This window comes from Sphingobacterium sp. UBA5639, from assembly GCF_002421245.1.
Taxonomy (GTDB): domain Bacteria; phylum Bacteroidota; class Bacteroidia; order Sphingobacteriales; family Sphingobacteriaceae; genus Sphingobacterium; species Sphingobacterium multivorum.
In genome coordinates, this window is the sequence record NZ_DIJR01000002.1 from 104,686 (window position 1) to 162,356 (window position 57,671).

At 41.0% G+C, this 57,671-nt stretch carries 49 protein-coding genes; 17 read left to right on the top strand and 32 right to left on the bottom strand.

Going from position 1 to position 57,671, the window contains the following annotated elements; all coding sequences use genetic code 11:
• Positions 1–104 precede the first annotated feature (104 nt).
• The 6 genes from B4Z90_RS01235 to holA all read right to left on the bottom strand — a co-directional run bounded on the left by B4Z90_RS01235 (position 105) and on the right by holA (position 7,541).
• Positions 105–1,133: a sterol desaturase family protein gene (locus B4Z90_RS01235; protein WP_286801218.1), complete on the bottom strand. Its 1,029-nt coding sequence runs from the start codon at positions 1,131–1,133 to the stop codon at positions 105–107.
• A 537-nt stretch (positions 1,134–1,670) separates the two neighbouring features.
• A complete protein-coding gene (locus tag B4Z90_RS01240; protein ID WP_070565506.1) occupies positions 1,671–3,254 on the bottom strand; it encodes an MDR family MFS transporter in 1,584 nt (527 codons plus the stop codon).
• Positions 3,255–3,256: 2 nt separating this feature from the next.
• Positions 3,257–4,360, bottom strand: coding sequence for an HlyD family secretion protein (locus B4Z90_RS01245; protein ID WP_286801219.1), 1,104 nt, complete (start codon positions 4,358–4,360; stop codon positions 3,257–3,259).
• Positions 4,361–4,374: 14 nt separating this feature from the next.
• Entirely contained in the window at positions 4,375–5,685 is a 1,311-nt protein-coding gene (locus tag B4Z90_RS01250; RefSeq protein ID WP_112376165.1) for a TolC family protein, read from the bottom strand.
• Positions 5,675–6,292, bottom strand: coding sequence for a TetR/AcrR family transcriptional regulator (locus B4Z90_RS01255; RefSeq protein ID WP_070565512.1), 618 nt, complete (start codon positions 6,290–6,292; stop codon positions 5,675–5,677). Before B4Z90_RS01255 ends, B4Z90_RS01250 begins: the two co-directional genes overlap by 11 nt.
• Positions 6,293–6,533: 241 nt before the next feature.
• The gene (holA, locus tag B4Z90_RS01260) at positions 6,534–7,541 is read right to left on the bottom strand and encodes a DNA polymerase III subunit delta (RefSeq protein WP_286801220.1); all 1,008 of its coding nucleotides are present in this window, start codon (positions 7,539–7,541) and stop codon (positions 6,534–6,536) included.
• A 499-nt stretch (positions 7,542–8,040) separates the two neighbouring features.
• Between holA and B4Z90_RS01265 the strand changes: the two genes are divergently transcribed.
• The 8 genes from B4Z90_RS01265 to B4Z90_RS01300 all read left to right on the top strand — a co-directional run bounded on the left by B4Z90_RS01265 (position 8,041) and on the right by B4Z90_RS01300 (position 17,925).
• On the top strand, positions 8,041–8,502 hold the full coding sequence (locus B4Z90_RS01265; RefSeq protein ID WP_070565516.1) for a type I restriction enzyme HsdR N-terminal domain-containing protein: 462 nt from the start codon (positions 8,041–8,043) through the stop codon (positions 8,500–8,502).
• A 168-nt stretch (positions 8,503–8,670) separates the two neighbouring features.
• On the top strand, positions 8,671–9,372 hold the full coding sequence (gene clpP / locus B4Z90_RS01270) for an ATP-dependent Clp endopeptidase proteolytic subunit ClpP (protein WP_046674530.1): 702 nt from the start codon (positions 8,671–8,673) through the stop codon (positions 9,370–9,372).
• A 2-nt stretch (positions 9,373–9,374) separates the two neighbouring features.
• A complete protein-coding gene (gene clpX, locus B4Z90_RS01275; RefSeq protein ID WP_070565518.1) occupies positions 9,375–10,625 on the top strand; it encodes an ATP-dependent Clp protease ATP-binding subunit ClpX in 1,251 nt (416 codons plus the stop codon).
• Between the two features lie 123 nt (positions 10,626–10,748).
• A complete protein-coding gene (locus B4Z90_RS01280; protein ID WP_070565520.1) occupies positions 10,749–11,582 on the top strand; it encodes an AMP nucleosidase in 834 nt (277 codons plus the stop codon).
• Positions 11,583–11,827: 245 nt separating this feature from the next.
• Positions 11,828–12,991, top strand: a complete 1,164-nt coding sequence (locus B4Z90_RS01285; RefSeq protein ID WP_286801221.1) for an efflux RND transporter periplasmic adaptor subunit — start codon at positions 11,828–11,830, stop codon at positions 12,989–12,991.
• Positions 12,992–13,068: 77 nt separating this feature from the next.
• A complete protein-coding gene (locus B4Z90_RS01290; RefSeq protein ID WP_286801222.1) occupies positions 13,069–16,221 on the top strand; it encodes an efflux RND transporter permease subunit in 3,153 nt (1,050 codons plus the stop codon).
• Complete coding sequence (locus tag B4Z90_RS01295) at positions 16,221–17,687, top strand: efflux transporter outer membrane subunit (protein WP_286801223.1); 1,467 nt, start codon at positions 16,221–16,223, stop codon at positions 17,685–17,687. Before B4Z90_RS01290 ends, B4Z90_RS01295 begins: the two co-directional genes overlap by 1 nt.
• A 25-nt stretch (positions 17,688–17,712) precedes the next feature.
• Positions 17,713–17,925 carry a DUF6965 family protein gene (locus B4Z90_RS01300; protein WP_070565692.1) on the top strand — a complete coding sequence of 71 codons (213 nt, stop codon included), beginning with the start codon at positions 17,713–17,715 and terminating at the stop codon, positions 17,923–17,925.
• A 32-nt stretch (positions 17,926–17,957) separates the two neighbouring features.
• Here the strand turns inward: B4Z90_RS01300 and B4Z90_RS01305 are convergent, their stop codons facing one another.
• The 7 genes from B4Z90_RS01305 to dinB all read right to left on the bottom strand — a co-directional run bounded on the left by B4Z90_RS01305 (position 17,958) and on the right by dinB (position 25,950).
• A complete protein-coding gene (locus tag B4Z90_RS01305; protein WP_070565524.1) occupies positions 17,958–18,335 on the bottom strand; it encodes a response regulator in 378 nt (125 codons plus the stop codon).
• Positions 18,336–18,584: 249 nt separating this feature from the next.
• Positions 18,585–18,788 carry a YwbE family protein gene (locus tag B4Z90_RS01310; protein ID WP_070565526.1) on the bottom strand — a complete coding sequence of 68 codons (204 nt, stop codon included), beginning with the start codon at positions 18,786–18,788 and terminating at the stop codon, positions 18,585–18,587.
• Between the two features lie 264 nt (positions 18,789–19,052).
• Entirely contained in the window at positions 19,053–20,378 is a 1,326-nt protein-coding gene (gene rseP, locus B4Z90_RS01315; protein ID WP_201639013.1) for an RIP metalloprotease RseP, read from the bottom strand.
• Positions 20,379–20,394: 16 nt separating this feature from the next.
• On the bottom strand, positions 20,395–21,552 hold the full coding sequence (locus tag B4Z90_RS01320) for a 1-deoxy-D-xylulose-5-phosphate reductoisomerase (protein WP_201639012.1): 1,158 nt from the start codon (positions 21,550–21,552) through the stop codon (positions 20,395–20,397).
• Positions 21,553–21,567: 15 nt separating this feature from the next.
• Complete coding sequence (locus B4Z90_RS01325) at positions 21,568–22,374, bottom strand: beta-carotene 15,15'-monooxygenase (protein WP_070565532.1); 807 nt, start codon at positions 22,372–22,374, stop codon at positions 21,568–21,570.
• Between the two features lie 207 nt (positions 22,375–22,581).
• Positions 22,582–24,708 carry a S9 family peptidase gene (locus B4Z90_RS01330; RefSeq protein WP_286801225.1) on the bottom strand — a complete coding sequence of 709 codons (2,127 nt, stop codon included), beginning with the start codon at positions 24,706–24,708 and terminating at the stop codon, positions 22,582–22,584.
• A gap of 144 nt (positions 24,709–24,852) precedes the next feature.
• The gene (gene dinB / locus B4Z90_RS01335) at positions 24,853–25,950 is read right to left on the bottom strand and encodes a DNA polymerase IV (protein ID WP_046674520.1); all 1,098 of its coding nucleotides are present in this window, start codon (positions 25,948–25,950) and stop codon (positions 24,853–24,855) included.
• Positions 25,951–26,215: 265 nt separating this feature from the next.
• Between dinB and B4Z90_RS01340 the strand changes: the two genes are divergently transcribed.
• A complete protein-coding gene (locus tag B4Z90_RS01340; protein WP_197084053.1) occupies positions 26,216–26,620 on the top strand; it encodes a hypothetical protein in 405 nt (134 codons plus the stop codon).
• 41 nt (positions 26,621–26,661) lie between these two features.
• On the opposite strand, the gene B4Z90_RS01345 is transcribed toward B4Z90_RS01340, so the two are convergent.
• Genes B4Z90_RS01345 through B4Z90_RS01360 form a run of 4 tightly spaced genes read right to left on the bottom strand, consistent with a single transcriptional unit; the run spans position 26,662 to position 30,183 of the window.
• On the bottom strand, positions 26,662–27,615 hold the full coding sequence (locus B4Z90_RS01345; protein ID WP_084823202.1) for an exonuclease: 954 nt from the start codon (positions 27,613–27,615) through the stop codon (positions 26,662–26,664).
• Positions 27,616–27,619: 4 nt separating this feature from the next.
• Positions 27,620–28,195 (bottom strand): dephospho-CoA kinase, encoded by a 576-nt coding sequence (gene coaE, locus B4Z90_RS01350; RefSeq protein ID WP_197084052.1) that lies wholly within the window; start codon positions 28,193–28,195, stop codon positions 27,620–27,622.
• A 10-nt stretch (positions 28,196–28,205) separates the two neighbouring features.
• Positions 28,206–29,156, bottom strand: a complete 951-nt coding sequence (locus B4Z90_RS01355) for a hypothetical protein (protein ID WP_046674519.1) — start codon at positions 29,154–29,156, stop codon at positions 28,206–28,208.
• A 52-nt stretch (positions 29,157–29,208) separates the two neighbouring features.
• Positions 29,209–30,183, bottom strand: a complete 975-nt coding sequence (locus B4Z90_RS01360; RefSeq protein ID WP_286801227.1) for a BtrH N-terminal domain-containing protein — start codon at positions 30,181–30,183, stop codon at positions 29,209–29,211.
• Positions 30,184–30,535: 352 nt separating this feature from the next.
• On the opposite strand from B4Z90_RS01360, the gene B4Z90_RS01365 reads away from it, so the two are divergent.
• Positions 30,536–31,195 carry a DUF6266 family protein gene (locus B4Z90_RS01365; RefSeq protein WP_286801229.1) on the top strand — a complete coding sequence of 220 codons (660 nt, stop codon included), beginning with the start codon at positions 30,536–30,538 and terminating at the stop codon, positions 31,193–31,195.
• 62 nt (positions 31,196–31,257) lie between these two features.
• On the opposite strand, the gene yajC is transcribed toward B4Z90_RS01365, so the two are convergent.
• From yajC to B4Z90_RS01385, 4 genes are read right to left on the bottom strand one after another with little or no spacing between them, the layout of a single operon-like run.
• Entirely contained in the window at positions 31,258–31,578 is a 321-nt protein-coding gene (gene yajC, locus B4Z90_RS01370) for a preprotein translocase subunit YajC (RefSeq protein WP_201639008.1), read from the bottom strand.
• A 26-nt stretch (positions 31,579–31,604) separates the two neighbouring features.
• Positions 31,605–32,066, bottom strand: a complete 462-nt coding sequence (locus B4Z90_RS01375; protein ID WP_286801230.1) for a DUF1573 domain-containing protein — start codon at positions 32,064–32,066, stop codon at positions 31,605–31,607.
• Between the two features lie 27 nt (positions 32,067–32,093).
• A complete protein-coding gene (nusB, locus tag B4Z90_RS01380; protein ID WP_070565546.1) occupies positions 32,094–33,041 on the bottom strand; it encodes a transcription antitermination factor NusB in 948 nt (315 codons plus the stop codon).
• Between the two features lie 60 nt (positions 33,042–33,101).
• Positions 33,102–34,181, bottom strand: a complete 1,080-nt coding sequence (locus tag B4Z90_RS01385) for a Glu/Leu/Phe/Val family dehydrogenase (RefSeq protein WP_046674513.1) — start codon at positions 34,179–34,181, stop codon at positions 33,102–33,104.
• A 181-nt stretch (positions 34,182–34,362) separates the two neighbouring features.
• On the opposite strand from B4Z90_RS01385, the gene B4Z90_RS01390 reads away from it, so the two are divergent.
• Together B4Z90_RS01390 and B4Z90_RS01395 are read left to right on the top strand one after the other, a co-directional pair.
• A complete protein-coding gene (locus B4Z90_RS01390) occupies positions 34,363–36,144 on the top strand; it encodes an ABC transporter ATP-binding protein (RefSeq protein WP_286753797.1) in 1,782 nt (593 codons plus the stop codon).
• A gap of 94 nt (positions 36,145–36,238) precedes the next feature.
• Positions 36,239–36,583, top strand: coding sequence for a hypothetical protein (locus B4Z90_RS01395; RefSeq protein ID WP_201639006.1), 345 nt, complete (start codon positions 36,239–36,241; stop codon positions 36,581–36,583).
• Between the two features lie 95 nt (positions 36,584–36,678).
• Here the strand turns inward: B4Z90_RS01395 and B4Z90_RS01400 are convergent, their stop codons facing one another.
• From B4Z90_RS01400 to B4Z90_RS01425, 6 genes are all read right to left on the bottom strand, one after another.
• Positions 36,679–37,920, bottom strand: a complete 1,242-nt coding sequence (locus B4Z90_RS01400; RefSeq protein WP_286801231.1) for an MFS transporter — start codon at positions 37,918–37,920, stop codon at positions 36,679–36,681.
• Positions 37,917–39,041 (bottom strand): dipeptidase, encoded by a 1,125-nt coding sequence (locus tag B4Z90_RS01405; protein WP_286801232.1) that lies wholly within the window; start codon positions 39,039–39,041, stop codon positions 37,917–37,919. The genes B4Z90_RS01400 and B4Z90_RS01405 overlap by 4 nt, the downstream gene beginning before the upstream one ends.
• 1 nt (position 39,042) lies before the next feature.
• Positions 39,043–40,149: a D-TA family PLP-dependent enzyme gene (locus B4Z90_RS01410; RefSeq protein ID WP_286753794.1), complete on the bottom strand. Its 1,107-nt coding sequence runs from the start codon at positions 40,147–40,149 to the stop codon at positions 39,043–39,045.
• Between the two features lie 10 nt (positions 40,150–40,159).
• Positions 40,160–40,624, bottom strand: a complete 465-nt coding sequence (locus B4Z90_RS01415) for a RidA family protein (protein WP_046674510.1) — start codon at positions 40,622–40,624, stop codon at positions 40,160–40,162.
• A gap of 30 nt (positions 40,625–40,654) precedes the next feature.
• Positions 40,655–41,983 (bottom strand): gluconate:H+ symporter, encoded by a 1,329-nt coding sequence (locus tag B4Z90_RS01420; RefSeq protein WP_286801233.1) that lies wholly within the window; start codon positions 41,981–41,983, stop codon positions 40,655–40,657.
• Positions 41,984–42,215: 232 nt separating this feature from the next.
• Positions 42,216–43,682, bottom strand: coding sequence for an aminoacyl-histidine dipeptidase (locus B4Z90_RS01425; RefSeq protein WP_236586032.1), 1,467 nt, complete (start codon positions 43,680–43,682; stop codon positions 42,216–42,218).
• A gap of 126 nt (positions 43,683–43,808) precedes the next feature.
• Here B4Z90_RS01425 and B4Z90_RS01430 point away from each other — a divergent pair, with 126 nt between their 5' ends.
• The gene (locus tag B4Z90_RS01430) at positions 43,809–45,293 is read left to right on the top strand and encodes a glycoside hydrolase family 130 protein (RefSeq protein ID WP_286801234.1); all 1,485 of its coding nucleotides are present in this window, start codon (positions 43,809–43,811) and stop codon (positions 45,291–45,293) included.
• Here B4Z90_RS01430 and B4Z90_RS01435 read toward each other — a convergent pair.
• Positions 45,265–47,478 carry a glycosyltransferase family 4 protein gene (locus B4Z90_RS01435; protein WP_112376574.1) on the bottom strand — a complete coding sequence of 738 codons (2,214 nt, stop codon included), beginning with the start codon at positions 47,476–47,478 and terminating at the stop codon, positions 45,265–45,267. The two genes, B4Z90_RS01430 and B4Z90_RS01435, sit on opposite strands and share 29 nt — an antisense overlap.
• Before the next feature lie 342 nt (positions 47,479–47,820).
• Between B4Z90_RS01435 and B4Z90_RS01440 the strand changes: the two genes are divergently transcribed.
• Positions 47,821–48,411 carry a sugar O-acetyltransferase gene (locus B4Z90_RS01440; RefSeq protein ID WP_070565562.1) on the top strand — a complete coding sequence of 197 codons (591 nt, stop codon included), beginning with the start codon at positions 47,821–47,823 and terminating at the stop codon, positions 48,409–48,411.
• A gap of 41 nt (positions 48,412–48,452) precedes the next feature.
• On the opposite strand, the gene B4Z90_RS01445 is transcribed toward B4Z90_RS01440, so the two are convergent.
• The 4 genes from B4Z90_RS01445 to B4Z90_RS01460 form a co-directional block, all read right to left on the bottom strand.
• Positions 48,453–48,593 carry a hypothetical protein gene (locus B4Z90_RS01445; protein WP_286801235.1) on the bottom strand — a complete coding sequence of 47 codons (141 nt, stop codon included), beginning with the start codon at positions 48,591–48,593 and terminating at the stop codon, positions 48,453–48,455.
• A gap of 27 nt (positions 48,594–48,620) precedes the next feature.
• Positions 48,621–48,884: a GNAT family N-acetyltransferase gene (locus tag B4Z90_RS01450; protein WP_286801236.1), complete on the bottom strand. Its 264-nt coding sequence runs from the start codon at positions 48,882–48,884 to the stop codon at positions 48,621–48,623.
• On the bottom strand, positions 48,881–50,389 hold the full coding sequence (locus B4Z90_RS01455; protein ID WP_286801237.1) for an NAD(P)H-hydrate dehydratase: 1,509 nt from the start codon (positions 50,387–50,389) through the stop codon (positions 48,881–48,883). The genes B4Z90_RS01450 and B4Z90_RS01455 overlap by 4 nt, the downstream gene beginning before the upstream one ends.
• Before the next feature lie 137 nt (positions 50,390–50,526).
• On the bottom strand, positions 50,527–53,949 hold the full coding sequence (locus tag B4Z90_RS01460; RefSeq protein ID WP_286801238.1) for a glycosyltransferase: 3,423 nt from the start codon (positions 53,947–53,949) through the stop codon (positions 50,527–50,529).
• Positions 53,950–54,113: 164 nt separating this feature from the next.
• Here B4Z90_RS01460 and B4Z90_RS01465 point away from each other — a divergent pair, with 164 nt between their 5' ends.
• From B4Z90_RS01465 to B4Z90_RS01475, 3 genes are all read left to right on the top strand, one after another.
• Entirely contained in the window at positions 54,114–54,953 is an 840-nt protein-coding gene (locus B4Z90_RS01465) for a DUF4846 domain-containing protein (RefSeq protein WP_201638996.1), read from the top strand.
• 227 nt (positions 54,954–55,180) lie between these two features.
• Positions 55,181–56,383, top strand: coding sequence for an NO-inducible flavohemoprotein (hmpA, locus tag B4Z90_RS01470; protein ID WP_236560227.1), 1,203 nt, complete (start codon positions 55,181–55,183; stop codon positions 56,381–56,383).
• A gap of 99 nt (positions 56,384–56,482) precedes the next feature.
• Complete coding sequence (locus B4Z90_RS01475) at positions 56,483–56,962, top strand: RrF2 family transcriptional regulator (RefSeq protein ID WP_070565571.1); 480 nt, start codon at positions 56,483–56,485, stop codon at positions 56,960–56,962.
• The last annotated feature ends 709 nt before the right edge of the window (positions 56,963–57,671 follow it).

A 57,671-nucleotide genomic window follows, 5' to 3' on the forward strand; every position in this document is an offset into this window, starting at 1 on the left:
CTTGCTTGCTTGCTTGCTTGCTATACAGATAAAAGATCAATTAAATGATGAAATATGAAACAATAGATGCTTACTTCCAACGACAAGAACTCATACGGATAAATTCAACGTCTTTCAAGACGCAAAACTTTTTTATAGCGAACTGCTAACGGTCGATAAAAAATCAATTGAATCAAAGCGAAACATCCTACCAAAACAAGTCCCAATGGTGAATAAAAAGTTAGACCAATATACAGTAGTAATAAGAATAACCGCAGCATCTCAAGTGGAAAAACCCAGTCTTCATGTTCTAGAAGTCCTCCAATACAAATAACACTACAAAGAATAAATCCCCCGCCAATAACGAGTTGTATCAGTTGCTGATAATTACCATAAAGCAGGAAGAAAAAAAGAAGTGTCATCGTCAACATGGACTGAAAAAAGATATAGCGGCTTAACGCCTGCGCATGAACTTGCGGCTTAGCTCCGGCAAATATGCGCTCTTCCAGTTCTTCGCGAATTTCAGGCTGTATATCGTCAGGCTTACCGAATATAGTCCGCATTTTGTTCCTAAATCCTTTCGCTCGCTTAAATGACAAACCAATTTCAAATAAATAATGAAAATGCTGCCATAGAAAAGTATAGCGGTGAATGGGCTTTGTGAGCCCATAGACACAAGGCTCCTCCTTTTGTTCCGATATAAATGTTCCAAACAGCTTATCCCAAATAATCAGGATATCCCCATAATTCTTATCCAGATAGATTTCGTTGCTGCTATGATGCACCCGATGATGGGAAGGCGTTACAAATAGCCGCTCCAAAATACCCAAATTTCCAACAGTCTGCGTATGGGAGAAAAATGGATATACGCCATGAATCAACAGAATAGCGGTCATCATAAAGGGCGGGAAACCCAAAAGGGGGATAAAAGCCCAAAATAGCGAACGGAAAACGGCTTGAAATATGGTGATCCGGGCCGCCACCGTAAAGTTATAATCTTCACTTTGGTGATGTACAACGTGCGCAGCCCACAATAGGTTTATTTCATGGCTATAGCGATGATACCAATACCAGAGAAAATCTGTAAATAGGAAAAGTACAACCCAGGTCCAAACATTAGCTTCAATGTGAAATATCGCAAAATTTTGATACACCCAAACGAAAAAAAGTAAAATAAACTAACGGAAAACATATCACACATACGCTCAACGATACCAACATTAAGATTTGAGATCGATTCATCAAAAGAATAAAAACGTTTCTGTTTTTTGAGGCTATACCCATATTCCAACACCATCAGAATTAAAAATAAGGGAATGATAAATGCCAAAAAATTAAGTTTTTCCGTATACATCCATTTGCTATTTTAAAGACAAACAATCTACCTGAGTCGCTATTTGATAAGATTCGTCTTTTCTGATGCCAAAAGATAAATTCTTTCAAACTCTTTATTATTAAACAATCAATTTTAAATCAGGTTTTTCAATTTATGGTTTTTCAATTGATCAAAGGTATGCTTGCTCCTGTTTAGACAAGACCAAACGCCAACCTTAAGGACTTTTCTATCGCAAAAGAAAATGCACAAAAAAATCCTCAAAAAGCTAAACACTTTTTGAGGACTTCTGACTGAACGATAACCAGTACTTTACTGACAAGTCACCGTGATACCAGCTTACCGGACTATTTAAATGCTAATGCACACTGGACATATCGATCTGCGTCTTTCCTTGTTTGATCATCAAAACAAAGGGGACACACAGCAAAAATACCACACCCAGATATAAAAACACATCCATGTAGGATAATACAGTAGCCTGTTTCATCACGCTCATATCGAGTATCTGGTGTGCTTTGGCCAAAGCTTCATTGGGCGAAAAACCTTTCGCCTGAAAGCTCATTTGCAATTGCTGCACCCGTTGTTGCACATCAAACTTGCTTGGATCTAAATTAGCCACCAGATCGACGCGATGTTTTTGGCTATCACGGGCAATAAATGTCGTAATTAAGGCTATACCAAACGAACCACCCAGCTGGCGCATCATCCCTGTAAAGGCAGCTCCTTCACCGATTGACTTACCATGTAATGTCGATAGGGAGAGTGTCATGACAGGTACGAACAACAATCCTAAGCCAACTCCACGGAGAATTAGGGGCCAAAACATGTGCTCTGCTCCCGTATCATTGGTCATGAGACTGTACATCCAAAAACAGAAGCCAAAAAAGATACTTAGTCCTACGGCAACCATATATTTTTGGGGAACACCATTTTGGATCATCTTCCCAATAAAAGGCATCATGATACCGGTCATGATTGAACTTGGCAACAATAACAAACCTGCGTCTGTGGCCGTCCATCCCAATATCGACTGTGTATAGATTGGAATAATAAAAGTCGATCCAAACAAGCCGAAACCAAGAATAAAACTCATCACTACACCAACCTGCAAATTCTTGTCCTTCAATACCCGCAAGTTAACAATGGGTTTATCATAGACCAATTCCCGCCATATAAAGAATAATAGTCCGAAAACAGACAAGATTGATAAGCCTAAAATCAAGGGATCGTCAAACCAATCATCCTGTTGTCCATGTTCCAATACAAACTGAAGGGAACCAATAAACATGATCAAAAAGATCATACCAAACCAATCCACTTCCTTTGCAGATTGCTTTTGGCTATATTTAGGACTGCGCACAAAAGATAAGGTCAACAAGGTCGCAATAATCCCTAACGGCACATTGATATAGAATATATATGGCCAGGAGAAATTATCGATAATATATCCACCTAACGGTGGGCCTAGCGTTGGACCAATAATTACCCCCATACCATAGATAGCCTGAGCCATACTACGTTTTTCTTTCGGATAACTCTCTGTAATAATGGTCTGCGCTGTTACCAACAACGCTCCCCCGCCCATCCCTTGTATAAAACGAAATGCAACAAGCTCCCAAATATTGGTCGCGTTACCACATAAAAATGAAGATACTGTGAATATGATAATAGACGCAGCAAAGTAATTTCTCCGTCCAAATTGTTGGGACAACCAGCTGGTCATCGGAATCACAATTACGTTGGCGATTGCGTAAGCCGTAATAACCCATGCCACATCTGTCAAGGTCGCCCCCAACGAACCTTTCATGTCGTTCAGAGCCACGTTGACGATGGTTGTATCCACGATTTCCAACAGCGCACAAAGCACCGCTGTAATCGTGATTACAACACGTCGAAAACCATATTCAACCAGACTATCTTGTTGATTTAAATTTTCCATAGTTATTGAACATGCACATCTACGTCAGCATTCATGCCCGGTCTGAGCAAAGCCACATTTTCTGCTTTATTGTCTTTTGTCAATTTGATTTTTACAGGTAAACGCTGAACAGTCTTCACAAAGTTACCAGTCGCATTATCTGGCGGCAATAAAGAAAAACGCGATCCTGTCGCCGGTGAGAAAGAATTTACTTCACCTTCAAATTCGATATTAGGATAAGCATCCACTTTGATCCCCACCTTTTGACCAGGCTTCATTTTTTCCAATTGCGTCTCTTTAAAGTTGGCTACTACCCAAGTTTCAATATTATCGACAATGTAGAATAAAGATTGACCTGGATTGACCATTTGTCCAGGCTGAACCTTAATGTTGGATACCTGACCATCCACAGAAGCCAGTACCGCGGTATAAGAAAGGTTCAATTTAGCCGCCTCAAGCTGTGCATTCGCTCTTTTTATATTCGCCTCAGCAACAGAAGTTTGTTTTGAAGCCACTGTAGTCTTACTGACGATTGCATTACGTTGCGACGCACTGGCATTGCGTTGCTGTTGCAAAATTTCAACCTGCTTGTCGGCTTCCAATTTCGCAGTCAATGCCTGCTCGTACTGCTGTTTCGTAATGGACTGGTTATTGTATAAGTTTTGGTAGCGGATATAATCATTGTTCGCTTGCTTAGCACGAATACGTGCCGCATCGATGCTGCCTAAATTAGATTGGATCGTTGCATCTGAGATCGCCACATTAGCCGAAGACGCAGATACATCTGCCTTTGAAACATCAAAGCTACTTTGAGCTGCTGCCAAGGCTGCTAATGCCTCGTCCACACGAACCTGATAGTCTTGACTCTCAATGGTAAATAACGTATCCCCTTTTTTAACCAAATCATTGTCCTTTACATAGACTTTAGCGATAAAACCACCCACCCGTGGAATGATCGGGCTCATGTTTTTCTCCACCTGTGCATCGTCTGTAGTCTCATGCGCCTGGCCATGCATATATTTATACACCCCATAAGCCCCTCCGAAGATGACCAATGCAGCCAAAACAATTGTAAATTTTTTATTTGTACCTTTTTTTTCAGGTGCGTTTTCTACTGTATTTTCCATGTCTAGATTAATTGCTATTTAATGTTTAAAGACCCATTTGCTAACAGCAGGTCGTAATATTTTTCAATGGTGTTTGCTTTGCTGATTGCCAGATTGATCTTACTTTGCAGCTGCTGTACGTCTGCGGTCAACAAGTCGTCAGTATCTGCGATACCATTATCGTACTTATCTTTGGTGATCCGATAATTTTCAACAGCCTGATCCACCGCCTGATGATAGACCACATCCTGCTTTTGTGCCAGCATATAGTTTTCATTGGCCTGTTGAACCTGCACTTTTACCTTGTCATTTAATAATTCAATATGCTCATCAATTTCCTTGATACGGTTTTTTGCCACATTCACTTCTCTTTTATTTTTGTAAAGCGAACCGATATCGTAAGAAACGCCGATGCCAACCATGGCAGCATTCGTCACGGTAACCACCTTTTGAAGACCAAAAGCATTGTATCCAGCTGTTGCAGCAACAGTTGGCATGGCAGCCGCTTTTGTTACTTTCAACTGATCTTCAGCAACCAAACGTTGCGATTCCATCGATTTTAGATCTGAGCGCGAGGTTTTTGCTGCATCATATGATGCTTTTAAGCCCAAATCCACACCTGTGACTTCGCCCAAATTGATCTGATCCAGTTGGGTATCTTCATCAATTTTCAAGAAATTAGCCAATTGATAATTCAGCACCTTGATATTTTTCTGTGCTTCCTGAAGCGAAACCTGATAGTTTGAAAGCTGCAGTTCTGCTTTTAATAAGTCATTACGTGCGATCAAACCATTATCCAACATCGCTTTAAAATCCGAAACACGTTGCTCCGACTGCTTAATATTTTCAGCAATCAACAAATTGGTTTGCTGAGCCTTATAAAGACTCAAATAAAGATTTACTGCACGTATAGCCAATTGTTCTTTGCTCGCTACAGCATTGTATTCCTCGGCTTTCAATACATCCTTTGCAATATCAATGCCGCCCTTAATTCTGCCACCGGTATAGATTGGCATACTCACCGAAGCCTGACCCAACCACAATTGGTTTGCAGCGATATCTGGAGCAGATCCCCCCTCACCTAAAGCCAACTTTAAATTCACATTTGGTGTGGTCATAGCCATGTATTGTCCACTCAATTTTGCATCAGGAAGTTGTTTCGATTTGGCCGTTTCCACCTCGAGCTGCCTACCCAATATCTTGGTGTCGGCAGACTTCGCTTCCACGCTTTGATTTGCGGCCAAGTGAATTATTTCTTCCAAAGTCATGTGCTTGTTGTCCTGTGCCAACAAACCCATGGGACTTAAAAGCAATAAAGCACTCAAATTGGCCAACTTATTTTTCATATGTCAATAAAGCTTTAATTGTTGTCTGTATAAATTCTGTTAAAGTTGTTTCTATATAATTTGCATATTCTTCATCGTTATCGATATGCAACTGATCTTGCAAAAAGCAATGATTCATTTGGAAATTCATAAAAGTTCCCATCATCATCGAATGGATTAAAATTGGATCATATCCACCTTTGAACACCCCCTGTTCTACACCTTCATTGATCACGGACGAAATAACCTCCAGGTTATGCAATTTGAGCTTCCTGAATGCTTCAGAGATCAGCATCCGCTGTTTTAGTGAACTTTCAATGGTAATAATATGATACAGCTTACGATGCGAATTCATCGATTTAATTGATCGATCTACCATCGCGTCTATTTTGTCCAGCGCATTGTCAATAAGCGCCAACTCATCCACATTGATCATAAAATCAGGAACACGCCACTCGAAAAACGTATCCAGCAACTTGTCCTTTGATCCAAAATAATAGTTGATCATTGCAACATTTACATTCGCTTCGTTGGCAATATCACGCACGGAAGTCCCATCAAACCCTTTTGTTGCAAAAAGACGCTCAGCTGCAAGTAAAATATCAATCTGTTTCTCGTTAAATTCCATTTTAAACCTCGATCTTTTAAAGATACCATCGCATATTCATAGCGATAATAAAAGACGTTCTCGCTAAATGCGCGACAAAGTTAAACAAACGTTTAATTTAAACAAGCGTTTAATTATTAAATTTGTGTAAAAAAAAACACCATTTCTGGTGTTCGCTATATGTAGCTGGCATTTTCGCAATATCGGATGAAATGTATTTCGCCAATGTTGGATCGAGCTTGCTTCGCTATATTGGATGAGATTAGTTAAGTATCCGGTAGATCATTTCTTTTAAAATCTCTTCGCTATTGAAATTGCTCGGTACATTGACACCTTTGGATTTTAAATCCGTATCTTTCAACACATTAAGCACATCGAAAGTTTTCCGTCTATTGTAATTCCGTGCAGCAAGCTCGTATTCTTTTAGAAAGAAAGGATGTACCCCCAGTTCTTTTGCCGCGACGGATTTGTCTATCAGATAATGGTATTTGAGAATCTTCGTGAAGTAGGTGGCAATTTGTCCAATAACCATCACCAGTGGATTATTTTTGGGATTGGCGACAAAATAATCGACGATCTGATATGCTTTTAGGGCATTACGTTTAGCCAAAGCAGTATTTAATTCAAAAACATTATAATCTTTGGAAATACCTATATTCCGTTCAACATCTTCCATGCTTATCTCTTGTCTCTTCGGAACATTAAGCATCAGTTTGTCAAGTTCATTGGACACCTTGGACAGGTCATTACCGAGATAATCCGCAATCATCACCGCAGCTTGCGGATGAATGCGCCAGCCCGCATCTTTCACATACGTCCCAATCCAGGGGCCAACCTTATCGTCGTATAGTTTGGCCGCATCAACAACTAGTCCCTTTTTTTCAAAGACTTTATAGACCTTTTTGCGTTTGTCAAATTTCCCATGTTTAAAACAGAACACAAGAATGGTTGTCGGTGTAAGATGCTCCAGGTATTTAGTTAACAGTTCTTCCGTATCCGATTTCCATTTCAGCTCCTGCGCTTCCTTAATAATAATCACCTGATAATCACTCAACATGGGATACCGTTTTGCTGCATTGACAATGGTAGATATATCAATATCTTTTCCATAGAAAATCGATTGATCAAAGCCCTTTTGTGCTTCGTTCAACACCGTCGCTTCCAAGGCGTCAGCAATGGTATCAATGAAATAACTCTCCTCCCCTTGCAATAAATACACTGGTTTAAAAGACCTGTTCTTAATATCGGATAAGATCGGATTGATGTTCATATTTAAAACTATCGATAGTATTTATTTTCCCTGGGCCCAATTAAGCTCTTTACACGCGGCAACTTGTCTAAAGTTGCTATGGAGTACCCGGTCTATTTATTTATTTTTTCACTGCAGATCGGTTACCCCATTACTTTCCCGCATCCAAACAATCTGCTACAGTCTAAAATGTCCCATGTTATTGCATCTTCACATGGTGTATCTAGTTCGACTATGGACATTTTATAGGAAGCAAAATTACGATTTTAATGGCAATTTAAGCGGGTAACCTTGCCGAATTAACGCTTTTATAATTGATTCATGTACGACCATCGCTTTAAGCTATTGGTTTAAAGCCATGAACATTTAGCACCACAACTTCCACAATTCTGGTCAAGCAATACGGCCACAAAAGCAGACCTGAGGTTTTTTACAAAAAATCATCTTCGTCAGCAAAAAAACACCATATTTCATGCCTGATGAATGTATTTTTTTTGCTAAAATTTTAGTATATTTGTGTATGTTTTCACCGACTCCACTGAACTTACCGCCGTATCAAGCTAAAATATCTAAAAAGAACAATGCGATTTATATATTTGATGAGCTCAGAAAAAAGGATCTGGTATTAACACCGGAAGAATGGGTTAGGCAGCATTGGATCAACTATTTGTCGCTCATGAAAAATTATCCCAAGGCACTGATGCACATCGAAGGCGGTTTGAAATTAAATAACCTGCAGAAACGAAGTGATTTGTTAATTTATAACAGCAGCGGGCATAAGGTGGTCTTAGCCGAATTTAAGGCACCTCATATAAAAATTACACAACAAGTATTTGAGCAAATTGCAAATTATAATACAGTTCACCGTATACCATACCTGCTAGTAAGCAACGGTATGAATCATTATTATTGTAAAATTGATTTTATCAAAAAGTCTTACGAATTTTTGGAAGACCTCCCCAACTACAACGAAATTGACTAAGGAGCTATGCATGAAATAGATAAAAATTAATCCGGAGATTCAGTCTCCCTTAGGTCTTGAACGGGGAGCACCGAAAAAATGTAAAGTAGATGTAAAACATCTTTTCAATTTATTTGATTTTTAAAATATAGTTTTATATTAGTCCTACAGAATAGAAAAAATAAAAAGATGAATATAGATAAAAACGAATTCAGAAAATATGCAGTAAAGCATCACCGTATTGGAAGTCAACATGTTGATAGCTTCATTGCGCGTACAGAGACTAGCATTCCGACAAACCTTACGCCTTACATCGTTGAAGAACGTCAACTGAACGTTGCACAAATGGATGTATTCTCACGTTTGATGATGGACCGTATCATATTTTTAGGAAGCGGTATTGACGATCAGGTTGCCAATATTATTCAGGCACAGCTCTTGTTCTTACAGTCTACCGATGCACAACGTGATATCCAGATCTACATCAATTCACCAGGTGGAAGCGTATACGCTGGACTAGGAATTTACGACACCATGCAATATATTACGCCAGATGTAGCAACCATCTGTACCGGTATTGCAGCATCTATGGGCGCTGTTCTTTTAGTTGCTGGTGCAAAAGGCAAACGTGCAGCCTTACGCCACTCACGCGTCATGATTCACCAACCTTCCGGTGGCGCTCAAGGAGTTGCAGCCGATATGGAAATCAACTTACGTGAGATGATGAAATTAAAAGAAGAATTATACACCATTATTTCAGATCATTCTGGACAAACTTACGAATGGGTAGAAAAATCTTCCGATCGCGATTACTGGATGCGGGCTAATGAGGCCAAAGAATTTGGTATGATTGACGAGATTTTACTTCCAAAGAAGGAGATTATTAAATAACAATGGCAAAAAATAACGATAGAGACATTCATTGTTCGTTTTGTGGCATAAGCAAAAATGAAGCCCAGATGCTTATTGCTGGCAACGGTGCGCACATCTGTGACCGTTGTATCCAGCAGGCAGGCGAAATCTTGGCAGAAGAATTAAAACAACGAAAAAGTAAAACTTTACAGACAGCTTTAAAGTTGATCCGTCCTTTGGAGATTAAAACCCACTTGGACCAATATGTCATCGGTCAGGATGATGCCAAAAAAGTAATTTCAGTAGCCGTTTATAATCACTATAAACGTTTAAATCAGAAAGTGGATAAAGACGAGATCGAAATCGAAAAATCCAATTTGATTATCGTGGGGGAAACAGGCACTGGTAAGACCTTGCTGGCAAAAACTGTCGCCAAGATACTTAATGTACCTTTCTGTATTGTGGATGCTACTGTATTGACCGAAGCAGGTTATGTAGGGGAAGACGTCGAAAGTATATTGACGCGTTTACTGCAAGCGGCAGATTACGATGTGGCTTCTGCTGAGCGTGGTATCATCTACATCGATGAGATTGATAAAATCGCACGTAAAAGCGACAATCCTTCTATTACGAGAGATGTATCGGGTGAAGGTGTGCAGCAAGCTCTACTGAAGATTCTCGAAGGTACAGTTGTCAACGTTCCACCGCAAGGCGGCCGTAAACACCCTGATCAAAAAATGATCGCGGTTAATACAAGCAATATCCTATTCATCTGTGGTGGGGCATTCGACGGTATTCAAAAGAAAATAGCAAACCGTCTGCGTACCCAGACAGTAGGTTATAAAATGAACGAGGACGAAGAGGAAATTGACTTGAACAATCTGTACAAGTATATTACACCGCAAGACTTAAAGAACTTTGGTTTAATTCCAGAGCTGATTGGTCGTCTTCCTGTATTAACTTACTTAAACCCGCTGGATAAGGAAACCTTGCTGAGTATTCTGACTGAGCCAAAGAATGCTTTGGTAAAACAATATAAAAAGCTGTTTGAATACGAAGGTATTGAGCTAAAATTTGATCCTGACGTTTATACGTTTATTGTTGATAAAGCTGACGAATTTAAACTTGGAGCCAGAGGCCTACGCAGTATATGCGAAGCCATTATGCTGGATGCCATGTTTGAAATTCCGTCAACGAAAGAGCAGACGGGACAGAAAGCATTGGAAATCACGCTAGACTATGCGAAGAAGAAATTCGAAAAGTCTGATTTAAAAAAGCTTAAAGTTGCTTAAAAAAATCCCGTTCGCTGAACGGGATTTTTTTTTAGAAAAGAATTAAAAATCTTATATTACAATAATAACATAGCCATAACGGAATGTTGACAGGAAGATAAGAGATTCAAGAAATTAAATTTAATGACTATGACAACAAAGAAAAGTGCAAAGAATACCGTAAATAGTCCGATCACACCAGGTTTAAAAACCAAAGAAGAAATCGTGAACAACTGGCTTCCCCGTTATACCGGAAGACCTTTGGAAGAGTTCGGGGAATATATCCTTTTAACGAACTTTTCGAAATATATACACCTATTTTCTGAAATGCATGATAATGCGCCTATTTATGGAGAAGATAAACCGATGCAATCCGTCACTGCCGGAGGCATCACCATTATCAATTTCGGGATGGGAAGTCCAATGGCCGCAACCATTATGGATTTATTATCAGCAATTGCACCAAAAGCAGTGCTATTTTTGGGTAAAACCGGTGGAATCAAGAAAAAAATTCCTGTAGGCGAATTGATTCTTCCAATAGCCGCTATCCGCGGTGAGGGAACTTCCAATGACTACTTTCCACCCGAAGTACCTTCATTACCCGCCTTCGCCATGCAAAAGGCCATATCCACGACAATCCGGGATCACCAACGTGACTACTGGACAGGAACGGTATACACCACCAATAGACGAGTTTGGGAACATGATAAAGCCTTCAAAAAATATTTAAAATCAATCCGTGCCATGTGCGTGGATATGGAAACCGCAACGATATTCAGTGTCGGATTTGCCAATAAGATTCCAACAGGTGCTCTGTTGCTGGTTTCGGATCAACCAATGGTACCCGAAGGAGTCAAAACGTCTGTCAGTGATGTAACAGTTACAGCAAAATATGTAGAAGCACATATCAGCATAGGTATTGATGCTTTAAAACAGCTTATCAATAACGGATTGACCGTGAAGCACCTTAAATTTTAAGCTGTATTTCAACCAACATCATATTTTCCCTTTCTAGGAAAATATGATGTATCCCTCTCCATAAAACCATAACTATCAACCCCTTAAAACTATTAACTATTATTTTTGATTAATAATTGAACGCTTATTAACTAAAATTTGAGGTGTTAACAAATGTTAATCTTCACAATAATTAAACGATTTGTCGTTTATATTGTAATATTCATATTACTCAACACATATATCGTAAAAATTAATCAAGCATTGTGAAGAAAAAAACATTATCTATTTTTAACGTAACCTTTTTGATTTGTTCAGCCTTAGCCACACAGGTAAGTTGTTCTTCAAGTTCTTCAAAAGAAAATAAAACCAAAGAAAAAAACGTAGCCTTGCCAGTCTATACCGTCACTAAATCTGATGCCACCACCATCAAGGATTATTTGGGAACCATAGAAGGTAAAGTTAACGTGGAGGTCCGCCCACAGGTCGAAGGGCTGCTTCAGGAAATTTATATCGATGAAGGCTCATTTGTTCAAAAAGGCCAGAAACTGTTCAAGGTAGACCCCTCTACTTACCAAGAAAATCTCAATAACATGGTTGCTACGGAGCAAGTCGCCAAAGCCAAACTTAAAAATGCACAGCTCGAAGTCGACCGGTTGAAACCGTTGGTTCAAAACGACGTTATCTCCGATGTCAGACTGGCGTCGGCAAAATCAGATTATCAAGTAGCCAAGGCGACGTTGGACCAGGCCATCGCAGCCGTACGTTCAGCGCAGATCAGCAAAGATTTTACAGTGATCACCGCTCCGGTAAGTGGTTACATTGGCCGCATTCCAAAGCGTATTGGAAATTTGGTATCAAAAGGCGATAAAGAACCCCTTACCTATCTTTCAGACATCCAGGAAGTGTATGTATATTTCTCCATGAATGAATCTGACTTTCTTTATTTTTCCAAAGCACAGGCAAAAAAAGATAGCTTGGAAGGGAAAAAATACAACCAGAATCAAAAGCTCGTATTTCCAGAAGTTACTTTAGTCCTTGCAGATGGTGAGGAATATTCAAAAAAAGGTATTGTCGACGCCGTCAATGGCCAGATTAACCGAACTACGGGAGCAATCTCTTTGCGCGCCACCTTCCAAAACCACGACAACATACTTCGATCCGGAAGTAGCGGCACCCTTAAGATTGCCGAAGTAAAAAAAGACGTTCTTCAAATTCCGCAGATAGCCGTCAATGAATTGCAGGATAAAACCTTTGTCTATATACTGGACCAAAACAATAAGGCGCAAAAACGAAATATCCAACTGATGGGCAAAAGTAAAAACAATTATATCGTCTATTCAGGCCTCAAGGAAAACGATCGCGTTATTACCAGCGGATTTGACAAATTAACCGACGGTTCACCAGTGACTCCGATTTTACAGAAATAATTATCGATCATTTTTGCATACTACCCGGTGCCAGGCATACTGTGCACCAGAAGTAGCGTGTTTAAAATTCTATGTATATGCTAAAAACATTTATAAATAGGCCTGTATTAGCTACGGTGGTTTCTATTATCCTGGTTATCTTAGGCTTGGTGGGCCTAAAACTCCTGCCTGTCTCGCGCTTTCCAGAAATTGCCCCACCAAGTGTGCTTGTTTCACTAAGTTATCCCGGTGCTAATGCGGAAACCGTAGCAAAAAGCGTTTTGCTGCCTATCGAAGAAGCCATCAATGGTGTAGAGGATATGACCTATATCAAGTCGTCTGCCTCCAATTCAGGATCGGGAAGTGTATCGGTGTACTTTAAGACAGGTACCAATCCTGATATTGCTTCGGTCAACGTACAGACACGGATTTCCAAAGCAATCAGTTCCATTCCTGCCGAAGTAAATGAAGCCGGCATCACGGTCATGCCTCGGCAAACCGGTGTCATCATGACCATCAATCTCTACTCCGATCACCAGGATAGCGCCTACGATGAAACCTTTCTCCAGGCTTATGCACAGATTAACCTGATGCGACCTTTGCTGCGTGTCGATGGCGTAGCTCAAGTTTCCCGTTTGGGGGCCAGGGATTATGCGATGCGCCTTCGGCTGAACCCAGAAAAACTAGCCCTTTATAACCTCGTTCCACAAGATGTTATGAATGCTATAAAAGATCAAAACTTTGAGATTGCCCCAGGCAAATTTGGAGAAACCTCGGATGAAGCTTTCGAAACAGTGATCCGTCATAAGGGGCGTTTCACCACACCGGAGGAATTCCAGAGTATTGTGATCAAAACCAACACCGACGGTTCAGTGCTCTATTTAAAAGATGTGGCCCGGGTAGAATTCGGAGCTACAAATTTAAGCAGCGACAACAAGGTGAATGGCCATCCCGGTCTTACACTCAACTTAACACAGACCAGTGGTTCCAACGCCCATGATATCGATATTGCTGTCAGAAAGGTTCTTGAAGAACAATCAAAAACATTTCCAAAAGGCCTACACTATGAGGTGACCTATTCAGTACGTGATCAGATCGACGAATCGATCAACCAAGTGGAGCACACCCTTTTTGAGGCGTTTATCCTGGTATTTATTATTGTCTTTATCTTCCTGCAAGATTTTCGATCCACCCTGATTCCGGCAATTGCAATCCCAGTTTCCTTGGTGGGAACCTTCTTTTTTCTGCAGCTTTTTGGATTTTCGCTCAATGTCCTCACGATGTTTGCCCTGGTGTTGGCTATTGGAATCGTAGTGGATGACGCCATTGTCGTCGTCGAAGCTATCCATGAAAAAATGCACAGCACAGGATTGAAACCCAGAGCCGCAACATTGTCGACGATGTCCGAAATTACGGGAGCCATCCTGTCAATAACCATGGTCATGGCTGCTGTATTTTTGCCTGTAGGATTTATGGAAGGGCCAGCAGGTATTTTCTATCGCCAATTTGCCTATACCTTGGCAACGGCGATTCTGATTTCAGCACTCAATGCCTTAACTTTAAGTCCAGCCTTATGTGCTCTCCTACTGAAAGCCCCGAAACAGCATACCAATCAAAAAAGCAGCAAAATCAATCAATTTAAAGATCGTTTCTTTAAAGCATTCAATACGTCTTTTGATCGGCTGACGGCCCGTTATGTCGCTATTATAGAAATACTGATCAAGAATAAAAAAATAGCCTGGGCAGGCTTAATTTTAATTACAGCACTTGGCATCGTGTTCATGATTAAAACACCCAAAAGTTTTATTCCTACCGAAGATGATGGCTTTATTACATATAACATTGCCCTCCCTCCCGGCGCTTCATTGAGTCGGACTACTGAGGTTCTTCATCGTGCCGATAGTATTTTAAAGAAAAGACAGGACATCAATGGCATGACAACAGTCTCTGGTTTTAATGCCCTGGACGGAAGTTCGAGCCCGGCATTTGCTGCTGGTTACATTACCTTAAAACCACATGCCAAACGCGAGCACATCAAAAACATTAATGCGTTTATGGATACCATTAGGCATGATCTATCCCAGATCAATGAAGCAACGTTTACGTTGTTCCCCCGACCTACCGTACAGGGTTTTGGAGACTTTGCCGGCATTGAAATGGTTCTTCAGGATCGGATGGGTGGTGACATTCGGGATTTCAACACCATTGCAGATACCTTTATTAACCAGCTCAATACGCTGCCTGAAATTCGCAGCGCCTACACAAGCTTTAAATCGAACTTCCCTCAATATGAAGTAAATATCGATGCCGTAAAGGCAAAATCGCTGGGCGTCGAAATCAAAGATCTTATGTCTACAATACGGTCTTATTTTGCACGTGTACAGGCGAGTGATTTTAACCGGTTTGGTCGCCAATACCGCGTTTATGTTCAATCGGATTTCGACTTCCGGAAGGATCCCGAATCCTTCAATTCTATTTTTGTGCGGAATAGTAAAGGCGAAATGGTTCCTATTAACACCATATTAACTTTAGAAAAGACGGTGGGTCCGGAAACTATTACACGCTACAATCTGTACAACGCGATAGCGGTTAATATTACGCCAGCGGAAGGCTACAGTACTGATGATGCCATGCAGGCAATCCAAAAATTGGCCGACAGTAAACTTCCGGGTAATTATGGTTTTGAATGGACGGGCATGAGCTATGAAGAAAGTCAGTCCGGTTCACAGACGATCTTGATTTTTGCGCTTAGTATCCTATTCGTCTACTTCCTGCTTTCGGCTCAATACGAAAGCTATATCCTTCCTTGGGCAGTACTATTGTCCATACCAGTCGGCCTGATCGGCGTTTTTACCGTGATCAACCTGGTGGGACTTCAAAACAATATTTATGTGCAAGTCGGACTCATTATGCTCATTGGCCTCTTGGCCAAAAATGCGATTCTGATCGTGGAGTTCGCTGTCCAGGAGCGAAAAAATGGCAAAAGCATTATCGAAGCAGCCATTAGCGGTTCAAAACTTAGGTTAAGGCCAATCTTGATGACCAGCCTGGCTTTTGTTGCAGGGCTGGTACCCTTGATGTGGACGGTTGGCCCCTCGGCAATCGGTAACCATTCGATCAGCTTCAGCGCCGCCGGCGGCATGCTCTTTGGTGTAGCTTTCGGCATCTTTATCATCCCCGTACTCTTTGTTGTATTCAAAAGTCTGGATGAAAAACTACATGATAAACTAGCTAAAGAAGAGGAAGAATAATGAAAAACATACAAAAATACCTTTCGGGAATATCGATCATCATTGGCCTCTTAGGCCTGATGAATGCCTGTAAGATCGGCAAAGATTATGTGCAGCCCAAACTCAAACTTCCGGAAAACTTTCGTGGCGATACGCTGGATTACTTCGGAGATACCTCCAGTATGGGCCTGATCCATTGGAAATCCTTCTTTCATGATCCCACATTGAAGCTATTGATTGATTCTGCCTTAGCCAATAACTTTGAAATGAAAACTGCACTGCTCAACCTGCAGATTTCAACGCGAGTCTTAGGGCAGAATAAAGCCAACTACCTGCCGAGTGTAAATGCAACAATTGCCAATGGAAACCGTACCTGGCGATCAAAGGACTTTGGCAGTGGTCCTCTGACTAAATACTACGATCATAAGGATGAAAAAGCGCCGCAAAATATGTTCGTCTATCAATCCATGTTTGGCTCTGATATTAATTTTAGCTGGGAAGTCGATATCTGGAAGAAAATAGGAAGCAAACAAGAACAACTCTTAGCCGAGTATTTGGATACACAGGAGGCAAAAAATGCGATACAGACCTCGATCATAACAGCTGTGGCAAAAGGTTACTTCAATCTCTTGATGCTCGATGCCAAAATTGAAGTTGCCAAACGGAACGTCCAATTAAACGACAGCACTCTCCGCATGATCAAGCTCCAATATGAAGCTGGTGAAATCACCGCCTTGGCGATCCAACAAACACAATCACAACGCCTATTGGCAGCCTCCCTCGTTCCCGAAATCGAAAAGGAAATTGCCATCCAGGAAAATGCGCTGCAGACACTTACCGGAAAATTACCCGACAGCATCAAAAGAGGAACTTCTTACGAGCATCTCTTCGCGGAGAGCAAAGACATCTCCCTGGGGTCCCCAATCGAGATTGTCCGCAATAGACCAGATATCCGATCATCTGAATTTCAACTGATGGCAGCCAATGCGAATGCGAATATCCAACAGGCTATGCGTTATCCGTCATTGACCGTGGGCGGCGTATTGGGGGTAAATAGTATGCTCCCTAAAAATTGGTTTAATATCCCTGGCGCATTGCTTGGTGGAATAACTGGAAATTTAACCACGCCTATTTTCAAAAACAAAACATTGAAAACACAGTATGAGGTTGCTAAATTGGAACGTGATAAAGTCGAAATCCAACTGCAACAAAAAGTTGTCGAGGCAGTCGCCGAAGTCTCTAATGCAGTGGTCACAGTCGACAAGCAACGTGAACAATTAGCTTTGGCTAAAGAAAGGGTCGATAACGCGCACCTGGCAGTTAAAAACGCAGGTCTACTCTTTAAAAGTGGGTATGCCACCTATCTAGAGGTCATTACCGCGCAAAGTAATGCCCTTAATAGCGACCTGGATCTCGTCGAATTACGACAACAGCATTTAGATGCATTTGTAGACCTGTATCGTGCGCTCGGTGGAGGTTGGAGATAAGGATTTAAAACTTTATTTTTGTGGTATGACTCCAGAAGAATTACAACACTATTTTCAATCCAAAGACTTGCCCGAAACCCTGGAAATACAGCAAGATATGCAGGTCTTCGACGTTCAGCGTTTCTTGAGCACAAGCTTCATCCATGTAAGCTTATGGAAAAAAGATTTAAGCAAATGTCCATCCTGGATTAGACTGCTGAAATTCAAGGATGCCTTAGAAGCAAAAGAAGAAGCCTAACATCTGTTAGGCTTCTTCTTTATTTATACGTTCTATAGGCTGGGCGCAAGTTGTTTCATTAATAAAGGCATCTGTTCTTTCGAAAAAATCTCTTCTGCCCCGGCGTCCCGCAATTCCATCCGCTCATTCTCATCACTGCTCGAAGTCAACCCAAATATTCTGATCGAGGGAAATCTTTCTTTCACAATTTTAGCCGTTTCTATTCCGTTTAATACAGGCATATGCAGGTCTAATATACATATCTCAGGAAGCTCATGCTCGTTTTCATGGAGGTAGTCGATCAACTCCCTGCCATTGGATGCACAATAAACCAAATCCAATAAATGTGATTGAGCCATCGCTCGCATCAACACATGATGAATCATCGCATCATCTGCGTAGACAATCGTACATCTATCTTTGGTATCCATTTGAATAAGCTGTCATTTAGTAATTATAAAAACAATATTATATAAATATGTAATAAAATAAAAAATACAGAAAAAAGTTAGCAATAATTATGTTATTATACAAATTTTATTTCAAAATGTCCAATATTAACAATCCAACAAACTTTTAGTTTGATTTATACAATAAGAACATCATAGGTAGCAATCTCTTCGCGTCAACAACGCTAGAAAAGATGTGGTAAAGAGAAAAGAAGACCGGTAGATTATCTCCTAAAAATCATCTTCAATAATTTCGGCCACTCTTCCTATTTGGCCGTCCGTCAACCTGACTTTAATCCCCCTCGAATGATAAGAGGACGATGTTAGCAAGTCCTTCACAATGCCTTCTGTTAGATTTCCCGTACGCTGGTCCTTTTTTAAGATTATATTCACCAACATACCTGGCTTTACATCTGCTCTATTTCTTCCATCCATGGTCAAACTTAGATAAATAGTTTTTTAAATGCAATATAAAAAATCATTTATTGTTGGAAAGACCTTCATCCTGAATGCAGGAAAAAGCGTATTGAAGTGAATGCAGGGCTATTGCATACATAAATGTTACAAATCAAATGTAAAGACCTTTTCCTGCTAGCACTGTCATATCACAAAAAATGGTCGGAAGAAATTCCGACCATCGTTGGCTTTTAGCTTTTTTTTAGAAATAGTCACCGTCAGCATTGACCGGCGACCGTTGATTTATTTAAATAACTTAAAGATATCGTTTCCAAATATAAAGACCATCAAGGCCAAAAGAATGAAGAAACCGACCATTTGTGCTTTTTCTAGGAATTTTTCACTCAATGGCTTGCCTTGAATCATCTCAACCAACAAGAACAACACGTGACCGCCATCCAAAGCTGGAATAGGCAATAGGTTCATAAATGCCAATGCCATAGACAACATCCCTACTAAGGACCAAAAACGGATCCAGTCCACTTCCGTGCCAAACAGAGTTGCAATGCCAATAGGGCCAGATAATGCTTTATCAGCACGCACTTCGCCTTTGAAAATTTTACCAAATCCTTTGGCGTTATCGGTAATCACTGTAAACGCTTTCTTTGCACCGATCGGAAACGCCTCCATCAAGGTATATTGCGTTGTAAACGATTTGATGGAATAATCACGATTGATCCCTATTCCCAGCATGGCATCTGCAGGAACAATTCCTTGCAAGGAAACTTCGGCCCCTTTGCGTAAAACTTTAATCGCAACCGTTTTATTGCTGTTCGCTTTTATTTGCGCCTTAAATTGATCGAAGAAAGGAACCTGTGTCTCGTTTACGGCAATAATGCTATCGCCTTTCACAAACCCCATTTTACTTGCCACCGAACCGGGAGCTACTTCAGCAACACTGGTCGTTTTAACCCGTGGCTCGATAAACTTCTCTCCTTTTTTGTCGGAAAGCGTGTTTAATAAATCAGCGGGGACTTTGACTTCTGCTGTAGCTCCATCACGCTCAACTGTAAGTGCAACTCCCCCCATCAATACTTTAGAACTGATCAGCTCCGAGTAATTTTCGATACGGTGACCGTCTATTGCAATCACTTTATCGCCAGCTTTCAAACCAATAGATTCACCAATGGCCCCAGGCACAATACCGTTTACCAGCTGATCCATTTTAATGTCTGTATTGCCCATTTTAAAAGTCAGCATCCAAAAAACAACAACACCGACGACAATATTGACAATAATACCGCCTAACATGACGATTAAACGTTGCCAAGCTGGTTTTGATCTAAATTCCCAAGGTTGTGGCTCCCCCTTCAATTGCTCCGTATCCATCGATTCATCGATCATACCCGCAATCTTGACATAACCGCCTAAAGGCAACCAGCCAATACCATATTCACATCCTTTATAATTGAATTTAAATAATTTCACTCCCCAAGCATCAAAGAACAGATAAAACTTTTCCACCTTGATACCAAATGCACGTGCTGCTAAGAAATGTCCTAACTCATGTAGAACAATTAAAATTGACAAGCCTAAAATCACTTGTCCGACCATAATTAAAACACCCATGTATGCTTTTTAAAATTTAATCTTTGATTATTTCCTTTGTTATTAACCTTGCGGCACGATCCGTCTCCAGATAATCATCCAGCGTAGGTGTCGCAATGAATTCTACTTTATCTAATGTCTGTTCAATAATCTCACTCATCTCCAAAAAACCAACTTGATCTTTCAGGAAAGCATCCACAACCACTTCATTGGCCGCATTTAATACACAGCTTCTATTTCCGCCGGTACGAAGGCTTTCATACGCCAATGCCAAATTCCGAAAAGTTTCCATGTCTGCTTTTTCAAAACTGAGCGTCGGATAGTCCATGAAATTAAATCGTTCAAAACTGTTTTCAAAACGTGCCGGATAGGTCAGTGCATACTGGATCGGCAATTTCATATCAGGAATCCCCATTTGGGCCTTCATGGAACCATCCTGAAACTGAACTAACGAATGTACAATAGATTGAGGATGTACAATCACATCCACCTGATTTATGGACAGATTGAAGAGCCATTTTGCTTCAATCACTTCTAGCCCTTTATTCATCAGGGATGCTGAGTCAATCGTAATTTTGGCGCCCATCGACCAATTGGGATGCTTCAAGGCTTGGGCCTTCGTAACCTGTAGGAGATCGGCACGTTTTTTCCCACGAAAAGGACCGCCGGAGGCAGTCACATATATTTTCTCAATTGGATTATGCTCCTCACCGGTCAAACACTGAAAGATCGCCGAATGCTCTGAATCCACAGGAAGCATGCGTACACCATATTCTTTCACTAAGGCCATTATCAGCTCACCAGCGACAACAAGTGTCTCCTTATTGGCCAGTGCAATATCTTTTTTCGATTGAATCGCTTTAACAGTCGGTTTTAATCCCGCAGATCCAACAATTGCATTCAAAACGATATCAACTTCTTCCAACTGCACCACTTCAACCAATCCGGCTTCACCCAAAAGAACAGCGATATCATATCCTTTTAAAGCATCCTGTACCTGATTATAGTGAAGGGAATCTGTTACCACCACTGCTTTGGGCTTAAACTCCAAGGCCTGTTGGATCAACAGTGTGACATTGCTGCCACAAGTCAGAACAATTGCTTCAAATGTATTAGGAAAGGCTCTTATCACATCCAAGGCTTGTGTGCCTATACTTCCCGTTGCCCCTAAAATGGCAATTCCTTTTTTACTCAAAACCTTTGCTATTAATTAAAATATATTATTTAAAATCTTTGGGTCTTCTCCCCCATGGTAATCCGCCATCATGGATCGGTAAGCGACCGAAACAACAATACTAGCCAGAGGTACCACCAAAAACGAGCTCACGAGGTTCAAAATAATAAAAATTATGTAATATTCTAAATAATTAAAATACATCTGTAGTAACTGGAAAAAAGCAAATACAGCCAAAATCAATAATAGTTTGAATACATTGCCTTTTGTCAATGCAAAACTGAAGCGTAATGACCGTAATGTCCCCGCGTGTTTATCAATAATGAAAAACGGATAAAATGCCACTCGAATAATCAGGATGAACGTCAATATGGCCGCAACAAAGACAACAAACATCGTAAAGTTGCTCATCAGCTCCATCCGATTGTCACCATTTTCAAATAGATAAAGGAATGGTAAAGAGACGGCCCCCAATAGCATTAGAAGTGCTATAGAAAGCACCATAATACTCAACATAGCGCCAAAAAAGTACGCAAGCTCTTTCGTACTCGGGATACATTGGACGAGTTTCTTTTCCTGGTTACCATCAATCAGACTTAAAATATACTTAAACAAAGTCATGTTCAATCCAAAATACATCACCATGAAAAAAAATGCCATAAAGCCACTCAACACCACATTGAAATCACTGATGGTGGTCGCGAGATAATTAGACAGTCCGGAGGTTACAAATAGTAAAAAACAAAGCCCCGCCACTGAAAAATAATGCCTTTTCAGCAACTCCAATGACTTATTAAAAACCTCGTTAACGGCAAAAGTACTTTCCTTTAGGAATTGAATCATTTTTTCTTTGAATAAACTTCTACAAAGATGCCATATTTTTTAATTTTCAACAATTTACACACCTAGAAAAATCACTTTTTTTATCATTTTTAACATAAAAAGAACGGTTATGGAAAATCTGTTATCCCAGATAGATGAAAACAGGCTAAAAATAAAAATCCCCTATCCGAATGGATAAGGGATTTTCTATTTTGACCTTAACTCTTCCTATTTAAATTCTTTGGGAAGCGGCTTCTCCAATAAGTATTGGTAGTAGAAACGCGCACGCTCATTAAAATCATATTTACTTTTCGAACGGTCAAATCCATGACGGCTTCCCGGATAGATCATCAATTCAAAAGGGACGCTTCGATCCGTTAATTTATCGACAAGTTGGGTTGTATTCTGCAAATGAACATTGTCATCCATATCGCCATGCATAATGCGCAACACGCCTTTATAATTATTGGCATAGGTCAACACAGAACCAGCTTTATATCCGTCTGGATTGTCTTGAGGCGTGTCCATCCATCTTTCCGTGTAATGGCTATCATACAGATCCCATGAGGTAACCGGTGCGCCAGCAATACCAAAATCAAATACATCTGCCGCCTTCGTCATCGCCAAACAAGTCATATAGCCACCATAGCTATGCCCTGTAATAAGTACTTTGTTTTTAGCGACCCAAGGTTGCGATTTTAACCATTTAACAATTGTCGAATAATCAATAATTTCCCAGTGACCAAGATTGCGGTGCATATAAGCAACACCTTGTTTACCAAAATGACCAGATGCCCGGTGATCTGCAGAGACTTGAATAATTCCTTCATTGGCCCAGTACTGATTGGCCGTTCCTTTCCAGGTATCTTTTACCGTTCCCGCGTCAGGCCCACCGTAAATACTGAAAACAACCGGGTAAACTTTTGATTTATCAAAATTTGTCGGATAAGTGATGGTCAATGGAAGATCGAACAGTCCGTCATCTGATTTAAGATGTAAGTATTCGGTTTTACCGTAGGTATACGAGGCAAAATCAGCAGCTTTACTATCCGCTAGCTGACGTAAGACCTTACCTTGATTATCCAACAAAGCGAACCGATCGGGTGTACTCACATTGGAGTATTTGGTAATAAAATACTTGCCGTCAGGCGATACATTCACATCGTGCGAGTATTCACCGAACGTCAGACGTTTTAAGTTTTTACCTGAATAATCCACGCGGTACAAATCAAAACGCGCTGAGTTTTCTTTACGTGCGGTAAAATAGATCACCTTATTTTTTTCATCAATCCGTTTTAATTCCGTCACCTGCCATTCGCCGGAAGTAATTGGATTGACCAATGTTCCATCCAATTTATAGAGGTAATAATGCGCCCAGCCTGTCTTATCCGATTTTAGGATATAATATTTGTTGTCCGCCAGATACGTGATACGCTCATCGTGATCCAAATTGATCCATGAAGCCTGACGCTCATCGTAGATTTCTTTTTTTGCACCAGAATTTGGATCCACCTGATAGAACTTTAAATTGTTCTGATCCCGGTTCATCCACTGTACCATCACATTTTTACTATCAAAGGCCCAATAAGGCTGGCCAAAATACTGATCGTCTTTCTCGTTGAAATCAGCCCAGGTAACGTTGCCCCCTTCGAGGTGAACGATTCCTACCTTCACTTCCGGATTTGGGTCACCGGCTTTGGGATATCTTGTCTCCTCCAGGTAACCATGCTGGCCTTTGGACGAATAAATCGGAAACATCGGAACCTTGGTATCATCGAAACGCATAAAAGCGATCTTACGGCTGTCGGGAGACCACCAAAAAGCTTTATATTTTGTTGGGCGCCCAAGAATTTCTTCGTAATATACCCAGGATGACCAACCATTGTAGATCACATCAGTACCATCCTTTGTATATTGCATTTCTTTTCGTGAAGTCACGTCCACGCTATACAGATTGCTTTTACGCGTAAAGGCTACATATTTACCATCCGGTGATAAGGTCGGATTCTGTTCAGCAACATCAGGAGAGTTGGTCAGCCTCTTTGCTACACCATCGGTACCGTTCAGGAAGATATCATTGTTCTCGACATAAACAACCGTCCCTTCTTTAGCGGGAACTGTATAAATGCTTCTGTGACCTGATTTAATGTTAACCTGATATAAACGACCATCATTTACATCATTTTCCAGATAAGCTGTCCCGTCTGCCCAGCCAGGATACTGATTGGTACGAACTGTCAACGATGACTTTTGCCCCCAGGACTGTGCAAAATCCAATTTCTTTTGTGCGAAACCAACCTCGTGCACAAAAAAAACGATAGACGCACCTAAGAGTACTCTTGATACCGTATTCATTAATTTTTGGATATGTTTATTAATTATTTTGGCTAAGATAAAGAATTGTGACAAATAACGACGATTTTGCCTGTAACAAGCTTAATTCACATATCGCGTACCATATGATTTAGCAAGGGCTCGATTAAACCAGATGATTCCTTACTAAGGATGTTGCTCGAAAAGTGCAAGCTGTATGCCTTCCTTTGGAAAATCAGCTTCTTCCACAAAATTTGATATCGAAACGCCCAACAACCTCACTTTGTTCACCAGCTCAACCTTGCTCAACAAACTATGAGCTGTGGCGTAAATTTTGTCTTCCGAATCAAAACTATTTTCTAGGGTGATACTTCGTGTCAACTGAACAAAATCGGCATATTTAATTTTTAAGGTTAAGGTTCGCCCAGATATTTCCTTTTTCCCAATACGTGTCCACAACTGTTTGCAGAGCCGTTGCAAAATGGTATTTAATTCTTCAAAAACTTCTACATCCTCACCAAAAGTATCCTCAATCCCGACCGATTTGCTGCTGCGATTGGGAACAACAGGACGGTCGTCTATCCCGCGTACGATACGGTAAAAAAAATGCCCCGTCTTTCCAAACCAACGTACGAGATCCTCTTCACGCTGTTTTTTTAAATCAAGCCCAGTAAACAGTCCCAGTTCATGCATTTTTTTTGCTGTCACCTTACCTACGCCAAAAAACTTGTCCACGGGCAATGACTCCATAAACTTGACAATTTTAGAAGGACCTATAAATGTTAAGCCGTTGGGTTTGTCCATATCCGAAGCAATCTTTGCAACAAATTTATTCACGGAAACGCCGGCCGAGACGGTCAAATTCAGTTCTTCTTTGATTGCTTCTTTAATGGCTTTGGCGATATCAATAGCCGAACCAATGCCCTGCTTGTCTACAGTTACATCCAAAAAAGCTTCATCGAGGGAAAGCGGTTCAATTAAGTCCGTATAACGGAGAAAGATCTCCCGGATTTGATATGAAACCTGACGATACACGTCAAAACGAGGATAGGTAAAGATAATATGGGGGCACAACTGAAGAGCCTTTCGGGAGCTCATCGCAGATTTGACGCCAAATTTTCGTGCTTCGTAACTGGCCGTCGCAACTACTCCTCTCCCATCCGGAGAACCACCTACTGCAATCGCTTTCCCCCGATATTCGGGAAAATCACGCTGATCTACAGATGCATAAAAGGCATCCATATCCAAATGAATAATCTTGCGATGTACCTGTTCGGGATCCATGATCCAAATTTACAAAAATTAGCATTACAGACTAAGAAAACCGAAAAATAACTAATAGAATTAGCAACTACAGCAAAGCCCGCAAACGGTAGGCTCGGGAGTCTCTTACTCCAATCACGCTCGGCAACTTTCTAGGCTACATCTAAACCATTCGTTATTATGCCGTTAATTTTTTATCTTTAGGTGAAACTATAGGTTAGGCGAAAAAGCATCCAGTCCTGATAGTCTCATAAACCACAGTAAAAAGACTTAAAAATAGCACATTATGGAAAATATGCCTGAACAAAAACCGAAAAAATCCGGATTTAAGAAGTTCTTACTTCTGCTGATCCTTTTTCTACTTGTGGGGGGTGGATCCTACGTTTACTGGAAGTATTACTACGTATTCGGTGAAGGCGTAAAATCTGGTTATCTTAATTATGCTGTAAAAAAGGGTAATATTTTCAAGACATACGAAGGTAAACTCATCCAAGAGGGGTTTGGAAGTATCAAAACGGGTGGTATCGCCAGCAACCAATTTGAATTTTCTATTGAAGATGATTCTATATTCCGTCAATTGGAGCTCAATAGTGGAAAGTACTTCGATCTGCGCTACAAAGAATATCATGGCGTTCTTCCCTGGCGTGGAAACACGGTTTATATTGTTGACAAAGTTGTCAATATGAAATAGAAATTTACGTTCCCGATTGAAGATTTTTCGACACAGCCTGCTTATGCAGAAAGCACATCACGCACGATCAATTTTTCGTTAAAAAAACTTTTTAAAATGGTCCCGTCACCGTGTAGTGTCCAAACTTCCTGGGGATTTACCATCTTAATGTAGTGAAGAATGTCATTCCAGTCCACATGATCTGAAATATACAATTCGATATCATTCTGTGCCTGTAAACGTTTCCAGCCTGAAGCAAATGCACGTAACACTTTGGTCGCCCTAAAATAACTGTTAAAAGTCATCGGCGGTACCAAATAAACTTTATTCTGTTCGCCCTGTTTCATTTCTTTTCTGTTGTAGGGCTCATAGTCTAATTTCTTCAGCCCGTGTTGGTCGTAAAGGCGATGGTAGGGCAATATTCCACTATGCACAAGCACTTTTCGCTCCGGACAGTATCTGTTGATCAAATCAGTAATCCGCTGCGCCTTGCCCAACACATAAGTACCTAATAAGATATTGCTGGCATGTCCGTCGAGTTTTTTTATCTCCTCCGCAGGATCTGGGTGTATAATATCCGGATTTGCAAATGTGCTTTCTGTAATAAGGACATCGGCTTGCTGCACTTCGATCGGCTCGCAAGTCTCATCAGCTTGCAATTTGTAATCGCCCGTGTATAGGTAGCGCACTCCCCGGTATTCCATCAGAATTTGTGCCGAACCCAATATGTGACCTGCTGGTAAAAATGTGATTTCGACCGCACCCATTTTAAACGGACTATTGAACAATTTAACCTGATATGAATCTTTGCGGTTTTGTTTATAGCGATAAGTCATAAACAATGAAGTTGCCTGCGTTGTATACACATAATCGTGTCCCGAACTGGCATGATCGCCATGGGCATGAGATACGACATTGTGCATGACGGGATTGCTCGCATCAATAAAAAAATCACCATAACGGCAATAATAACCTTCTGGTTTTCTGACCAAGAAGTCAGCTAATATGATCGACATAGTTTTATTTTAGAAATTTTTGATGTAAAGTCCACACTTGCGGCAATAGCGGAGTGGTTCCATCATTAATGATGACGAAGTCTGCCAGTTTTAATTTTTCTTCATCAGTTAGTTGCTTATTTATTCGCTCCATGACCTGTTCTTCAGTGACGCCATCACGCTCCATAACACGTTTAACACGTATGTGTAAAGGCGCAGTAACCAGGATGGTATAATCAAGATCCTTGTAAGAGCCACTTTCAAAAAGCAAAGCAGCCTCCTTGAGTGAATAACGGGATTTTTGTTGTTCGGCCCAGTCTTTGGCCGCCTGGATAACGATGGGGTGTACAATGCCATTTACAAGTTCGAGCTTCGCCTTGTCGCTGAATATCTGTTCGGCCAAAAAAGCCCGATCTAATTTCCCATCCTTATAGGTCTCTTTACCGAACTCCGCAATCAAGCGTTCTTTGATCCGTAAATCGGTATTCATCAATTCCTTCGCCTCATCATCTGCATTATAAACAGGTACAGCCATGGCTTTAAAAAGCTGACAGATAAATGTTTTACCGGATCCAATTCCGCCTGTTATTCCAATCTTCATGAAAATAGTGTTATTTACGTACAAAAAAGTCCACGTTTTGAGGTACAACGCTGATTACCTTACAAAAGTCAGGTACTTTGGTCAGCAAAACAGGCAAATATTGCACCCCGTTTTTCTCCCAGTCAGCCAGATCTACCACAGCTTCAAAATCTCGCGATGTATAGTTATTATAATCCTTAACGGACATCAGTACGGTGACGACCACTTTGCTTGGATTAAGCCTAACAGAACTATAGCGCTGGCCATTTTCAACCTTCACGGGTAATTCAATCACTTTCTCGGTTAACTCCCCTACAGGCATCAGAACCTCGACCGAAGTCGGATAAACATTGATATTCGCTTTTTGGTTACGTGCCAGGTTTGCCACTGTTCGAACATCGGTCTCCACTTCCTTCCCGCGAACGGTATCGGTCTCCCAATACTCAATCGCCGAAACATCCTCATAGGGCCCTGTAATCGTCACATAAGCCGGGGTAATCTTGGTATCAGCAATAAAACCATACCCACGCTTAAAGCCAATATTGGACAAAGGTTTGACGGGCACTTTACGCTGCGTCTGTTTGGAAAAATCAAAAAACAAGGTATCTGGGCTCACCGAGACTACCCGTTGTTCATGTGGAAACTGCCGGTTGATAAAGCCCAATTGATTGGAAAAAACAATCCAATCTTTGGTTTTTAAAGAGCTTAGGTCAACCTGCACCTTTGGGGTTTCCAAAGCAGCTTTGGAAAATAGGAATTGCCATCCCGTCATCTCCAATTTCACCTTTACCGTATCGGATTGCTGCGGGTGAAATGCGCGTTTCTCGGGAAGATTGACATATTCAATTGCTGCCTTAACGGACACAGTATATTGATTGGAAATCGAAAACAATAACCAAGCTAACAACGAAATTCCAACACAACGCACGAAGACATTAATCTTACGCCGTTGGGTCTTATTTATTCGAACTGCATTCGCCATGATACAAACTTAATCAATTTGCGCAAAAATTAGCGTTCTTATCTGCATTTCATCACAAAGACGCCAATATTTCCATTGCATTTTTCTCTTTTGTGGCAAGGGTTTTGAAAATTGCTGATGCCTGTTGGACAGCATCGAAACTGGCCGTCTCAGCAATTTGACTAAACAATTCCGACAGGGATGTCCACAATAATGCAATCTGTACAAACTCATGATGAACCACCGCGAGTTGTTCTATTCCGAGGAGATCGTAACTTTCCTTGATAAAGTCGCGATACAGATTTCGAAACAAAGCACCCCCAGTGCCCGCTTTTTCCATTAGACTTGCAGCCATCTTAAACTCGCTTTCAATAGCTTGACTTGTCTTGAACCAATTCATCACTTCTTCACTGGTCTTCAAAATTCCTTTATATGAAATATTGTTGATAGGTGGTGCAAGATATTGCTTTGCATTATTGACCATTGCGGCAATCAGCACTTCTTTCAGGTCAACGTTCTCCATATTACCTGCTATGGTATAATACAAATTTTTGGACGACATAGGCCCTTTCTCTGCCCGCGCTAAAGCTAAACTCGCAAGCGACGTCTTCACACTACCGCCTTGCTGCCTCGTATCCACCAAATAGGCATGCTCATCGTCATAGCCATATATAGCGACATAATGTCCCGCAAAATGAAATGGCTTAGTAAAATATTCCAGGTAATAGGCATCGAGTTTTAATCCCACAGGTTGCCCCTCATCCAAGAGCTGTCGTACAGCCTGCCAGGCTTTTACTTTTGAAGAGGTTTCATGAACATTGAGTTCGAGACCGAGATTTTTGCAGATATGCTGCGTCAGGAGATCCGTTTTTATTCGTCCGCCCAAAAATGGAAAGTCCATGGTTTTCATTTTCCAATAGATAAAACTAAGTCCCTCCCCTAATCCAAAAAGCATCGGTTCAGAAAGTTCAATGCCAATATGCTTCAATAAAGTACCTGTTGCGGTAGTTTCACAATGTAGCCCGTCAAACGGTTTAAGATTTTCCATAGCATTCTTTTTCACAAAATTAGAAGCTCGATTGACAGCCTGGTGTCAGCAGGAAAAGAAATACTTCTTGCGACACACTTTTTTGTTACAGAGTGTAGTCCCTTCCCTATTGTCTCATTTAATTTTTTAGCTGCAACAAAAGAACATCAGTTGGTAACCAACTTATCACTTTTTACAGTGATTGTTCAGTGATTGTTCAGTGATCGTTCAGTAATTGTTCAGTGCAGACTGAATAAACAATGACTGATTACTGTCTAAACATAGACTAAAAATTGTGTTTAGGGATTACCTGGTATTAGCATATTTCCTTTTTAATGCTTATCTTAATTATCTATAAGCTAATCAATACATTATGGCAATCATCAAAAATGGCGTTAATGGGGCTGTTTCCAGGAAAGCAGGCTCTGTTGTATTTGTGTCGACTAAAACAGGAAATTATGTACGCTCTCTCCCTCGCGTTAAAAAACGAGAGCCCACACCTGAACAGCTGCTGAGTAGAACACGCTTCAAAACTATGAGGTCGCATATAAGCATGTTAAACCCGATCATCACTATAGGCTACAAGGCATACAGTTATCCGAAACGGGCCTATGATGTCGCAATGTCTTATAATTTGAACCATGCGCTTATTCAGGAAGAGAACGGTTTTGTGGTGGACTGGCAAAAATTTATGATTGCCAAAGGAAGTCCCAATCCCATCACTTCCTACACGATGGATTTCGATCAAGAAAATCAGGTGTTTCTGGTTACTTGGGAATACGACCCCTATCTGGAGAAGAAATTTGACATGGGAACTTATGATTCGTTCTTATTCCTGTATAATGCAACGTATAATGGGGCTGAATATCCATTTTTGACCAATGAGGCGAAAAATAGCTTAATAACGGGCAGACAAAACATTGATATACCGAAACATAAAAAGCAAGTGACCTATGAAGTGTATATCTTTTTTGTAGAGAGCTATGGTGGAGGTAATACAGACAGTATGCACTTAGGTAAGATAAAGATTTGACCGGTACATAAAAAAAGCCAGTTTTCCACGAAAACTGGCTTTCATTTCTTTCCCAAAAAAGCTTAAGAAGCGCTCTTCTCCGTGTTGTTAGCAGCTTTAGAAGCATCTAAAGCAATGGCTGATTTGTCAAAACGGATTTTTACACCTGAACCTACATCAACTAAGAAAGTCGTGTCTGATACTTCTACAATGCGTCCGTGAATACCAGCTGTAGTTACTACCTTTGAATTTACACCTAATTGCTCTACATATTTTTTATGGTCTTTTTGTTTTTTCATCTGTGGTCTGATCATGAAGAAATAAAATACCACAACTAGACCAACCATCATTATCAGTTGACCATAACCGGCGCCACCTGCTGCTTGTAATAATACTGTATTCATTTGTTATTATATCGTTTAATAATGTGTTATTTTGCTAATACTTCGCCCTTTAGCTGTACTGTTGTTAAGCCATTGGAAGCATTCGATTGAATCGTAATGATCTTCTGCTGTTTACCAACTTGTCCCTCACTATTGAAAGTTACATGGATCTCAGATTTTCCACCTGGCAAAATAGGGCTTTTCGAAAACTCAGGTTGTGTACAACCACATGAAGCAGTCACTTTCGAGATAATAACAGGTGCATCACCAGAATTTTTCAGCACAAAGGTATGCTTTACCTGTGCGCCTTCCTTTACCTGACCGAAGTCAAATGCAGACTCTTCAAATTCTACTTTTCCCAATTGTGCTGCCGCCTTAGAAAGGCTATCCGCAGCTGCTGTTTCAGTCGCTGTCTTGCTTCCTTCACCTTTTCCTTTTTGTGCATTTCCACAAGAAAATAAAAGTACTGCCGACAAAGCTAAAACCGAATATTTGCCAAAGTTTTTCATTCGTATAAATTATTTATGCGTTTGGTTTTAATCTCTTAAACCACGACCTGCCTTCTGGATTCTTCCTTGTTGATTCAGATCGTTTAATATTTTATCCAAGATACCATTGATAAATGTATTACTTTTCAATGTACTGAATACCTTAGAAATTTCAATATACTCATTTATTGTCACTTTCACAGGAATAGATGGAAAATTAACCAACTCACATATGGCCATACGCATCAATAAAGTATCCATTAGCGCAATACGATCTGACTCCCAGTTCTTCGTTTTCTCCGAGATAAGCTTTTGATATTCATTTGTATTGCGAATAGTTTTACCTAGCAATGCAATGACGTAGTCGCTATCATCATTCCAGTTTTGCGTAATCTCTGCCAGTTTATTTTTACGTGGATCTTCTGAACTAAAGTTCTTAAAAGTCTTCGCAATCAACGCTTGCAATACTTCTTTATCGACAGGCCAGTTGATGAATTTCTCCTCAAAAACCTGCTCAATAACCGGTGATTTCAAGATAATCTTTTTAAAGATATGCTTGATGATATCCTTTTCCGTACCGATCGAACGATCCTCTTGTTGCAAGTACTCCAAATAAGCCTCGGAATCCTTTAATTGCAAAAATACCGTACGCACGATCTCCGGATCGAAACTCCAAGAAATTTTATACTTTTTGACACCTTCTCCATATTGTGGATTTTGTCTCAATGACTCAATAAAAGTGTTAGTACTTAACTTGGTCGTTAAAGACAAGTCTTTTTCAGTTGGTAAAAACTTATTAGCTCTACCCTCTGCATCTATTAAGACATAATCAGATACTTCATCTAATAGATTCAGTGTCCACATATACATCTCATAGACTTCATCCACATTTTTTAATAGTGCTTTTTCAAATGTTTTGATGTCTTTATCTTCTGAAAGACTGTACGCATAAAGCGTTTGCACTACTTTTACCCTCAGGTGTCTCCTGTTTAACATAGTAATTTAAAGAACGATTTTTTTATAAAATAATAAGTAAGAACGATTTTGGGATGAAGACTACCGCTTGATTTTTTTAATATCTTGGATACGCTTCTCCGCAATGCGATTAGCCGCTTCAAAAGTAGAAATATTCTCTTCTTTTGATTTTTTCAAGACGTCTCTAGTCGCATTATAAATATTTTTGATCACAAATTCAGTGTGATCTACGCCGTAATTTTGAATTTCTGAATAGCAGCCGATTAATGCACCAGCGTTGATCAAATAGTCAGGCGCGTATAATATACCTCTTTCATGCAGAATAGAACTTGTAACAAGTTCATCTTTCAATTGATTATTGGCAGAACCAGCAATAATTTTGCATTGCATTTTCTGTGCGGATTCCGGATTTACCGTACCACCTAACGCACAAGGAGAATATACATCAAATTCGTGATCGAATACTTCATTGTAAGGTATTGGCTCAGCTTTGTACTTAGCCGCCACTTTCAGCATTTTCTCTTCCGTAATATCGCTGACATATACACGTGCATTCTCTTCACGTAACATCGCGATCAAACGTTCACCAACACCACCTACTCCATGTACAATAACTTTTTTACCAGCAACATTTTCCGATCCGTATAATTCCTTTAAACAGGCTTTTATACCAAAATAAACACCTTGTGCAGCAAAAATGGAAGGATCACCGACACCGCTACCATGAATAGCCTTTGGTAGACCAGCAACGTGGTCAGTCTCGGTATAAATATGTTCTAAATCACGTTGTGTCGTACCTACGTCTAGTGAAGCAATGAAATTACCATTCAATCCTTCAATAAACTGGCCCAAACGGCGCAATAAAACCTCAGATTTGTCCAAACGGCTATTACCAATAATAACAGCACTTCCCCCGCCTAAATTCAATCCAGTGATGGCAGATTTGTACGTAATGGCCTTGGATAAACGTAAAGCATCCTCAATAGCTTCTTCTGTACTTTCGTATGGTAACATACGAACTCCTCCTATCGCAGGCCCCAAGGTTGTATCATGGATCGCAACGATAGCTTTCAAGCCCACTAATTCATCATTACAGAAAAATAAGTTTTGATGGCCAGACTGGCTCATCAATTCAAAAATAGAATTTTGAGATGTTGACATAAAATGTACTACTCTAATTTGTTTTAATTTTTTAAGGTACTTGATGCAAAAGTAGGAAAATTATTCGTTGTGCATAACAACTTTTTTTATCCAAGACTTAACATTTGATTTCCGAATGACAGTAAATTCGCTTAAATCGTAAAGCATTTTGATGAATTAGTCCTACTTTTGTATTCGTAATATGAAGGATCTCGCCTACTTAAATAAGTACTTTTATAAATACCGCTGGAAACTGATTCCAGGGGTTATTTTCGTTATCATATCCAACTATTTTGGGGTATTGCCTGCAAAGGTAATTCGCGAAGCATTTGATTTGGTTCAGGAAAACATCTATCTATACCGTCTATTTGATGGTTTCGACAGACAGGAACTCATCTATCAGGTATTTGGCACCAGCCTCCTGTTTTTTGGTTTCGTCGTGCTCCTACTTTCACTGCTGCGGGGCATATTTTTATTCTTTATGCGTCAGACGATCATTTTAACCTCGCGTTATATTGAATACGACCTCAAAAATGAGATCTATAATCATTACCAGGATCTAAACTTTGGTTTCTTTCGGAAAAACAATACCGGAGATCTCATGAGCCGCGCGACTGAAGACGTCAATCAGGTGCGTAACTACCTAGGACCTGCCATCATGTATGCGATCAATACCGTAGTTTTATCGATCATGGTCATCTATGCGATGTATAGCGTCAACGGAAGATTGGCCACTTATGCATTGGCGCCAATCCCTGTCCTATCGGTTATTATTTTATTTGTTAATAAAATCATTAACAAGCGTAGCTTAAAAATACAGAAACAACTGGCGAACCTTTCTTCTTTCGTCCAGGAGACTTTTGCTGGCATCCGCGTCATCAAAACCTACACCAGAGAACAAAATAAAATGCAGGAATTTGAGAAGGAAAGTACCATTTATCGGAACACGGCTCTTGATCTCGTCAAAGTACAGGCTGTTTTCTTCCCGCTTATTCTATTGCTTATTGGACTTAGTACAGTCATTACCATTTATATTGGTGGAATCGAAGTTGCCAAAGGAACAGTGACTGCCGGAAATATCGCCGAGTTTATCATCTATGTCAACCAGTTGACTTTCCCTGCCATGTCTTTGGCTTGGGTCACGTCATTGGTGCAACGTGCTGCCGCGTCACAAAAACGCATTAACGAATTCCTTCAAACCGAATCTCCTATCGTTAACGGCACAGCTGCCAAGGAACTGGAGGGCGAAATCAAGGTTAATGGGATCTCCTTTACGTATCCGGAAACCGGCATTCAGGCGATAAAAAATATATCGTTCCAAATCCCGATCGGCAAAACACTTGCTATTATCGGAAAAACGGGATCCGGAAAATCTACGCTGGCCAACTTACTCCTTCGGATGTATGATATCGACAAAGGAAGTATTCATTATGATGGTCTTGAAATTAAAAACCTTGATTTCAAAAGCTTACGCCAACAGGTCGGATTTGTCCCACAAGATGTTTTCCTATTTTCGGATACCATTGCCAATAATATAGGCTTTGGTTTAGACCACTTTACACAGGAACAAGTGGAACAGGCTGCCAAAGATGCCGCTGTATACGACAATATTATCGCTTTTGAAGATGGATTTGAAACCGCTGTTGGAGAACGTGGGATTACCCTCTCCGGGGGGCAAAAGCAACGGGTATCCATCGCACGCGCTTTAATTAAGGAACCCAAAGTATTGATTTTTGATGACTGTCTTTCAGCCGTGGATACAAAAACGGAAGAAACCATTCTCCGTTCGCTAAGCCGCATCATGAAAGGTAAGACCTGTATTTTTATTGCCCATCGCATCTCGACAATCAAGAATGCAGACCATATATTGGTGATGGATCAAGGGGAAATTGTAGAACAGGGTACACATGCTGAATTGATGGATAAAAGAGGTGAATATTTTGAACTCCATGAAAAGCAATTACTGGAAAGTGTGGAAGGATAAATAAAATATCCCTGAATTCAGCTAAAGGATTCAAGGGATATCTCTCCTAAATTTGTCTTAAATATTTAAGTCAAACATTTTACATTAAAGGATCATGGAGAGAACCCCTATTCAAAAGGCTACGTCAAACGACGGAAAAACAATTGCTATTATTTCTTACTTAACCATCATCGGCCTTGTTGCAGCCATCATTATGAACAACAAGGAAAAGACTGCTTTAGCACAGTTCCATATCCGACAAAGTATAGGTATCTCCGTGACAGGAATGGCCTTGGGGCTGTTACGTTTTGTTCCAGGTATTGGCGGAATTGTCCTTAGTATTGTTGGATTGCTCCTACTCATTGCTCTTATATTGGGATTAATGTCTGCATTTGCCGGAGAGCAAAAGCCACTCCCTTTCATCGGTGAAAAATACCAGGAATGGTTTAATATGATATAATAGGCCTATAAATAACATGGAGCACCTCCCCATCAAAGATGCTCCATGTTTTAATTTTTTCTGAAATCCCTGTTTTTAATTGACCAAAGGCATCTTTAACGAGCTTTCATATCCGGCAGCGCTTTCTCCTCTTTAAAAAATACGGCAAATAACACAAGACAAAAACCAGAAATACCTGCAGGAATAAACCAAAGATATTCCCAAAATTGAGCAGCATAAGCTGTTTTTAGATAATCTGAAACTGCACCGGCAACCCAAAATCCGATTAACATCCCTACACCATACATCGCAATGGTAATAAGCCCCTGTGCAGAAGCTTTGTATTTTTCGCCGGCAATTCTATCGGTATAAATCTGGCCGACTACAAACATAAAATCATAGCAGATGCCATGTAATAATATTCCGAATAGCAATAAGAATGAACGTTCCTGTCCGTCGCCGTATGCAAAAAACAAATAACGGAGTGCCCAGGCTGCAATCCCCAATAAAATCATCTTTTTATACCCCAGGCGTCTAAAGAAAAATGGAATCAACAACAGGCAGATGGCTTCGGAAAATTGCCCCAATGCCATTTTTGCTGTGGGATTCGGTATTCCGGCGTTGACCAAAAATGGATTGGCATTTTGATAATAGAACGAAATAGGTATACAGATGACAATTGCTGTCACAAAAAAAATCAGAAAACTCCGCTGTTTGAGCAGCTTCAGTGCATCCAAACCGATCGCCTTGCCAAAATCAAATTTTTCATCCCTGAGTTTCACCTGCGGCGGAGTTTTTGGGAGAGCCAGGCTAAAGAATGCCAGTAACAACGAGCAGACCGCCCCCATAATAAAGGTGTTGTGCAGAGCACCTGCCTGTATCGATTCGGGCGCATCCCAACGGAACAAATAACTGATGACAAGTCCCGAACAGATCCAACCGATCGTTCCCCAAACACGTATCCCCGGAAAATACTTCTTCGCATCTTCTATATGCCGGAATGCTATTCCATTGGACAAGGATAACGAAGACATGTAAGCCATAAAGTAAACAAACACATAGGGATAAAAATGTGTTGCATCAGGTGCTTGAGACATCCCGTAAAGTAGTCCAGCTCCAATGAGATGCAAAGCTGAAAGCACCCGCTCGGCATTAAAGTATCTGTCGGCGACAAAACCCACAAAAAAAGGAGCAAATACAGCACCAAGGGATTGTGTCGCAAAAATATTCGCTACCTCCATTCCTGAGGCATTGAGCGATTTAATCAAGTATGTTCCCAAAGTGACAAACCAGGCCCCTTTGATAAAATACTCTAAAAACATCATCAGGGACAATTGCACGCGTAATACTGGTTTCATCTATTCAGTTGTGTTGGAGGTGTTTGTTTTGATTCGGGCAATGCATTTCGCATAAAATTAAGCCAGTTCTTGCTAGCAATCTTTTCAAGATCGGTCTTATCATACCCTCTTTTTGACAGGATACCAAATACTTTTTGGATATCAGCAATAGTTTCCAGATCATAAGGACACTGCTCTCGGCCAAATGCTCCATCTAAATCGCTCCCTACGCCGACATGATCAACATTTCCTGCCAATTGACAAATATGATCAATATTGTTGGCCATGATTTCCATGGAGCAATTGCTTGTTTTAGGGTCGGATACACCGCGGGCCCAATTCGGTACCATCATCCAAGCATCGAGCGCTACACCGATCACTGCTTTTTTCGCAACAAGAGTCTTGATCATTTCGTCACTGAACTGCCTATTATGGTCGACAAACTTGCGACAATTATTATGGCTTGCCCAAATGGCACCGTTATAACGTCCAACAGCGTCCCAAAACGCATCATCATTGAGGTGTGTTGCGTCTAATATCATCCCCAATCGCTCCATTTCCCGCAACAATAGGACGCCCTGTTCATTAAGCTTGCCCGATGAGTCGGTTCCGTTGGCATATCGCCCCGGTCCGTAATGCGCTGGTCCGACAGCTCTCAAACCATAATTATAAGCTGTTTCAAGATAACTGATATCTACAATTGAATCGGCACCTTCCAGACTCAGCAGATATCCGATTGGCTTATCTACATGATCGCTGCCATTCGACCAAAGTGCTATATGTTGATCCAGATCAGCTTTTGTACAAATCATTTTCATTTGCCCATCGGCTTCCATTGCCTTATACCACGCAAGCTGCCCCTGCGTCTGCGCCCAAGCCTGTTCCGGAGAGTACCAGCCTGGTAAAGAGCTTTCGGGTTTTACGAATCGAGCGATTTGTGTGGCAACAACCAAACCAATATGACCACGACGCAATTCGTCAAAAGTGACTGTTGCCTTAGCCCGATCGGGCTTGTCATCCATCCCCTTTTCCCTGCGGTTGAGTTCCGTAATTGGCAATCGAAGATCCCGATTCCATTCCATGGCATTCATACTCAAATCCAAATGTGCATCGACCAAAAATGGCATTTCAAATTCGTACATATCAATAATTTATCTTTTTATTTCGTGCATAAACAGTCCACGTTTGATCTGCATGCCGTTCATGGACTACTTGAAGTTCGCCATAACAGGCTACGGTAGGGCAGATATGGCGTGGTACAGCATACACCGCATCCCCTAAGTGGAACTGCGCACTATCTGTCACCTCAACAACCAGATGTTCTTCACTCTGCATTTTTATTTCACCTATACGTGGATCGAAAAACTTGACGCGAGGCTGCGGCGATTCGCATGCAACGGATTTATACCCTAAGTCCAAGCACAGGTGTTTGTGATCAACAATAGAAACGACACGCGTTAGAAGTACCGCGGCAAGCATAAAATCTTGTTCTGCATAATTTTCGGCATAGCCAAAATCCCAAAACACAAAGGTTCCTGGGCTGCATTCTACATCGCTGCGTTCGGCATGAAAAGGGAAACTCGGTGAACCGCCAATCACTTTAGTCAATGGTTTAGAGGTGGATGTCTGCGCCATCAGGTAGGCCGTTTCAAGTATACCGTATGCCTGTTGGCATTGTTTTTCGCGAAGCTGATAATCCTTATCATGAATATGACCATCGTAGCCATGCACACCGACCAACTGAATACCATTCAGGAGATTTATATCCATAACGAGACGCTCAATCCCGTCTAAAGCTATCCCTGTACGTCCCATCCCAATATTAACATCCAGATAAACAGCGCTTCGCAAACCTTTCGACAGACTCCGCGCTGAAATTTCCTCTGCTGCATCAACATGATCCACAAGACAGGCAAAATGTGTTTGGGGAAAGGCGCTCACCAGATTCAAGAAACGATCTATCTTTGGCCCTACGGGCTGGTACGCCAGCAAAACATCTTTTGCACCGATAACCCCCAATAGTTCTGCTTCTGCAATGGTTGCACACTTAAACTTTGTAATCCCCCTATCCATCATCAGCTGGCATACTTCACGGCACTTGTTCGTTTTGATATGCGGCCGCAATCGGTCCGCCCGCCCATGCACAATGTGTAAAGCGCGGTCTATGTTCTTGACAATGCGATCAGGGTAGACCAGCAAGGCCGGCGAATCGACTTGATCGACATTTTGTATGTGACACCAAGTTTCCATACTATTCGGTTTAATATAACTCAAATAATGCTTCGATTTCCACTGGAATATTATCGGGCAAAGAACCGAATCCTACTGCGCTACGTGTTCCAATACCATTCTCTTCTCCCCAAACTGCAGCAAATAGTTCACTACAACCGTTAATCACACCGGGGTGATAAAGAAAATCCGAGGTACAGTTGACCATACCCAATACTTTGATTACACGTTTGATTTTGTTCAAGGAACCCAAGTTGGTTTTAATGGTCGACAGCATGGTCAAACCGACTTGACGCGCGGCAAGTTTACCTTCTTCGGGGCTGATATCACTTCCAATTCGACCTATAATCAATGTGGCATCATCTTGTACAGGACCATGACCGGAAAGATACAGGTACTTACCATCAATGACGTATGGTTTATAAACACCTTTTGGTGCCGGCGCTGGCGGTAATGTCAAACCTAATTTTTCGAATTGTTCATCTGCGTTGTACATCTTTAACGATTTTAAAGTTTAAAATAATAGCTAATATAAAATTAATTGCAATAGTAAAACAGCAAGCAGCCCAACAATGGAAACAATAGCCTCCATGATCGACCAGGAGAATAACGTATCCTTTACGCTAAGGCCAAAGTACTCTTTAAACAGCCAAAATCCGGCATCATTGACATGGGAGAACATCAGACTTCCGGCCCCTATCGCCAGTACCATGAGATTGGGATCCGCTTCTCCCCCTGTAACAATAGGGAGCAGCACGCCAGCGGCTGTCAACGCGGCGACTGTGGCCGAGCCGACACAACCTCTGATAACAGCTGTAATTAACCAGGCCAACAGTAAAGGTGAAATGGAGAGCTGCTGTAAGGTGTTGGTCAAAAGGAGACTGACTCCACTGTCTTCCATCACTTGTTTAAAGATTCCCGAACCAGCAATAATCAACAGTATCATGGCAATATCTTTCACAGCAGACTCATAAATTGTCATCACATTGGCCATCGATCGGCCCAATTTCAATCCTAAGAAATAGGTTGCTGCACTGAGCGAGATAACCATAACAACAGTGGGGTTGCCGACAAACTTCACGCCCTTCTGCAGCGCTATATTACTTGTATGGTAGCAATAAGGAAGCAGTGTAAATAGTACAATGAGCAATACCGGTAGCAGGGCTACAGCCAAACTTACCCCAACTGTCGGGCGCAGATACTGCGCTGATTCCGAGCGATCTTGCTCCCGAAAAATTGATTCTTGACTCGCCCGTATGTTTTTCAGGCATCTTCCAAAAATAGGGCCACCTAAAATAATAGCAGGTATAGCCATCAAAAGACCATAAATAAGTGTCAATCCCATATCGGCATGAAACAGGGCAACGAGAGCAACGGGAGAAGGATGCGGCGGAATAAAGCCATGCGTTACAGACAGGGCTGCCAACATCGGCAATCCAATATATACTGCCGGCAACTTATACCGGTAGGAAATCGAAAATATCAAGGGGACTAATAAGACAAATCCGATTCCATAAAATAGCGGTATCCCAACGATAAAACCCGTCAACATAAGCCCCCACTGAAGGTATCGCTCTCCCATTAAGCGGACCATTTGCTCAGCAATAATCTCAGCGGCCCCACTTTCAGCTACAATTTTCCCCAACATTGCGCCCAAAACAATGATCAACGTTAGGCTCCCCATAACGCCGGCAACACCTTTTTCAACGGTGCCTACCAACTGTGCCGGTGGAATTCCCAAACAAAGTCCACTTAGCAAGGAAACAACCAAAAATGCGAGAAAGGCATTGATCTTAAAATAAGTTATGCAAAGGATAAGCAAACAAATGCTGATTACAATGAGGATTATGGTCATTATATCACGATTAGGTTTTCCCTCAATTTGAGAGCTTGTATAAAATTTGGTCTATTAAATCATTTTTTCTTCCTGAAAGTAAGGATATTTTTCATTTTTTGCAAGAAAAATGAAAAAATGATACAAACAAAAACGGGTATAGCTCAAGCCATACCCGTTTTTGTTTACTCGCCGATGACTTTGATTTCATGGCCTGTCGTTCAGAAATAATGCAACCGTCTGCTGTTGCGACTTATTTTTTGGGGATCTCTTTGAGAATATCAAGCACAAAACTCCAAAATTTCTGCACCGAAGAAATGGAGACACGCTCTGCCGGCGAGTGCGCCCCTAAGATTGTTGGTCCAAAAGAAATCATATCCATTTCAGGATAGTTTGTCCCCAAGATACCGCATTCCAATCCGGCATGGCACGCCACGACTTCCGGAACTTCGCCATGTTGTCTCGTATAAATGGATTTGAGGACTTCTAAAATTTCAGAATTCGGATTAGGAGCCCATCCGGGATAATTGCCCGAAAAATCTACCTTAAAACCGCCCAGTTCAAATGCTGCCTGTAACGATTGGGCTAAATCAAATTTAGAAGTTTCAACAGAAGATCTGGTTAGACATTTGATGGAAACCTTTTCCCCGCCTACTTCTACTTTGGCAATATTATTGGAGGTTTCTACCAAGTCTTCAAAATCGGCACTCAAACGATATACACCATTTAAGGCCGCATAAACGCTGTTGATCAAGTTTTCCTGCACCTTTACGGGAACGACTGTAGCATAAGCAGCATCAGTTTGCTTCACCACAATTTCCATAGCTGGTTCTGTCGTTGCAAATTCCGATTTAATATCCTGAGCCAATTGTGTTAGCTGCTGAACAAAGTCAGTTGCTTTATCCTTAACCACCACCACTTTGGCAACGCTTTCTCTCGGGATGGCGTTGCGGAGGCTTCCACCCAATAACGACGCAATACGCAATCCAAAATGTTCATAGCCTCTATAGAGCAGGCGATTCATCACCTTATTGGCATTGGCAAAACCTTTATGAATATCCATTCCAGAGTGCCCCCCATGTAGTCCTTTTACGGTAATTTCAAACGATAGCATATCAAAAGGACAAGGTTCTGCGCTATAGGACTGCGTTGCCGTCACATCAATCCCGCCGGCACAGCCAATATCAATTTCAGTATCATTCTCTGTATCCAAATTGAGCAAGATTTCGCCCGAAAGTACACCGCCTTTTAAACCTAAAGCTCCTGTCATACCTGTTTCTTCATCAATGGTAAACAAAGCTTCAATAGCAGGGTGTACAATACTGGATGATTCCAGAATCGACATGATTGTCGCAACGCCAAGACCATTATCTGCCCCTAAAGTGGTACCTTCTGCTTTTACCCAATCGCCATCAACGTACATCTTAATACCTTCATTATCGAAGTCAAAAACAGTATCGTTATTTTTTTGGTGCACCATATCTAAATGCGACTGCAAAACAATCGTTTTGCGATCCTTCATTCCCGGAGTAGCGGATTTTTTAATGAGCACGTTACCAATCTCATCAACGCTTGTTTCTAAACCCAAGGATTTACCAAAGTCTACCATAAAGGCAATCACGCGCTCTTCTTTTTTTGAAGCTCTGGGGACCGCATTCAATGCTGCGAAATTTTTCCAAATTGCTTTTGGTTCTAACTGATCTAAACTATTATCAATCATATCTATAATTTTTCCTTGGCCAAAGTTACTCGATTTTTATCAGATATCCGTTGATTATTGCCGGGGAATAAAACAAAAGACAATCGCTGATCGTTCTAATAAATGTGTAAACATGAACATAAAATTATGCATAAACCAGTACAAGTTGAACGAAAGGATATTTACTTTAAACCGGATAAGAAAAGAGTTCTCGCACGTTTTTTTTTCCTTGGCGATGACCGTACAATAAAAATTATCAGGCGCATTTTATCCCTTAACGAGTCGGAACGGAAAGAAGTCTTTGGACAGGTTTTACGAAGCTATACGAAAAGACATCGCAGCATTGCCCATATCTTTGAACGGAATTTTGACCGGGTAAGCCACCTTTTGGAGAAGATTCCATTTTCAAAGGAGAAGCTAAGTCATATCGACAAGTTGCTGATCGGCTCTTACTTTACCATGGAATATTCCATTGAATCGGCAGCGTTATTTAATCCCTCCATTATCGAACATCCGGATCAGACCGAATTATTCAAAGGTGAAAAACGGGTTATTTTAAGCTTCAGGGCCACCGGAGAAGGTCATGTCTCTTCGATCGTTTTTCGCTCGGGCACCTTGGATGTCGACAATAATATCCATATCGACTATATCGGTAATCTATTGGATAAACCCATGCAAGTTAAAAACCACCGGTATCACAAGGAGTCCTTCTTAAAGAAGATGAATGAGCTACATGCGGAACCAACGGAAGTTAAGTCCAAACTCGAGGAAAAGCTAACGGAGACATTTACGTATGAGGAACTTAAGCGGTACATCGATGAAGTGCGGCGGGAGAGTGAAGAAAATCTTGAAAATGTGACATTTTTACGACAGGCGCTCTGGCTCGCTTCCTCGCATTATGAAATGACTTTTTCATTGGACACTTCCATTTCGGAACGCGTGATATTTCCGCTCGCCGACACAGAAAAAAGAGGGATAGAAGACGCCCGTTTTGTCCAGTTCAAAACTGAGAAGAATGAGAGCATCTATTATGCTACCTACACAGCCTACGACGGATTTAGTATCCTTCCTAAACTGCTCACCACAAAAGATTTTTATCATTTTAAGGTGAAACCCATCTATGGTGAAATTGCCAATAAAGGTGCGGCACTATTTCCAAGAAAAATAAATGGCCGCTACGCCATGCTCTGTCGCATTGACGGTGAAAACAATTATATTGCTTACTCCAACAATATCAACATATGGCAGGAAACGGCAATCCGCATTCAAGAGCCTGAATATCCCTACGAATTTGTCCAGATCGGCAATTGTGGCTCACCGATTGAAACTCAATATGGCTGGCTGATCCTGACCCATGCCGTGGGCCCGATGCGCGAGTATGTTTTGGGGGCCTCCCTTCTGGACCTTGACAACCCCCATGTTGAAATTGGACGACTACATAGCCCATTGATGACCCCAAACGATGAAGAACGGGAAGGCTATGTACCAAACGTCATTTATTCCTGCGGTGCTCTGGTCCACAATGAACACCTCATTTTACCGTATGCAATGTCTGATTATGAGTCGACTTATGCCACCATCAAGCTTGAAGACTTATTGCTGGCTATCTTGAATCCTGATCGCTATCATTAAATGCACGAGAAACCACAATATAGGCCAAATAGAAACAGAGGGTGCTTTCAGCCCCTTGGTTTCTATTGATGCCATAAGCCTCCAGTCCATCACAGCAACCTTTGGTTTCCTCATCGTAGAGTCCGAGTCTAAGATCATTCTCGCCCAAGAACCAGCGGAATGAGGCTATCATTCGGGTAAAATAAACCTTTTTATTCGTCAGTCGAAAAGCTTCGCGATACATAAATACCATGGCTGTAACATCGAGCGGCTGCTGACCAAACTTGCTGACATGCTTGCCCTGCTTGGCCCATTCCTGGTTTCCAACCAACGAAAGCGCACCATTTTGGATCGTAATGCTTTCGAGAAACTTTAATGTCGTTAGCCCCAATTGTTTTATTGTCTCATCATTTAAAAAAGGATATGCAGTCAAAAACGCATAAGGTAATATTGCATTATCATACGCCAATACGGATTCAAACCATTGCCAGTGTTCATCTGAACTCGCTTCGTATTCCCGCACAAGTTTGCCGATAAGCGTCCGCATCAGCTCTATCATGACCTCGTCATTGGATTGATGATGCAAATATTCGGCAATTCCCAGCACAGTATACGCTATCGCCCGGTTGGAGCGCAACTGACCGAAATTCGGCACAGCTCTAAAAAATAACTCGTGTCCCAATTGATAATAACTGGTTAATTTAGTTTTACGAAGAAGCACCCCCAGGGCCCATATCGTTCGTCCAAAGGAATCCTCCGAACCGACTTCATCCAAGAAATTATGCTGGAAATCCATAAAATTATGAAAAAGACCGTCTTCGCGCTGATGATAATAAATATAACTCAGGTAGGTGGAAATACGGCGGTCTAACTTCTTATCAGCAAAATTATCCTGGGCTAATAAAGCAAGTAAAAGTGCCCTCGCATTATCGTCGAGACAGTAGCCTTCTTTATAATTGGGCAAAGAATAAGTTGCGTGCTGTAAGATACCCACCTGATTGGTCAACCTATCGATATGCTTCCAGCTGAATTTAGGCATCTCATCTTTACTAAATCCTGCGTTTTCTTTAAGGCCGTCGTAGGTAGGTATGATTTTATTTAAAATCCGTGTATACCGGAGGCCAATATTTTTCCAGGTGAGCTCCTTTCCAAATGCACTGGCATTGTCCCGCAAGGTGGTACGATAATCCAAATTTGAAAACAAGTTTTTAAGCGCTTCAGCCATCTTGGCTGAATTTTTAAATTCGACCAATACCCCCCTTCCATCAGCCAGCAGTTCCTTGGCGTGCCAGTAAGGCGTAGAGACCACCGCAGCTCCGGCACCAATGGCGTAAGATAACGTTCCACTCGTAATCTGCGCCTCATTAACATAAGGGGTGACATAAACGTCACAGGCACAAAGATACTCTACCAGATCGGCCTGGCTCACAAAGGAATTAACAAATTGGACGTGCTCCTGCAACTGATAAGCTTCCACGAGACTGCCTAGATACTCCCGATACTCCTCTCCCGAATGCGCCAACACATTAGGGTGTGTTTTGCCAACGACCAGGTACAACAGATCTGGTTCATCTTTAACGACTTCAGGCAAGGATTCAATCACCATTTCGATGCCCTTGTTGCGTCCCAGGAAACCAAATGTCAATAACACTTTCTTGCCAGAAAGACCTTTTTTAAGCTTTGCAAGTTCATGTTCCAAGGTAAACTCGGGCACACCATGGTGTATCAGTCTAACTTTCGTGGTATTGACCCTATAAATGGATTTGAGTAAAGTAACCGCATAATTACTCATGACGATTACAATCGAAGCCCTTTTTACAATTTCAATGAGAATAGCCTTTTCATCAACATTCGGCTTCTCAAGAATGGTATGAAAATTAACTAACAATGGAATATGCAATGCGTTAACCAACGATAAGATATATATTCCACTATTACCACCGAAGATGCCATATTCGTGCTCCAATATCACACAGTCATAGCCATGTTCATTAATATAGTTGGCTGCTTCAATATAGGACAATTGATCATACTGGTCTATTTTAAAGACAACTTCACTGGGATAATCATAGTCCCGGTCAGCGACAGCAAAAACGTGCTGTGTTAATTCCTGATTATGCAACGCAACAGCATGCAACAAATCCGATGTAAAAGTGGCGATGCCACATTCTTTGGGCAAGTAAGTACTTATATAAGCGATCTTCATTGAAATAATAATTTTGAATACAGCTACGACGAAGGCAGTAGCATACGTGTGTCCATTATCTAAATGCTTTTCGAAGGAAAATTGTTTGTCACAACTGCAATGAATTAAATCGGAAGAAGGTGCTAAACCACCTTGTGTAGATAAGCTCCTGTTACAAAACTTGGCGCTGCAACGCAGCCCATTTGATGGAAACAGGGTATCCATTGGTTATGCTTAGTTGAAAACAAGGGCCATTGATTATGCAAAAAAAGAAAACTCAATAACCCAGATTCACGAGGCGTAGATTGCTATTGCATTTAAAAATCAATTTATCTAAGTTTGTTGCGGAAAAATGGGCATTGAATGAAATCAGCAAAGGAAAAAATGATTGCCGGCCTTCCCTATATCGATTCGGAGGGGCAATTATTTAAGGAAAGACAATACGCAAAAGAAGAACTTAAACGGTTTAACGATTCGGAGCCTAAACACCTGAAATTCAGAAAGCAGATTATTCAAAAACTTTTTAAATCGACGGGAACTCGATTCTTTCTCGAACCTCCTTTTCGTTGCGATTATGGTTACAATATTGCTATTGGTGAGAACTTTTACAGCAATTATAATTGTACAATATTAGACGGTGCACCAGTTACCATAGGTGATAATGTATTATTTGGTCCTAATGTAAGCCTCTTCACAGCCGGCCATCCCCTCCATTTTGAAGCAAGAAATCAAGGTTGGGAGTTTGCGTTGCCTATCGTAATCGAAGATAATGTATGGATCGGTGGACAGGTTGTCGTCAATCCCGGCGTGCGAATCGGAAAAAATTCGGTCATTGGTTCTGGATCAGTCGTCACAAAAGATATTCCAGCAGACGTCGTAGCTGCAGGTAATCCGTGCCGGGTTATACGTAACATTACCGAAGCGGATCGGATCACCTATGCTGAAAATCCGTAAGGATCACAAGGAGCAGCACCGGTGTGCAGCCATAACCTGCCTCATGGCTCATTGTCGGGCATGAGATCATTGGTTGGCGGTAATGAATACGTGATCATGAGCTCCTCCTTTTGTTTTAAAGGAACAAAACCATTACTTTCCCAAAAATGTTGCTGTGCAGAGGGCGCTTCGGCTTGGAGCATTTTACCACCGAACGTATCGATAAATAGTCACGCATGTTTCAATAATGCTGTGCCTACACCTTTCAGTCTTACATGTGGAGCAACAGCGAGGAAATGGATTGTATAAGTATCACCTGAACTAATCAGGCTCAGCACGCCTACTACTTCGTTTCCGTCGTAGGCGGCAAAATGCGTCGCTTCAAAATCGCCCTCCAACATCACCTCGGCCAACTTACCTTCCAGAGCGAAAACCTCTTTTCGAAGTTTCCAGGTCCGGGCGGCAAAAACTTGTTCAATGTACCAATCTATCATAATCCTTTTTCTAATGAGATAAATGCGTCGGAAAGATGATTAATGGTATCCGAAGGTAATAAGGAATAGGCACCAATCGTCTTAACTGCAATATCTGCCGCGCGCCCATGGATATATACCCCCATAATTAAAGCTTCTTTAGAAGAATAGCCCTGTCCAAGCAAGGAGGTAATAATCCCTGTCAGTATATCGCCACTGCCTCCTGTTGCCATGCCCACGTTGCCTGTACTATTGAAGTAAACGAGCCCATCAGGCATAACCATTGCACTATTTGCCCCTTTTATTAACAGGTACAACTGATGTTTACGCGCAAAAGCTTTCACTTTCTCAATCTTTTCGAAATCATCTTGCCAAGCACCCAATATCCGGCTAAGTTCTTTGGGATGGGGTGTTAATATACTGTGCGCTGGAACAGAGGCCCAAAGATCTGGTTCGCGGGCAAGAATATTTAAAGCATCAGCATCTAATACCAAAGGGGTATCATTAACCTGAGTTATAAATACCTTTAGCGCATCAATTGTATGGGATGCTGTTCCCATCCCGATTCCGATACCCACTGACTGATAACCTGTCAATAAGGGGAATTGACTAATGAAATCTTGTTGGAGATCAGTCATCACCATCGCTTCGGGCACGGCAGTCTGTAAAATGGTATTACCGCAGTTAGGTACATAAGCTGAAGCTAAACCGCAACCCGCTCGAAGAGCCGCTTTTAGCGCAAGCTGAACAGCCCCCATTTTACCTTTACTTCCGCCAATAATCAGGGTATGACCAAATGTTCCCTTATGATCAAATCTCCTTCGTTGTCGATAAAAGGACCTAAGGAAGGACTCGTCGACATAAAACAGATTGGTTTCTGCCAATTCAATTGCACGTTGGCTAAGACCGATATCCAATACCTTGAAGTCTTTTACATACCATTGGTTTTCGGGTATTAGCAAGGCTATCTTGGGAAACTGAAAGGTATATACCATATCTGCCTTTACAATGGGAACATCTGTAGCTGTCTTTTCATCAGCCAGCAGCCCAGAAGGCATATCGATCGAATAGATTGTTGCACCACATCCATTTATACTGGAAATAATACCATTCCAGTCAGCTGTCAGTGCGCGCTTTAATCCATATCCAAACAAGCAATCCAGTACGATTGCATCGGAAGGAATATCAATCTGGTCTTCCGCTGCAATTTTTTGAATCATATGATTGGGTAAACGCTTTTGATTGGTAAGATTATCTACGGAGTAATCCTTAACATCCACTAAATAAACCTTGACTTGGGCCTGTTGTTGATCCAACAGACGCGCCAGCACCAAACCATCGCCGCCGTTGTTTCCCTTACCACAAAAAATATAAAAGGTACTTTGCTCCAATCGTGAATGAAGCTTTTTAATTTCCTCAAAAACAACTGTTGCAGCTCGTTCCATCAGGTCAAGACTACTAATTTTCTGATCCTTTAAGGTTTCACTATCAATCCCGTTTATCTGCTGAGCGGAAAGTATCTTCATGTCGTTTCTATTTTTATTGAAAGTACCTATTCTCAAGCTCAATTAAAAATCTCTTTATACTTTTTGGTAGGCGATAGCAATCCTAAAGTAGGATTACAAGAAGGATCCTACCGCCTAACTCGTGTAAGTCACAATTTCTATGCATTTGTTGTTACCTCTTTCACCCCGCCTGTCCGTTTCAAGGTACCCCAAGTATTTAATTCACCTTTAATCGCTTTTCTGACAGACTTAAATAAAACGAAATACATCAGTTGACGCCAGAAAAAACGCTGCGGAAACAAATAAATTAAATTGCTAAGCTTCTCGCCTTCCATTTTAAAGGCAATACCTGCAAAGAACATATCCACGAATACAAAAAGGAAGTAATAAAACATCACTTGACCAAAACCGTTATGCAGTGAAAATAATCCTGCAATTCCTGTCCAGCTGATACCATTTACCTCGCTTAGGGAGAAAAGACCGCTCACCAGAGAGAATAACATAAAAATATCGGCCAAGGGCGCAAATAAAGGAAGTATAATCTGAAAAATCAGAATATTAGGCATTCCGACCATACCAAAATAGCCATATTTGGGATTCAACAGGGTCTGTTTATTTTTCCAAAAACTCTGCAACACACCAAAGCTCCAACGGAAACGCTGCTTGAAGAGCATTTTTACCGTATCTGGTGCTTCCGTATAAGCGATTGCTTCAGATGAATTTCGCACGGTATAACCCGCTCTTAATATACGCATGGTTAGATCACAATCTTCCGCTAATGTATCCGTTGTAAATCCACCCACTTCCAAAATAACAGATCTACGAAAGGCGCCAATTGCCCCTGGTACGACCGATATCATGTTGAGCAAATCGAAAGCTCTCCTATCCATATTCTGTGAAGTAATATACTCGATCGATTGCCAATGTGTCAATATATTATGGACATTTCCTACTTTAACACTTCCTGCGACAGCAGCGACTTGAGATTTGTTAAAATATTTCATCAACTGCTTTAACGCATCTGTCTTCAGTTGAGTATCGGCATCGATACAGAGCACAAACTGAGCATCGGATTGCTCGATACCATAGTTAAGCGCAGATGCTTTCCCTCCATTTGGTTTTGTAAATAACCTTACTTTAGGATGATCGCCATACACCTTACTGACCATCTCAAAAGTTTTATCTTTCGATCCATCATCAACAAAAATCAACTCATAATTGGGATAATCCAAATTCAACAGGCTTTTTATAGTTGCCAACACGGTTATTTCCTCATTATAGGCAGGAATGATCACACTTACCTTCTCCCGAGGATCCAAAACCAATTGAGATTGCTCTTTTTTACTTTTTTGTTTTTGCCGGATTGCCAAATAAGCAATCATTGCTGTTCTAAAAATTGCCAATACAATGGCAATGGAAAAAACCAGATTCAAGAAGATGTTACCATAAAACAATGTTCCTAAGAACAAGCGGTTGGAAGATCCACTAAATCCCGAATCGGAAGCATTTTCAACAGGTGGCATCAATTCATCTCGTTTTTTGCCCATTAAATCACCAATCGTTGCAAATTTATATCCATGAGATTTAAAATAATGAATAATACGTGGCAAGGCGGCTATGGTCGCTTCTCGATTTCCTCCAGCATCATGTAATAGGATAATATTCCCGTTATCGCGTTGTTTGATCACTTCCTTATAGACTTCATCTGCTGTACGGCCAGGTAACCAATCGATGGGATCGATGTATTCGCCAATATTGATATAGTTCTCTTTACGGCTCTGGGCCACGGGCAGAATTTCGGCCACTGTCTGTGGTTCGGCATCCGCATTAAAAGGAGCTCTGAAAAGAATTGTACTATGACCGGTTATACATTCAATGATCTTTCGGGTGGCGTTCAACTCGAACTTAACACGATTTGGCCCTATTGTGGACATATCGGGGTGAAAAAAAGTATGGTTACCGATTTCATGTCCCTCCTGGTATTCGCGACGGACCAGATCCATATTTTTCTCAGCCATCACACCCACAAGAAAGAAAGCTCCCGGAACACGTTCTTTTTTTAAGATGTCCAATACTTGTGGCGTATATGTCGGATCAGGCCCATCATCGAATGTGAGCACCACCGTCTTGTCTCTTTCTCCAAAGCGCTTAATAACGTAATTACTCGGTGTTTTTACATATACTTGGTCCTGAATCATTAGCGTCGATGGATCGTAAGTAAATTTAACTTCCCCAGGAGCCGGGCTATTGACCAAATCCAAAATTTCCCCATCGCCAATATATTGAATCCCTCCTACATTGATCTGACTTATTTTCCGAAAGTCAAAAGGCTCTTTTTTCAAATTTTCTTGATTCAATGATCTGGAAATAAACGACCATAAACGAGCGTCTTCACTTCCCAAACGCCAAAGAGCAATGCCTGCAAGGCCCCAGTCATCGGCTTTGCGGATGAGATTGAAATAAGTTGCGGCATCGGTAAAATAGACATCATGGCGCATCCCCGCACCATCTGTATAGCTGAAGTTGAGATTGGAAGATTGGGGATCAAAAGTAATCTTAGCATTGTAATTATGCGCCAAGATAACGGCGTTATCATACGTCAACGTTTTGCCCACCCGATCTTTCGGCCAGTCATATCCATAACATGCCAAAGCCAAAATCACTTTGTCTGCATCGATCTTATTGCAAAGTTCATCCAGGTTCTTTTCAACCCATGCCTGATGTGAAATGGCCCCAGCATTACTTTCAATGGAATGCTGATCATAAGCCATCAAAATAATATAATCGTTGTATTTTTGTAAGGAAATGGGATCGTAATCATCATTTTCAGGCGAGATATCTTGCGTGACAAGCAGGCCCTCTGTATGAAATACGGTATAGATATGCGCCATAAAATCGTTTAATGGCTGGTGGTCATCCAACTGTAAATTCTCAAAGTCGATATTTATGCCTGCAAAACCATTACGCTTCACTTTAAGAAGGATGTCGTCTATAAAACGTTGTTGTTTATCCGGATTAAGCAAAATAGCCTTTACAGTCTGCCCATCAAAATCGTTACCACTGAAATTGGAAATCTGCGCAATTGCTTTACGCTTATATTGATGGATCACCTTAAGCGCAGCAGTATCCGCTTTATCGACCACGGTATCTTGATTAGGTACCGTAAAAAAGGACTCCATGGCGACCATATCCAAATGACCTATATTTCGGCGTAAATCAGATAAAGACTGTTCACGAACTTCATTAGACCACGAACTGACATAAAAGCCCATATTGATCCTGTCTTTGGTACCAATATGTTTCAAATGCTTCAGCTCACGGTCACGTTTAATCTTCTCCAATTCGGATTTTACAATGGTAAACTCCTTGAATTGTTTGGATTTTTTTAATCTGGCGGTGGACTTTTCGGTCAATGCTGTGTTGGTATTAATTGTTGGAAAAGGAGGAATCTGAATCTTTCCCAATGTATAAACCACACATATCACACCAATGATCAAACCTATCACCAATGCGCTGCTCATCCATGAAAAAGCGTACCAGCGCTTTTTGCTTGACGTCTGAAAAATCTGTTTTCCTGACATAATCGTATTCTTTTTAACTTCGGCTAAGCTACATCAGAAAATGATCCAAAAAGCGGATGAGTAGCTTAAAAATTTCTTAATTTTCTCAAATGATTTATGTTTCGAATTATATCTAGATTTAAGTATATTCGATAAACGCAATACACTAGCTCAGAAAATTTTATATGAGATCCATATATGTACTCATTCCACTCCTCTCGTGTCAGGTTTTCATTGGCTGTGGACAACCGAATGTGGCTGCACCAAAAGCCCAAGTGCTCGACTCGGTCGCTGCGGATCTAGCGCGAACGGACGGAAGCCAGTTTATTAACCCCACTGGGATGACGGTCAAATCACGCATTTTATTGCCGGAAGGCTTTAAAAGAGCAAACTACCGGACTGAAGAATTTGGAAATTTCCTTGAAAATCTTCCATTGTACCCCATCGACAGGGAGGTACATTATTACAATGGAAAAATTAAACCTAGAAATAACATCTACAACAGTGTTGTAAAGCTGGACATCGGAAAGCGCGATTTACACCAATGCGCGGATGCTGTCATGCGGCTCAGGGCAGATTACTTATACCAACAAAAGCGGTACAAGGATATCAAATTCAACTTCCTTTCAGACGGTAAACCCCGTACATTTACAAACTACGCAAAAGGAGATTACGCCTACCCAACCTATTGGAAATATTTGGAATATATTTTTGCCTATGCAAATACGGCTTCACTACATGATGAGCTGCCCCGTGTAAAAACGACTCAAGAAGTTAAGATTGGAGATACTTTTATCCAAAAAGGATCTCCTATTGGCCATGCAATCATTGTAGTTGATCTGGCCAAGGACAGCACTGGAAAAACAATTGTACTACTCGCACAAAGCTACATGCCAGCCCAAGAAATACAAATTTTAAACAATTGGAACAACAGCAAGCTTAGTCCTTGGTACGATATTGACCAAGATATTATAAAAACCCCTGAATGGACATTTTATCCTAAAAACCTTAAAACCTGGGAGTAGTCCACTGTGAACAAGACTGTCGTTAAAATCGACCGGATGATTGTCCGTACAAGCAGTAAAAAATAATAAAAGATATTTTTGTCTTTTATTATAATTCTCTATTTTTGTAAACGATAGTCATTTGCAAATGAACCCTATCAAGGTTATAAGATTCCTCACAGCGAGTGGATTTTTTCATTTTTTATTCTGATCAAATAAAAGATAAAAAGGTATTTAAATATTTTATTATGATTACTGAAGCACAAAAAGAGTTAATCAAAGGTACTGTACCGGTTTTAAACGAACATGGTGTAGCGCTGACCAGTTATTTTTATAAACGTATGTTTGACCACAATCCGGAGCTTAAACATGTCTTCAATATGGGAAACCAACAAAATGCGCGACAACAAACGGCTTTGGCTACAGCAGTATTAGCCTATGCGGAGCATATTGAGAATCCAGCAGTCCTTCTTTCGGCAGTGAAACATATCGGACAAAAACACAGTAGCCTCAATATTCGTCCGGAGCATTATCAGATTGTTGGGAAGCATTTATTGGCGTCCATTCAGGAAGTATTGGGGGCTGCTGCCACAGAAGAACTGATTGAAGCCTGGGAAGTTGCCTATTTTCAGCTAGCAGATCTGATGGTCGGAGTCGAAAAGGATATGTATAATCAGATGATCCAGAGCGACGGCGGATGGACGGGCTGGAAGCCATTCACCATTATAAAAGTGGTAGCCGAGACCGATGAGATTCAGTCTATTTATCTCAAGCCAACAGATCAAGGAAGACTTCCAAAACACGAGGCAGGCCAGTATGTAAGTGTACGTGTATTTCTTCCCGAATTACACCTTTATCAACCCAGACAATATAGTCTTTCCGATGCGAGTAACGGCGAATACCTCCGGATTTCGGTAAAAAGAGAAGCCGCGGAAGGAAAACCTGAGGGTATGGTGAGTAATTATATACATCAATACGTTGAGGTTGGAAAACAACTGGAACTCACAGCACCAACAGGCTCCTTTCAATTGGTCGAAAGTGACAAACCACATGTATTTATCAGTGGCGGCGTTGGTCAGACCCCATTGATGGCCATGTTAGAGCATCTAGCGGACAAGAAAGAAGACAAACCGATCACTTGGATCCATGGTTGCCGCAACCCTGATCTACATGCGTTTAAAGAAAGAGTAAAAACATTGGAGAGCCAACATCAAAACATGACTAGCTTTTCTTTCTATGACGAAGCGCAGGGTATGGACACTGACGCTCTTGAGGGTTGGGTTGATCTCGCTAAAATAGATGCTTCTTATCTTCCACAGGAGGCAAACTATTACCTGTGTGGCCCTGCAGGATTTATCAAAAAGCACTTCCAATATTTAACCCATCAGGGCATCAACGCTGAGAACATTCATTTTGAAGAATTTGGTCCGGCATCTTTGCAACTAAATTAATTGCACTGCCCTATTTCATGAAATAGTCATCCCTAATTTTTAATCGTTGCGGATGGCTATTTTTGATTTTGTACATTTGCAAAAAGCAAAAAAGAGATTATGGGTATTTTTTCTAAAACATGTGAATATGGACTAAGGGCAGTTTTTTTTATTGCACAAAGCTCCCAAGAAAATAAACGCGTGAGCATAAAAGAAATAGCAGAGAGTATCCATTCTCCAGAGGCTTTTCTAGGCAAGATACTACAGAATCTAAGCCGGGCAGGTATCATTCGATCCATGAAGGGACCTGGCGGGGGGTTTTACCTCGACAGCGGAGATATGTCCACACCACTATCCGAGGTCGTTAAAGCGATCGACGGTGAAAGTCTATTTGTCGGCTGCGGCATGGGGCTTGAATTCTGCTCCGAACAATATCCCTGTCCCTTGCATCATGAGTTCAAAAGCATACGCAATAACCTTTCAGAAATGCTTCAAAAAACAACAGTCGGCCAATTCAATGATGATCTTATCAAGGGAAAAATCCTATTAACGAAAAGCCATATCGAACCCGATAAAACCAGGACAAATTCCTCAGATTAATAGGCCAAATCTTCCGCTTCTTCCTCCTATTTTCCAGCTGTGCCCCTTTACAAAAATTAAAGAAGTGCGCATAAATTCCATTTTTCAATATATAAATATTAAATCCATATAACACACAATAAACACCTGAAAAATAGGTTTATAAAAAAAAAATAAAAGTGTAAAAAAAGAATTTTAGACATCTTAGCATTCGTTTCCACAGAAGACCTAAAATCGCCCTAAATTCGACCTTTTAGGGTGAAACTACGCTTATAGGAAAACCGATCTGGCAGAGGCTCGACCGCCTCGATATAACCTGTTGTAAATAATGCTCATTTCCTAATTAAACAGTCCTATTGAGCGCAGCAATCAGGCATCTATCTGACCGATCACTGGGCAATAATTGCCCTCTTTGCATAGCTTTCCTTTGGGTTAAACACAAAAAATGAGGATTATTCTCTGACTACAACACCATCTTTTCGTATTTTTACTGGAAGAATCATATTATTAAAAATAATAACAATTTAAACTCTAATTAACAATAAATTATGTAATTTATATAAACGAAAAAAATAGCATTAAATAACACCATTAACGGGCTATTTTAAATAAAAAAAGGTGTGGATAAAATTTTATCCACACCTTTTTCTTACTCAAGTACAGCCACAATGTGAAGAACCATACAGCCCCGGTTTACGCAAAAGTCAAACAGGTAAATATCGTTGTATCT

Excerpts from the sequence above, each read along its gene's own strand:
- holA (WP_286801220.1), bottom strand. The coding sequence starts at position 7,541 with ATGAACATCAATCCGATCTTATCCGATATTAAGAACAGGTCTTTTAAA.
- B4Z90_RS01310 (WP_070565526.1), bottom strand. The coding sequence starts at position 18,788 with ATGGATGGAAGAAATAGAGCAGATGTAAAGCCAGGTATGTTGGTGAAT.
- B4Z90_RS01450 (WP_286801236.1), bottom strand. The coding sequence starts at position 48,884 with ATGATAGATTGGTACATTGAACAAGTTTTTGCCGCCCGGACCTGGAAA.
- B4Z90_RS01290 (WP_286801222.1), top strand. The coding sequence starts at position 13,069 with ATGCTAAAAACATTTATAAATAGGCCTGTATTAGCTACGGTGGTTTCT.
- B4Z90_RS01425 (WP_236586032.1), bottom strand. The coding sequence starts at position 43,682 with ATGATTGATAATAGTTTAGATCAGTTAGAACCAAAAGCAATTTGGAAA.
- B4Z90_RS01435 (WP_112376574.1), bottom strand. The coding sequence starts at position 47,478 with ATGAAGATCGCTTATATAAGTACTTACTTGCCCAAAGAATGTGGCATC.
- B4Z90_RS01250 (WP_112376165.1), bottom strand. The coding sequence starts at position 5,685 with ATGAAAAATAAGTTGGCCAATTTGAGTGCTTTATTGCTTTTAAGTCCC.
- B4Z90_RS01385 (WP_046674513.1), bottom strand. The coding sequence starts at position 34,181 with ATGTCAACATCTCAAAATTCTATTTTTGAATTGATGAGCCAGTCTGGC.
- B4Z90_RS01460 (WP_286801238.1), bottom strand. The coding sequence starts at position 53,949 with ATGTCAGGAAAACAGATTTTTCAGACGTCAAGCAAAAAGCGCTGGTAC.
- B4Z90_RS01355 (WP_046674519.1), bottom strand. The coding sequence starts at position 29,156 with ATGGCGAATGCAGTTCGAATAAATAAGACCCAACGGCGTAAGATTAAT.
- B4Z90_RS01445 (WP_286801235.1), bottom strand. The coding sequence starts at position 48,593 with ATGCTCCAAGCCGAAGCGCCCTCTGCACAGCAACATTTTTGGGAAAGT.
- dinB (WP_046674520.1), bottom strand. The coding sequence starts at position 25,950 with ATGGATCCCGAACAGGTACATCGCAAGATTATTCATTTGGATATGGAT.
- B4Z90_RS01415 (WP_046674510.1), bottom strand. The coding sequence starts at position 40,624 with ATGTACAACGCAGATGAACAATTCGAAAAATTAGGTTTGACATTACCG.
- B4Z90_RS01365 (WP_286801229.1), top strand. The coding sequence starts at position 30,536 with ATGGCAATCATCAAAAATGGCGTTAATGGGGCTGTTTCCAGGAAAGCA.
- B4Z90_RS01375 (WP_286801230.1), bottom strand. The coding sequence starts at position 32,066 with ATGAAAAACTTTGGCAAATATTCGGTTTTAGCTTTGTCGGCAGTACTT.
- B4Z90_RS01255 (WP_070565512.1), bottom strand. The coding sequence starts at position 6,292 with ATGGAATTTAACGAGAAACAGATTGATATTTTACTTGCAGCTGAGCGT.
- B4Z90_RS01465 (WP_201638996.1), top strand. The coding sequence starts at position 54,114 with ATGAGATCCATATATGTACTCATTCCACTCCTCTCGTGTCAGGTTTTC.
- nusB (WP_070565546.1), bottom strand. The coding sequence starts at position 33,041 with ATGTTAAACAGGAGACACCTGAGGGTAAAAGTAGTGCAAACGCTTTAT.
- B4Z90_RS01240 (WP_070565506.1), bottom strand. The coding sequence starts at position 3,254 with ATGGAAAATTTAAATCAACAAGATAGTCTGGTTGAATATGGTTTTCGA.
- B4Z90_RS01305 (WP_070565524.1), bottom strand. The coding sequence starts at position 18,335 with ATGGATACCAAAGATAGATGTACGATTGTCTACGCAGATGATGCGATG.
- B4Z90_RS01340 (WP_197084053.1), top strand. The coding sequence starts at position 26,216 with ATGGAAAATATGCCTGAACAAAAACCGAAAAAATCCGGATTTAAGAAG.
- yajC (WP_201639008.1), bottom strand. The coding sequence starts at position 31,578 with ATGAATACAGTATTATTACAAGCAGCAGGTGGCGCCGGTTATGGTCAA.
- B4Z90_RS01410 (WP_286753794.1), bottom strand. The coding sequence starts at position 40,149 with ATGGAAACTTGGTGTCACATACAAAATGTCGATCAAGTCGATTCGCCG.
- B4Z90_RS01300 (WP_070565692.1), top strand. The coding sequence starts at position 17,713 with ATGACTCCAGAAGAATTACAACACTATTTTCAATCCAAAGACTTGCCC.
- B4Z90_RS01325 (WP_070565532.1), bottom strand. The coding sequence starts at position 22,374 with ATGATTCAATTCCTAAAGGAAAGTACTTTTGCCGTTAACGAGGTTTTT.
- B4Z90_RS01395 (WP_201639006.1), top strand. The coding sequence starts at position 36,239 with ATGGAGAGAACCCCTATTCAAAAGGCTACGTCAAACGACGGAAAAACA.
- B4Z90_RS01265 (WP_070565516.1), top strand. The coding sequence starts at position 8,041 with ATGTTTTCACCGACTCCACTGAACTTACCGCCGTATCAAGCTAAAATA.
- B4Z90_RS01405 (WP_286801232.1), bottom strand. The coding sequence starts at position 39,041 with ATGTACGAATTTGAAATGCCATTTTTGGTCGATGCACATTTGGATTTG.
- B4Z90_RS01280 (WP_070565520.1), top strand. The coding sequence starts at position 10,749 with ATGACTATGACAACAAAGAAAAGTGCAAAGAATACCGTAAATAGTCCG.
- B4Z90_RS01455 (WP_286801237.1), bottom strand. The coding sequence starts at position 50,389 with ATGAAGATACTTTCCGCTCAGCAGATAAACGGGATTGATAGTGAAACC.
- B4Z90_RS01360 (WP_286801227.1), bottom strand. The coding sequence starts at position 30,183 with ATGGAAAATCTTAAACCGTTTGACGGGCTACATTGTGAAACTACCGCA.
- B4Z90_RS01295 (WP_286801223.1), top strand. The coding sequence starts at position 16,221 with ATGAAAAACATACAAAAATACCTTTCGGGAATATCGATCATCATTGGC.
- B4Z90_RS01330 (WP_286801225.1), bottom strand. The coding sequence starts at position 24,708 with ATGAATACGGTATCAAGAGTACTCTTAGGTGCGTCTATCGTTTTTTTT.
- B4Z90_RS01345 (WP_084823202.1), bottom strand. The coding sequence starts at position 27,615 with ATGTCGATCATATTAGCTGACTTCTTGGTCAGAAAACCAGAAGGTTAT.
- coaE (WP_197084052.1), bottom strand. The coding sequence starts at position 28,195 with ATGAAGATTGGAATAACAGGCGGAATTGGATCCGGTAAAACATTTATC.
- B4Z90_RS01390 (WP_286753797.1), top strand. The coding sequence starts at position 34,363 with ATGAAGGATCTCGCCTACTTAAATAAGTACTTTTATAAATACCGCTGG.
- B4Z90_RS01475 (WP_070565571.1), top strand. The coding sequence starts at position 56,483 with ATGGGTATTTTTTCTAAAACATGTGAATATGGACTAAGGGCAGTTTTT.
- clpP (WP_046674530.1), top strand. The coding sequence starts at position 8,671 with ATGAATATAGATAAAAACGAATTCAGAAAATATGCAGTAAAGCATCAC.
- hmpA (WP_236560227.1), top strand. The coding sequence starts at position 55,181 with ATGATTACTGAAGCACAAAAAGAGTTAATCAAAGGTACTGTACCGGTT.
- B4Z90_RS01400 (WP_286801231.1), bottom strand. The coding sequence starts at position 37,920 with ATGAAACCAGTATTACGCGTGCAATTGTCCCTGATGATGTTTTTAGAG.
- B4Z90_RS01245 (WP_286801219.1), bottom strand. The coding sequence starts at position 4,360 with ATGGAAAATACAGTAGAAAACGCACCTGAAAAAAAAGGTACAAATAAA.
- B4Z90_RS01420 (WP_286801233.1), bottom strand. The coding sequence starts at position 41,983 with ATGACCATAATCCTCATTGTAATCAGCATTTGTTTGCTTATCCTTTGC.
- B4Z90_RS01440 (WP_070565562.1), top strand. The coding sequence starts at position 47,821 with ATGAAATCAGCAAAGGAAAAAATGATTGCCGGCCTTCCCTATATCGAT.
- B4Z90_RS01430 (WP_286801234.1), top strand. The coding sequence starts at position 43,809 with ATGCATAAACCAGTACAAGTTGAACGAAAGGATATTTACTTTAAACCG.
- clpX (WP_070565518.1), top strand. The coding sequence starts at position 9,375 with ATGGCAAAAAATAACGATAGAGACATTCATTGTTCGTTTTGTGGCATA.
- rseP (WP_201639013.1), bottom strand. The coding sequence starts at position 20,378 with ATGGGTGTTTTAATTATGGTCGGACAAGTGATTTTAGGCTTGTCAATT.